The sequence below is a fragment of the Vibrio neptunius genome, from assembly GCA_019339365.1.
Taxonomy (GTDB): domain Bacteria; phylum Pseudomonadota; class Gammaproteobacteria; order Enterobacterales; family Vibrionaceae; genus Vibrio; species Vibrio neptunius.
This window is the reverse complement of sequence record CP079859.1, coordinates 3,517,956-3,575,626: the sequence shown is the minus strand read 5'-3', so window position 1 is coordinate 3,575,626 and position 57,671 is coordinate 3,517,956. Positions and strand designations below refer to the sequence as shown.

Sequence of the window (57,671 nt, the reverse complement as noted above, 5' to 3'; positions counted from 1 at the left end):
CCCCAGATAGAGCGACGTTAGATCCTGCATTGCTTGGTCAGGGGTTAGATCGTGGGGAATCTCGCTGCAGTGAATTTTGTTGTTGCTTCACCTCAACTGCAACGCAACGGTTTGGTGAAGATGGAGCTTACGTTTTCTGATAATGGAGAACAAATAAGGTTTGATCATGATGCACTTATCTACAACACGCCGTAGTCAAAACGGGAGTGGGCTGCTTCTGGTGATCTTCATCATTGTTGTAGTGGTGGGTTTGTGGCGGCCATCGCCAATCGAAATCAAGAGCGTAGTAGTGATCAACTGATTGCATCAGTTATTGGAACCAGAGCAGAAATGGCGGCACGCTCTGCGGCACAGATAGAAATTAGCCGTTTTTATCAGACCGTTACTGGACGGTAGCTGTCAGGTCGGGGCCGCGCAAACGATTCGTTTTCGGGGGCTGGTTTATCTCAGTGCTCGGCCTCGGTGACATGTACCTCTTTGGGAACGCTGGATAATAATGTTGAGGTCTTTCAATTGGTTTCAACAGGATTGTGCCAAGTGGGAGGGTGGCAACTGCAAAGAGTCATTGAGGTAGGAGTCAGGCAATGAAAATGATGAGGAACATTGTTTTTTCGTGATTGGTCTAATGATACCATTTTACGCTTATGCTGTACCTCAATGTACAGACATCTTTACTGATCCTCCCTCTGGAAATCATTCCGGTAATGGCTTAGTTCCACCATCGGACGTTATTAATAATAAGCTTGGTAATCTTGACTGTTTCCGCTTTGGAGGAAGTAATCTTTGTTGGCAAGGCTTTACATTAAGAACGAGTGACTTTACACCTGGCGATTACAGTTATAACTCTTGGTCGATTTCAAAATAGCGTTGAACTCAGCACCAATGGTTCAACGACTCGTTTGTATTTTGATTCTCTCCAACTAACGAATGCTGAGTTAAACCTTGATGGTGATCCGGAAGATTTGTTTATTTATGTGGCAGGTAGCTTGCAGCTTGCTGGTCAGAACAAAATCAATGGCATTTTGTATGTCGCGGGAAGCGTTCAGGTCGCGGGTAATGCACAAATATCAGGGGCTCTTGCTGCTGGAGGCGCGCTAGTCACAACGGGTAACAGCACGGTAACGGTTGAGCCCGATGCGATAGAAAGCGCTAATCTTATCGGTATGTGTGACACTCAAGCGTTGCCCTTTGGAGTGTTTTAGTGATGATTTCAATTCAGGCTCACTATCTAATCTCTGGGTGACGTCGACCAGCAGTGGTTCTTTCATGCCAGGTGTGATCAGCAGTCGATTGCGTTTTACTCAAGCGGTGCAAGATCGAGCGACGTCGTCGACTTATCAGCGTCTATTCCCTGCTAAGGATAACTTGGTTGAAATAGAGTTTGATCATTTTGCCTATAATGGTTCCGGCGCGGATGGTATTGGTGTTGTGCTTTCCGATGCACTAGTTACGCCGAGAGCAGGCGCGTTTGGTGGCCCTCTAGGTTATGGTTTTAAACCCAATGAGCCGGGGTTTGCTGGTGGATGGCTCGGCGTGGGGATTGATGAATATGGTAACTTCTCCAATGAAGGTGGCTAAGGCAGTGAACCAGGAAGGCGACGTCAATCTGTTGCGATGCGTGGCTCTGGTGTCGGTGAAACGGGTTATCGTTATTTAGCGGGTGCATGTAACAATGGCCAAACGAATCAGAATGGTGACTGTTTGTCGCCAACCGTGGATAACAATAATTCTGGGGCGGTACATCGTTATAAAATTGTGGTGGATTCACGGATCACCAATGAATCGCAGGCAGAGATATCACGTAAGATAGGAGCGGTAGCTGGCAATCCATTGTCGGGCCAATTAATGTTTTAGATAGTCAATATAATCAGGCAGCGGTACCGGATGATTTCTTACTCTCTATTACACTGGCTCGACAGGCAGTGTGACCAATATCCACGAGATTGATAACTTCCAAGTTTGTGCGTTTAAATCACGCCCCATAGAAGAGCAAATCGATCATTTTCGTATTACCCACACTGGGCAAGGCATTACATGCAACAAATCACAAGTCACCAATAAGGCATGTAAAAATGAAAGCTGTAAGGAGTTATACACTGACCCTGTCAGCATTACCTTATCTCCTCCGTCGTTCCTGGAGGAGGAGGCTGGGGAAGGGGGAAATAACCCAAACCATTACTGGTGGCTCTGAGACCTTTTTTATACGGAAACATTCTCCAGGCAGTATCAAGTTAGATGTGGTGGGGTCAAACCCTCCGGCCCGTCCTTTCTCTACTAATTTACGCCAAATTGGTAGTGGCAGCTGGAGCGACCAGAACTGTAATTTAGTCTTTTCTGATAGCGGTTTGTTATCGATATGCCAGACAAGTATGCCGCTGAATCCGTTGAAGTCACGCTTAGTGCTGTCAAGCAGGGAGACAGCAATACTAAATGTGATGTCGGCTTTGGGGGAGTGACAAAGAGTGTCGCCCTTTTGGAATCAGTATTTAGACCCAGGAGCAGATTTGGTCGGAAGCCCTAAAGTATCTGTTGATGTGACGGGAAGTGATACGGATCTTGGCACCAGTGAGTTAGTGGCGACAAATTATAATTTAGCGTTTGATAGTAACGGTCAAACGAAATTCAATCTCAATTATGATGATGCAGGTCATTTACAGTTGAATGCAAAATATGTCGGAACTGGAGATGAATTAGGGTTAGAGCTTAGAGGTGCAGAGAATTTCGTGAGTTTCCCTAAATATCTGACCATAACAGCTGAAAAATTCGTCTGGGGGCTCCGGGAGTCTGTAGTAGTGCCGATACCAGTTGTAGTGTTTTCGCCAAAGCAGGGGAAAGCTTTAATCTTAAGGTGACCGCTTACAATCAGGATAACCAAGTGACACCTAACTACAAACATAGCAACATTACCATCAGTCATAGTTTGGTGCAGCCCTCAACAGGCACCGCAGGCAGTATTAGTACCACCTCTTACAGCCATACTCCTATTTTGAATGGTACCAATAGCGTGACGCAATCGGTCTCTGAGGTTGGTGTGTTTCGTTTTACTGTGACGCCACCAAGCTCATTTTATGGAAGTACGGCTAAGAGTATTACCGCTGGTACGACAGGGAATATAGGACGTTTTATTCCTGCGTATTTCGAACTTCCAACGACGTCTACTGATATTTTGAATACGCCAGTGCTGCAGGGTGCTTGCTCTCAATCCCCGAAGTTTAGCTACATTGGCCAATCTTTGGTTATTCGACTAGCCCTGAACTGACACTAAATCCTAAAGCCGTGGATGGTTCACCTGTTGGTAACTATGTTATCGGTGAATGGTGGCGATATAGCAATAATTGGGGAAGCCGTAACTACCTCTCGGATAACAGTCTAACGATGGCTCTCGACACTGCGGCTTCACCCAGTGTGACCAGAACACCTGCGACTGGCAGCACCATGGTAGCTAGAAAATGAGATGATTTATTACACCAAGGCAACGACGCCAATCAATCCTTTTACTGCTAGCTTTCAATTGGTATTAACTGCGAGTGATGTGACGGATTCCGATGGTGTTTGCTTAAAGCCCAATGACTCAGGTAATTGCCAAGGAATTAATTTTGATGATGTAGATGGGACTATGGCCCTACGCTGGGGAAGATTGGTTATCAACGACACTTATGGCTCTGAGATTGCTACGGTGAGACAGCGACTGGAGCTGCAACATTATCAAAGTGATCGCTTTGACACCAATACCGATGACTCATGCACTAGCTTTGGGGGATCGGTAACTTTGTATTTACATCGGGGAACTACACGGTTGTGACTAATGGTAGTCCTACTCAGCCGGAGGTTAATGCTTCGCTTACTTCTGCGATAGCCAGCGGTGGAGAGTCTTGGATAGAGTTTACTCCTCCCGGATCTGGTAGCACTGGAACGATCACAACCTCTCTCAATGTGGATTTGTTATTTCCTTGGCTAAAATATGATGAAAATGGCGATGGCAGTCTGGATGATGTCACTTCAGGACTGACACAATTTGGTCTATACCGAGGAGTGATCGAGTCATTTGGTGGAACGAGCAGAATTAGAGACAACGAGATTTTTCGACTTTCGTTAGGAATCTGTTAGAAATTGCGGGTTTCAGTCCATGTTTATAGTTCAATGCCTTGCTGATAAGGCAAGGCATTGGTACATTTAGTGCAATTTTCTATCTTCTAATTCTTTCAGGACGAGCGAAGAATATGTTCAAAAACTTCGTGGCATATTTTCTAATGATCTATCAATCGATTTAGGTACTGCCAACACTCTTATCTACGTCAAGGGACAGGGTATTGTTCTAGACGAGCCTTCAGTAGTCGCTATCCGTCAGGACCGTAACAGAGCAGGAAAAAGTGTTGCTGCTGTTGGTCATGCTGCAAAGCAAATGCTGGGTCGTACTCCAGGTAACATCTCGGCAATTCGTCCTATGAAAGACGGCGTAATTGCAGACTTCTATGTAACCGAAAAAATGCTGCAACACTTTATTAAGCAAGTTCATGATAATAGTGTACTGAAACCAAGCCCTCGTGTTTTGGTATGTGTCCCTTGTGGTTCTACTCAGGTTGAGCGTCGTGCCATTCGTGAGTCCGCACTGGGAGCAGGTGCACGTGAGGTCTATTTGATTGATGAGCCAATGGCGGCGGCAATTGGTGCTGGCCTACGAGTTTCAGAGCCTACTGGCTCTATGGTTGTTGACATCGGTGGCGGTACTACAGAAGTAGCGGTGATCTCTTTAAACGGCGTAGTTTACTCCTCGTCAGTACGCATTGGTGGTGACCGTTTTGATGAGGCCATTATCAACTACGTTCGTCGTAACTACGGTAGCTTGATCGGTGAAGCGACAGCAGAGAAAATCAAACACGAGATTGGTTCAGCATACCCAGGTGATGAAGTTGAAGAAATTGAAGTGCGTGGCCGTAACCTTGCTGAAGGTGTGCCACGAAGCTTTAGCCTGAATTCAAATGAAATTCTCGAAGCTCTACAAGAGCCTCTGACTGGTATCGTGTCTGCTGTGATGGTCGCCTTGGAGCAGTGTCCACCAGAACTTGCGTCTGATATTTCAGAAAATGGTATGGTTCTGACCGGCGGCGGTGCGTTACTTAAAGATCTCGATCGCCTTCTCACTGAAGAAACAGGCATTCCAGTCGTTATTGCTGAAGATCCACTGACTTGTGTGGCTCGTGGTGGCGGTAAAGCTCTAGAAATGATCGACATGCACGGTGGCGATCTATTCAGTGAAGAATAATCGGGTTTGCCTAGTATATCGCTAGGCTGCTTCGATTCGATTAAGGAACTCATATTCAATGAAGCCTATTTTTGGCCGAGGACCTTCACTTCAGCTACGCCTGTTTTTCGCAGTCATTATATCAGCCAGCCTTATGCTGGCTGATAGTCGTTTAGGCGCATTTGCACAGGTACGCTACTTGCTCAACAGCGTAGTTGCCCCTATTCAGTATCTCGCTGATGTTCCTCGTACTATGTTTGACGGGGCTTATGAACGGTTCAACATTCGCAAAGACTTTATGGAGAGTAATCACCAGCTTAAACGCGAAATTTTGCGTCTTAAAAACGACATGCTGCTTTTGGATCAGTACCGTGAAGAAAACCAGCGTCTTCGAAAGTTACTGGGCTCTTCGTTTGTGCGGGATGAGCGTAAGGTCGTTACTGAGGTTATGGCAGTGGATACGTCCCCCTATCGCCAACAGGTTGTCATCGACAAAGGCCAGATAGATGGTGTTTATGTCGGTCAACCCGTAGCTAACGAAAAAGGCATTGTTGGTCAGGTGACATTTGTATCAGCGCACAATAGCAGAGTGTTGTTACTGACTGATAGCCAGAGCGCAATTCCAGTTCAGGTGATACGTAACGATATTCGAGTTATTGCGTCAGGTAATAGCAAAATTGACCGAATTAACTTAGATCACATCCCGATTAGCCTAGATATTCAGGAAGGTGATTTATTGGTGACTTCTGGGTTAGGGGCGTGTATCCAGAGGGATATCCTGTGGCTCATGTCGTCGATGTGCTGCGTGATACGGCACGAGAGTTTGCCGCTATTGAAGCGGAACCCGTAGTAGACTTTGAACGTCTACGCTATCTATTGTTGATCTGGCCAAATGACTCACGTCAGAACAAAATCCAACAGGCATTACCGGACAATATGCAAGAGGTAACAGGTAATGGCAAATAGTGTATTCAAAGGCAAGATGGTCATTGTCGTCTCGTTTTTAATTGCCTTAACACTGCAGACGATTCCATGGCCTGGTGTATTGGATGTATTGCGACCGTCTTGGTTGTTTCTGGTGATTTGTTACTGGGTACTTGCATTACCTCATCGAGTTAACGTTGGCACAGCTTTGGTGCTCGGTCTGTTGTGGGACTTACTGCTAGGTTCAACATTAGGTATCCGCGGTATGATGATGTCAATTGTGGTGTACCTCGTCGCACTTAATTTCCTCGTCCTACGCAATATGGCACTTTGGCAGCAAGCGATGCTGATTGGAGTGCTTTCCATGATTCTCGACGTCTTGATCTTTTCGGGTGAGTATTTGATACAGGACATAACGTTTAATCTGCTGTCACTTTGGAGCGGATTAATCAACTGTATTCTCTGGCCATGGCTATTCCTATTGATGCGTAGAGTAAGACGACACTGGCATATAAGGTAATTAATGATGAAAAAACTGGTGTTAGCATCAGGCTCTCCGAGACGGAAAGAATTGCTGTCACAACTGGGCTATTCATTTACTGTCATTCGCACCGATGTTGAAGAAACGCAGGCCGATCAAGAGACGCCCGTTCAGTATGTATCACGCCTTTCTTTAGATAAAGCGATGGCTGGCGTAGAGGCTGAGAGTGATTCCGTCGTGCTTGGTTCAGACACGATCGTGGTCTGCGATGGTACGGTTCTGGAAAAACCAGAGAGTTTGGAACAGGCTAAACAGATGTTGATGCGACTTTCAGGTCGTGCTCATCAGGTAATGACGGCAGTGACCGTTGCAACCATAGAACAACAAGAGACTGTAGTGGTGACTACAGACGTTTGGTTTAAACCTTTGTCCGAAAATGAAATAGAGCAATACTGGCATACTGGTGAACCATGCGATAAGGCTGGTAGCTATGGGATCCAAGGGATTGGCGGACGTTTCGTTACGCGTATTGAAGGCAGTTATCACGCTGTGGTGGGGGCTGCCATTATTCGAAACAGACCAGCTCTTGCACAAATTCTTATAATTTAAAATATTGAGGTGCGCCGATGAGTGCAGAGTTGCTAATCAACGTGACCCCGAGTGAAACTCGCGTGGCCATGATTGAAGGGGGAACCCTACAAGAGATCCATGTTGAACGTGAAGCAAAGCGCGGAATAGTCGGTAATATATACAAAGGTAAGGTGAGTCGTGTCTTACCGGGGATGCAAGCCGCTTTTGTTGATATTGGTCTCGATAAAGCCGCCTTCCTTCATGCTTCTGATATCGTTCCTCATACTGAATGTGTGGCTGAAAATGAGAAACAGCAGTTTCAGGTCAGAGATATTTCCGAGTTAGTTCGGCAAGGGCAAGACATTGTTGTTCAGGTGGTGAAAGATCCATTGGGTACTAAAGGTGCTCGTTTGACAACGGACATTACTCTACCTTCTCGTTATTTGGTATTTATGCCCGGTGCTAGCCACGTAGGCGTATCACAGCGTATTGAGAGTGAAGATGAGCGCAACCGCCTCAAAAAGTGGTCGGTCATTACTGCGATGAAGATGGCGGCTTTATCATTCGCACAGCTGCAGAAGGCGCTCATGACTCTGAGCTATCTCAGGATGCTGCATTTCTTAAGCGCCTCTGGTCTAAGGTGAATGAACGTCGTACCAAGTACAAAACCCGCTCTACGCTCTATGGTGAGCTTGGATTATCTCAACGTATCCTCCGAGATTTTGTCGGTACAGAATTGACTAAGATACTGGTTGATTCTCGTTTGGAGTTTGAAAATCTCAAAGAGTTTACATCTGAATATGTTCCTGAATTGACGGAAAAGCTCGAACTGTATAATGGCGATAAACCTATTTTCGACATGTACGATACCGAGAATGAGATTCAGCGTTCTCTGGAGCGTAAAGTTGAGCTCAAATCTGGTGGTTATCTGATTATTGATCAAACAGAAGCAATGACGACGGTTGACATTAACACCGGTGCTTTTGTGGGGCGCCGTAATCTCGAAGAAACGATTTTTAATACCAATGTTGAGGCGACGCAGGCGATTGCTCGTCAGCTCAGACTGCGTAACCTTGGTGGTATTATTATTATCGATTTCATCGACATGCTGTCAGAGGAACACCGTAAGCGTGTACTCACTTCTTTGGAGGCCGCTCTCGATAAGGATCGAGTGAAAACCAACATTAATGGTTTTACACAGCTAGGGTTGGTCGAAATGACGCGGAAACGCACACGAGAAAGTATTGAACACATTCTATGTTCTACTTGTCCAACCTGTGAGGGGCGGGGAAGTGTAAAAACGGTTGAATCGGTTTGTTATGAGATACTTCGTGAAATCACCCGAGTGAATCGGGCGTATGAAGCAGACAAGTTTGTGGTTTATGCTTCTCCTTTCGTTGCGGATGCACTACAAGGCGATGAATCGCACGCACTGGCAGAGCTGGAAGTCTTTATTGGCAAACAGGTCAAGGTTCAGGCAGAGCCTCTTTATATTCAAGAGCAATTTGACGTTGTCATGATGTAGGATTTTCGTGAACACCACTGTTAGACGTTTCACCCAAGTATTCATATGGCTCTTGGTGACTGTGATGGTCACCTTAGCTATTGTCATCACCTCATTGCGTATTACTTTGCCCCAGCTCAATCATTTCCAAAGTGCTATCCAGAGCTGGGTCAATAAAGGATCAGAACTTGATTTCGAAATCGGTCAGATCAGTGGGTTCTGGCGTAATACCCACCCTTCGATATCACTGCAGAATGTGCGTGCGAATACGCCTGAAAGCAGTGGTATTCATTTTTCGGCACAAACAGTCGAAGTTGAATTTGACCTCATTCAATCACTGATTGATCGGCGTCCAGTGATTGCCGATTTGAGCATTCATAACCTGAAGCTGGACATCAGCTCCATAGAATGGGTGCAATCTGGGCAAAAAACGGCGATGCAGCCGCAAGGTGAGCAGAAGAGTGTTGTACAGCAGTTGGATCAGCTACTTTTACGTCAATTAGATAGCTTTTCGTTAGTGGATTCTGAAATTTTGCTGCAGGGAGTTGATGGCTCAAAACGTGAACTCGACATAGCGAAATTGTTCTGGCAAAACAAAGGTCGACGCCATATAGCAGACGGTGAGGTCAGCATTGCTCACAGTAACCTTAATTCTGCTCAGGTTAAAGCCAACTTTATTGACCATGGTTCTCTGGCTGAAGTCAGCGGTGAGTTCTATCTAGCAGTCGACAACGTTTTGGTCACACCTTGGCTGACAAAATACCTTAAATCTGAAACGGGTATTGAAAAGGTCAGGTGAGTTTAAATAGCTGGGTTACTCTGCAACACAACAAACCAACCAATGCCTATGTCGAATTAGAACCTTCTGAGCTGACATGGAAAGAGGGGCGTAAGCATGAACTGCTGATTGAGTCGGGTATATTACAGCTTGAGCCTAAAGGCGAAGGTTGGCAAGTAAATGCTCACTCACTTGCTCTGCAAACGGATGGCCAGCCATGGCCTGAGTTGGATATTGCTTATCAGTGGCAACCTGAAGACTGGCTACTGAATATCTCTCAGCTTGACCTTAAAGTCATTTCCCCATTGGTTAAGTTGGCACCAGAGTCGAAGCAAACCACCCAGCTCCTAGAAACTTTAGACCTAGGCGGTGTCGTGGAAGATATACGAATTTCAATGCATGGTGAAGAACTGAACTCGCTCAACTATTCTGCGCAGCTGACTGATGGTTCAATGAAACAATGGGAATTATTACCCGGTGTCCGCCATCTTGCCGCGACAATATCAGGTGATATACATCAGGCTAAAGCAAGTGTGACCTTAATTGATGACCTATTACCTTATGGCGAAGTGTTTCAGGCACCATTGAACATTAAGCAGGGGCAAGTCGATATGGTGTGGCAGAATCACAAAGATGGGTGGAGCTTGTGGGCAGATAAAGTAACGGCCGCAACACCTGATCTTCAGGTGCTCGGCTCGTTCAAGCTCGATTTTCCGAATGATAAAAGCCCTTTTTGTCCTTCTATGCGGAAGCCGATTTGTATAATGCAGGTGAAACGTGGCGCTATTTGCCCGCTTTAGCGCTCGGACGAGACCTAACCGATTATCTTTCTACGGCTATTCAAGCCGGGAAAGTCAATACCGCTAAATTGCTCTGGTATGGTGAACTAGGTGATTTTCCATACCATAAGAATGATGGCATGTTCCAGGCTTGGGTAGGCCTGAAACAAGCGAAGTTCAGTTTTGATACCGCTTGGCCTGCCATCACGGATTTGGAGTTAGATTTACTGTTCCAAAATGATGCAATGTACCTTAACTCACGTAATGCAAGGTTAATGGACGTGAGTGCGACTCGAATTACAGGCCGTATACCTGAGTTAGCACCGGGCGGACATATTGAAATTGAAGCGAGTGCGGTCGCGCAGGGTAATGCTGTGCGTGACTACATGACGGCCTCACCATTGGTTGATTCTGTGGGCGCTGCGTTAACAGCGGTACAGGTTGATGGCAAAGTAGCATCCAGTTTCCAACTGAATATACCGTTTAGTTCTGATGAGGAAGCTCGTGCTTGGGGGTACGCTGAACTGGATGAAAATCAGGTCACCATCGAAACCCCACCACTGAAACTGGAGAACGTGTCTGGCCGAGTCGAGTTTGATAATGATGTCGTCAGCGCAGCCGGTTTGTCAGCGCAATTATTAAAGCAGCCTGTTGCCATTGATTTTGCTGGTGAGAATGCCGGTCAAGGTTACAACGTCAATATTGATGTTGTCGGTGACTGGGATTTGAAACCGCTAACACCTTATGTCGGTGAGCGCTGGATTGGGCCTTTAAAGGGGCATGCCCCGTGGAGTATGGGAGTCGATATTCAGCTGAATGATGTTGGATTTACTTACCAACTTGATACCAGTGCGGACCTTAAGATGGTGAGCAGTCAGTACCCTTATCCACTGAATAAAGACTTATATCAACTGGGGAAAGCCAGTATGCAGGCATCTGGCAATCAGGAAAGCATTACCGCTCGCTTACAGTTGCCTAGTTTGAAGTATCAAGCAGAAATTGATATTCGGCCTGACACACCTGTTTTAAAAGCGACAAATCTGATTTTAGGTAAAGGCAGTTTTAAAATTAGCCCAATAGCCGGTCATCAGGTTCAAATACGCACAGACAAGTTTGATCTTGAACAGTGGGCGGATCTGCTTTCTCGTTCTACATCAAGAGCGAGTGAGGCGGCTCTTAATGAGGTGAACACGCCGGAGATACCAACACCCAATCGAGTGGAATTGGATGTGGGGGAGCTGACCTTAGCGGGCATTGAATGGAATGATGTCGACTTTATTGCCAAACGTAAAAACCTTGGCTGGCATATGAGTCTTGAGAGTCAGGAGGCCGCGGGTGAGGCGAGCTACATTGAACCTTATGATCTCTCCGTAGCGCTCGACAGGCTACATGTGTACATTCCCGCTTTAGATGCCGAATACAAAGACAAGACCTTGTTTGAAGCGGGGAAAGATCAGAAAGAGCTAATCAGTCATTTTGAACGCGCTTTCCATGAGCAAGTTCCCAACATAACACTGACAATCGATGATTTTTGGTTGCAAGGTTATAAAGTCGGGCAAACGCACCTAGACCTCCAACGTCAAGGCGACCGAATCGAGTGGAAAAAGCTCTCTTCCAAAGTGGTGCGAACAAGGTGGATATGAATGGTTCGTGGCTGCTTACGGAGGACATGAGTCATACTAAGTTCAATATCGAGATGTCTGGTGACAACAATAGTGATGTAATGGAACGCTTTGGAATTACTTCAGGCATTCAACAGGCACCGTTTGAGATAGACTCTAAAGTCGAGTGGGATGGCTCCCCTTGGTCGATGAAGGTAAACACATTGCAAGGGCATGTTTCGACTAAGCTAGGTAAAGGTCAAATCTCAGATGTCAGTGGGGCAGCACGCCTACTTGGTCTGTTTAGCTTAGATTCTATCATCCGAAAAATGCAGCTCGACTTTAGCGACGTCTTTGATAACGGGATGGCCTTCAATTCGATTAAAGGTAGCGGTGAGATTAAAAATGGTATCTTCCTTACCAATGATATAAAGATGGATGCGGTGGCGGGTGAGATGACAATCAAAGGGTTGGCTAACCTTAACTCACGTACTGTAGACGCAGAGGTGAACTTTGTTCCTGATATTACGTCGGGTATCCCTGTACTGACGGCGTTTGCAGTGACACCGCAAACAGCACTATATGTGCTTGCTATTACCACGGTTATTTCACCAGTTGTAGAGGTCTTTACTCAAGTCAATTATGAAGTGAAAGGGCCATTGGATGCGCCTGTCGTTAAAGAGCTATCACGGAGTAAAGGCGAGTTTAAGCTGCCAGAAACGTTACGCGAAAAAATTGAATAATGAGGAGCGCTCATGGAAAGAGTGGGACTGATTCAAATGACATCGGGGCCAGATGAACAGGAAAACCTGGCTTACATTCAACAGCAAGTGGCCAAGTTAGCCGCCGCTGGCGCTCAGTTGGTGCTCACGCCGGAAAATAGCTTAGTATTTGGTCATCGTACCGATTACCACACAATAGCGGAGCCATTAAATCAGGGAATGATTCAAACGGATCTGGCTATGGTAGCGAAACGACATGGGGTATTTCTAGTCATAGGAAGCATGCCAATTCGTTGTGAGAATGATGTGACCACGACCTCATTGGTCTTCAGTCCTCAAGGAGAGCTCATTGCACACTATGATAAGTTGCATATGTTTGATGTCGATGTTGCCGACTCTCATCAGCGTTATCGAGAATCCGAAACGTTCAAGCCAGGTGTGCAAATTGTGTCAGTCGATACGCCTATCGCTCATTTGGGCTTAACAATCTGCTATGATGTTCGTTTTCCACAGCTGTATAGTGAACTGGCGAAGCGGGGTGCAAATGTGATGCTGGTCCCCGCCGCATTTACGGCTGTTACAGGCAAAGCGCATTGGGAACCGTTACTAAGGGCAAGAGCAATAGAAACGCAAAGTTGGGTTATCGCGGCCAATCAAACTGGAGTTCATCCTTGTGGTCGAGAAACTTGGGGACACTCTATGGTAATCTCTCCATGGGGAGAAGTGGTCGCCAAACTCAATAGTGAACCGCAGAATCTGTTGGTCGATATTGACTTAAAACGAGTATCTGAAATCCGTAAGGCGATGCCTACTCTCAACCACACTCGGTTCCAAAACCAATTACATGTTTAAGAGCAAAGTATGACAATAAACCAAGTAGAAGACGCATTGCTAAACTCGGCAGGTCTAACCGAGAAGGACATTGCAAAGACTTTAGCCAGCATTGCTAGCCGTCAGATTGACTATGCTGATATCTATTTTCAGTCGAGCTGGCATGAATCACTGGTTCTGGAAGACAGTATTATCAAAGATGGTTCGTTTAACATTGACTGTGGTGTCGGTGTACGAGCGGTCGCGGGTGAGAAAACCGGTTTTGCTTACTCAGATCAAATCCACCTTGAAGGTTTGAAACAAAGTGCCATGGCCGCTCGTGGTATTGCACAACAAGGTCAAAATATTCAAATTCAGGCGTTCAAGCGTAGTGATAATCAACAAGTTTACGCTGCTGAGAATCCACTTGAAAGCTGGCAAAAAGAGCAAAAACGCAATTGCTAAAAGAGCTGGATGCCTACATCCGTACCAAGGAGCCTTTGATTACAGAGGTGTCTGTAAGCCTGAGTGGTGTACATGAGCAAATGCTGGTTGCTGCAACAGATGGTACCTATGCTGGAGATATTCGCCCTTTAGTGCGTTTGTCTATCAGTGTACTGGCTCAGCGTGGTGAACGCCGTGAGCGAGGCAGTGCGGGTGGTGGTGGACGATTTGGTTATGACTTCTTTTTGACGGAAGAGCAGGGTATAAAAGTAGCCTATCACTACGCTGATGAAGCGATTCGTATGGCGCTAGTTAACCTTGAAGCTGAAGCTGCACCGGCGGGCGCGATGCCGGTTGTATTAGGTTCAGGCTGGCCTGGTGTTCTGCTTCATGAGGCCGTAGGCCACGGCCTGGAAGGGGATTTTAACCGTAAGGAATCTTCGGTATTTAGCGGCAAGGTTGGTGAGAAAGTCACCTCTGAGCTTTGTACTATTGTTGATGACGGTACTTTGAAAGACCTACGCGGCTCTCTTAACATCGATGACGAAGGGGTAGTTGGTCAATACAACACCTTGATTGAAAACGGTGTCCTGAAAGGTTACATGCAGGATAAGCACAATGCACATCTTATGGGGGTTGCGCCTACAGGGAACGGCCGCCGTGAGTCTTACGCACACCTTCCTATGCCGCGAATGACCAACACCTATATGCTACCAGGGCAACATTCGCCAGAAGAAATTATCTCTACGGTAAAGAAAGGTCTTTATGCACCAAACTTTGGTGGTGGTCAGGTCGACATCACGTCGGGTAAATTCGTTTTTTCTGCTTCAGAGGCTTATTTGATTGAAAATGGCAAAATTACTCGCCCTGTTAAAGGAGCAACCTTGATTGGCTCAGGGATTGAAGCAATGCAGCAAGTTTCTATGGTTGGTAATGACCTCAGTATTGACCGAGGTGTCGGTGTGTGTGGCAAAGCAGGTCAGAGCGTTCCTGTCGGTGTTGGGCAGCCCACCTTGAAGCTTGATTCGCTTACCGTTGGTGGTACTGACTAGACTCGACTCGACATACCCAATAACAATGAAAAAGGGTTGATGTTTCCACATCAACCCTTTTTGTTCTGTTTCTCTCTAAATATCGTCACGCTCAATTGGGCAGCTCATACAACGAGCACCACCGCGTCCGCGGCCTAGTTCATTACCCGGAATAGTCAGAACTTCGATACCTGCTTTGTCGTACTTCTCGTTAGTGTAAACGTTACGTTCGTAACCAATCACCACCCCTGGTTTTACAGTTAGGACGTTGTTCGCGTCGTTCCATTGTTCACGTTCAGCTTCATAGTTGTCGCCGCCAGTAGTGATTATCTTAAGATTATCGACGCCTAATGCTTGCTCAATAGCATGAGTGTAACTTGACACTTGTTCTACCTTCATCTCATTTTCCCCTTTCGATGTTAGGCGCCAAGTATCAAGGTCCTTGCGCATGATCTCGGGATAAACTGAGAAAGTGTCAATATCCATGTGGGTCATTACTGTATCTAAATGCATACAAGAGCGGTGTTTGGGCAAATCAATGGCAATCACTTCTTTCGCTTGACCATTCTTAAATAGATTTGCTGCTAAATTTTCAACACCTTGAGCTGTTGTTCGTTCAGACATACCGACCAACACAGCTCCTTTACCGATAACCAGTACATCACCGCCTTCAATATTGGCGTTGTCATAATGCAGATCTTCATCACCAAAGTATTTGATGAAGTCTTGTCCTGCGAATACAGGGTGCCAGCGATAAATTGCTCGTAGATGGTTTGTTTCGCGCTGACGAGCTGCTTTCATCATTGGGTTAAGAGACACGCCACCGTAAACCCAACATGATGTATCACGAGTGAAGAGGTGATTTGGTAATGGCTCGATAACAAAGTCCAGTGGACGATGCATCTTAGGTAACATTGATGCAGACTGTATCGGTAACTCCGAGTAAGCTAAGCCACCGAGCAAGATGGTTGCTAAGTGTTCATTATCCATATCCGATAAGTAATGGCGCAGGTCACGGGCAAACGTCGGACCGTAGCGGAAATCAGAAATCTGAGTATCTAGTAACCACTCTTTGGCTTCTTTGACGGCCAAAGTCTCTACTAGGAGATCGTGAAGTAGCAATACCTCGACACCCTGATTCGTCAAAGTTTGTGCAAACTGATCATGCTCTTCTCCTGCCGCTTCGACAGCAAGAACATCGTCAAACAGTAGCTCATGGCAGTTTGAAGGGGTAAGGTGGGTTAACGCTCGCTCTGGTCGGGCTAACAATACACGTCTTAACTGGCCTACTTCTGAGCCTACGTACAACTTACTCATTTTGCGTCCTTACAATAATATCCAATGCGTATTTATGACAAGGTTGTTATCAAGATGCAAGCGATAATGTTGGGTTCAAAAACTGGTTTTTGTTTTATTTGTGGTTTTTAATTCTATATATTTGGTTTTTATTGAGTTTTATAACTGAAATTTCAACTGCAAATTATGTGCGCTGACTTTGCGACTCTATTCGCCACGCTATAAGAGGGATTTTGACAAATTAGAATTGAATTCAGCATAGCTATTCATAACTTTGCCAACTGGTGGCAGAAAGGTATATTTCTATGCAGTTGTCATTTTTCCTAAGATATGCAGCGCTGAAAAATAAAAACTCACAACGACGGGTAACAAACTGTGATCGATGACCACAGATAATTCTGAATCACACTGATGATAAAAAAATGTTAAGTTTTCGATGTTGTGAGCTGGATCCTTTGAGATCGTTCATCATTCCCTCAATAAAGATGACGATCCGAATGGATTGCGGGTAGTAATTTCGCTGGATCCATGCGATATTCCGTTGCGGTAAAAATCGATCAATGTTGTCACTATCTGGAGCCGACTTATGTCTCATGAAGACGAATATCTATCAGTTGAAGAATTAATTGAGATTCAAAAAGGAAGAGACTCGCGAGATCATCCAAGCCTTACGAGAAGACGGTAGTGATCCAGATGCGTTATATGAAATAGAACATCACCTGTTTGCTGAAGATTTCGATACGCTGGAAAAAGCCGTTGTTGAAGCGTTTAAAATGGGTTTTGAAGTATTAGAAGCAGAAGAAACAGAAGATGAAGATGGCAACAAACTGCTGTGCTGTGATGCGACAATGGAATCGGCTCTTGATGCAGAAACGATTGATGCTCAAGTAGAGAAGCTGATTCATCTTGCAGAGAAATATGACATCATCTACGACGGTTGGGGTACCTACTACGAAGGCGAAGATGCGCTGTATCCAGAAGAAGATGACGACGAAGAGTAACGAGTTATTGAAGAAACCAGCCCAAAGGCTGGTTTTTTTGTCGCTGTCATTCGGCGAGGGATAAGTATCTTTCATTCAGACGATTCTTTATAATCACCCGAACTTGATCTAGCGCAATTTTAATAAGGGAAACATGCAGCTATCACTCGCAGGCTTATGGCAGATCTCTCCGCTTACTGACCTTTCTGTTCCTCAGGATGACATTACTTTTCCTGCAGCATTAAGCGAGCGGTTACCTGATACGTTGTGCGAACAAGATATCGCTGAGCAAGAGTGGCACTTGATGCACGATATTGAAGTTGATGAAGCGATGCTGGCGTTTCCAGCCGTTGACTTGGTGCTTGGTGGTGTAGATTACCATGCTGAAGTGCGACTCAATGGTATAGCGCTGTTTGATTGTGATGGCTCACAGGCGGAATACAAAAAGGACATTCGTCCTTACATGCAACTCGGTCGAAATCGCTTTGAGATCTTGTTTCTCGAAGAGGAAGAAGAACTTTTGTTCGAAGAAGACAGGTTGGATATGTGTCCTTTAGGTGATCAACCTAACCAAAGGTTTGATTCACGAGTGGGTATCTGGAAAGAGCCTTACCTGCAGTTTATCCGCCATGTACGATTAGAGCATGTTGTGACTGAGCAGATCTGGCACCACGGCGGTGGTTGTGAGTTTTTGGTCGATCTTCATTACAGCACCTACACACCGGGGCTGATTTCTGCTGCAGTTAAATTCAATGGAATGACCTATCACCTGCCTATTGATGTACGAAATGATCATGCGAGCGCTTTGTTTCAAGTCGAAGCGCCGATCTATTTCGATGCTAGCCAGCCAGCTCTCAATGATCTATATCAGCTAGAAGTGATGTTGGATGGCCAAACGCAGAAATTTAATATCGGACTGAGTAAAGATCTCTGCGTGACCCATTTCCCTGTGTAGTGGTTTTCAAACGTGAGCCGTTTGCTGTGAAAATAGCGGGCTTTGTTTGCGCTGCCATACTCGCTCATGGAAATAATAGGCGAGAGTATTAATACTTGGTTCAATCGCGGCCATAACGCCACCGACTAACCAGCTCCCTGTCAAAAGATAAGCAACACTAAACGCCACACTAAAGTGCACAACAGCAAAGCTGGTGGTTTTCAGCGCTGTAGCGTTCTCACGTTTTTTCAACTGGGGTGAGGCTTGCCAAACTCGTTCATGAAAATAAAACGCAACGGTGTTCACCATAGGCTCGATCATGGCAATCAGACTACCAATCAAGATATCTCCCGTTAATAGATACGCGACCGTGAAAGCGATTGAGAAGTGAATAACTGCAAAGGTTAATGTCTTTTTCATGATGTGATCCAGTCTTTGGTGTTGATAGGATCATTATTGATAATTATTATCATTAGTTAAATTCGATTGAACCTATAATATCAATCGTTAGTAACTATTAAAAAAGGCACTCAATTGAGCGCCTTTTGTCTTTATTCAATCCACTTAGCCTTGCGGTTTTACCACCAAGACATTGATGGGTGAGTTCTGAACCACTTTACTGGCGACAGAACCCAATACCACTTTATCCAGTTTAGAACGCTTATGGCTTGGCATCACAATCAGGTCGGCACCGAGCTTTTCCGCATAGTCGAGAATAGTCGCGTACGCTTTGCCTTCGGCTACGTGCACTTTGTAGACGACTTCTTCAGGAATGTGCTGGACAGCGAACTGTTTCAGCTGATTCTCAACGTCGGTTTTCATTTTCGCTGCGGCATCTTTTGGAAAGTAGGTCGCAACCATAGACATGTGAATACCTGGTAATACGTTCAGAAGATGAACTTGAGCATTGGAATGCTTGGCGTGCCAGACAGCCAGCTCAAGTGCTTTATCAGAAAAGCCTTTGTCGTTCAGATCGACAGGAACAAGAATTTGCTTATACATCGATAGCTCTCTATTCAGTCTCAACCATGGAAATGGCTGAGATATGCATCCTTAGTTGATACCAAATCCACCGAATTTAAGTGGATTAGCTAATTGTAGCCTCACTTCCTTCTATGGAGCGAGGCTAACTAAGTTACGCGCTCAATTCATCCTTACGAGCTCGTCTTCTCTGGTTCATACCTAGACCGATGAGCAGTAGCAGTGCAGGAACGAAGACCCACTCTTTCATTGGTCGATCTGCATCCACTACAACCGAGCGAATCTCCCAGTCGAAATCAACACCAGCTGCTTCTGCTGGGCTGCCGAATTCGACCATATCGACCAACATACGGCCATTGCTGCTATTCAGCATCAGACCCATAGATGAGATACGATCTTCAGCGGACTTTGCGCTGTCCTCGAATGGCAGTCGGACGGTCTTCGAGATGAAATCGCCTTCAAGGTTCTCACCCGCAACAAGAAGCTCAATCTCTTGACCAACGGGTAGCTGTTCAGTGATCTGCGCGATCTCTGTACCTGGGTGAAGTACTTTGGCTGGGTAAATTTGATCCCACCAGAAACCAGGGCGGAAGAAAGTAAACGTCAGAGCCAATAGCAGAACTGTTTCCCACCACTTGTTCTTAGTAAACCACCAGCCTTGTGTTGCTGCAGAGAATATCAGCATTGCAATGACGGAAGATATGATCGTGAGCAACAAATGCCACCAACTCTCAATTCCCATTAAAAGAAGTTGTGTGTTGAAGATGAACATGAAAGGTAAGATGGCGGTACGAATATCGTAAGTAAAGCCCTGAATACCGGTCCTGATTGGATCCGACTTGGCTATCGCCGCAGCGGCAAAGGCTGCTAAACCAACCGGAGGTGTATCGTCGGCCAGAATACCAAAGTAGAACACAAACAAGTGAACGGCGATCAGAGGGATGATTAAGCCGCTTTGTGCACCCAGCGTCACGATAACAGGAGCCATTAGTGTAGAAACTACGATGTAGTTTGCTGTCGTTGGTAGGCCCATCCCCAAGATCAGACTGATCACAGCGGTGAACAGAAGCATCAGGATAATGTTACCGCCCGAGATAAACTCGACGAAGTCCGTCATCACCAAACCAATACCGGTGAGAGTTACCACACCAACAACTGTGCCCGCAGCCGCAGTCGCAACACCAATACCGATCATGTTACGAGCACCAGAAACTAGACTCTCAAGTAAGTCAATAAAGCCTTCTTTGGTTTGTTCCGCAATCGCTCCTTGCTTAGAAAGTACGGCCATGAGAGGACGTTGAGTAATCAGGATAAAGATCATGAATACCGTTGCCCAGAACGCAGACAAACCAGGAGAGAAACGCTCTACCGTTAAACACCATACCAGTACCACGATTGGCAGCAGGTAGTGCAAGCCCGATTTAATCGTTGGACCTGGATCTGGCACTTCAGTCAGTTCGGCATCAATCTCAATCGCGCCTTCTTTGGCATATTTAGCCGAGATATTGACCAAACCAACGTAAGATAGAAGGAGCGCAATGGTGACGATTGGTGTAGCGGCATCACCGAAGACGTCTTTCGTCCAACCGATACCGTAGTAGACCGCGGCACTGATGACACACAAGCCGAGAATGGTGCCAGTGAATGACAGTAAGCTCGCGATTAGTGTCGGATTGTGACGACGAGGAAGACCAGTCATGCCCGCTTTACAGGCTTCAAGGTGGACAATGTAAATTAGCGCGATGTAAGAAATCAGAGCAGGCAGGATTGCCGCCTTGATGACTTCGACGTAAGAAATTCCTACGTATTCAACCATAAGGAATGCAGCTGCGCCCATGATTGGTGGCGTTAACTGACCATTGGTTGAAGCGGCAACTTCTACTGCGCCTGCTTTTGTTCCTGGGAAACCGACACGTTTCATTAGTGGGATTGTGAAAGTACCAGTGGTCACAACGTTGGCGATTGAAGAGCCTGAAACCAGACCAGATAAACCTGATGCGACTACTGCTGCTTTAGCTGGTCCACCTCTCATATGTCCCAGCAAAGAGAAAGCGACTTTAATGAAATAAGCACCTGCACCAGCGCGTTCCAGCATTGCCCCGAACAGTACAAACAAGAATACGAATGATGTGGACACACCCAGAGCAACGCCAAATACACCTTCGGTTGTTAACCATAGATGAGACATTGCTTTGTTCAGACTGGCGCCTTTGTGAGCAATCACATCGGGCATGTACGGACCACCAAAGGTATACAGTAAGAACACGGCTGCAACGACCATCAGTGGTGGACCTAGTGCACGACGTGTTGCTTCTAGCAGTAATATCATGCCCGTTACAGCAGCAACAATATCTAATGTTGTTGGAGCACCTGATCGGCCAGCCAGCTCGGTGTAGAAAATATAGATATAAGCAGCGGAGAAACTGCCGGCTAATGCCAGTAGCCAATCCAGAGCAGGGATATGATCGCGAGGAGAAGTTTTCAGAGCGGGGTAAGCGGTAAACGCTAGGAACACGGCAAACATCAAATGTATCGAACGTGCTTCAGTGTCGTTGAGTACGCCAAAATTAAATATGAACGGCAGAGGGGATGCGTACCAAAGTTGGAAGAGTGACCAACACAGTGGCACAAACCATAAGATGCGTCCTGGGATACCCATAGGGGCACGTGCACCTGTATCGGCTTGAGCTACCATTTCTTGCACATCTTGAGACGGAGATGTTGTCTTCGACATGTACTTAATCCTTATTATAAATGGCCTGTCTTTTTATGATTGTCAGAACCTGATTTGCATCTTTCAGTCTAGTGAAAAGATCAAACATTGCTCATTAGTAAGTTTGTGATAGATACAAATAAAGAGGAGTTTCAAAAATGTGAAACTCCAAATAATACGATATTGCTCAATACCTTAGAGCTTGATACATCAAGGAGGTAGTGACCTCCTTGATGAACAAAGAGAGGTTACTTAAGTAGGCCTACTTCTTTGTAGTATTTCTCAGCACCTGGGTGTAGAGGGATAGAAAGACCAGCTTTGACCATGTCTTCTTTCTTAAGGTTTGCAAACGCAGGGTGCAGACGCTTAAAGGTATCAAAATTTTCGAATACAGATTTTGCCACGTTGTAAGCAACATCGTCTGAAACATCAGTCGTTGTCACCATAGTCGCGGCAACACCGAAGCTGTTTACGTCTTTATCTGTACCACGGTACATACCCGCTGGGATTGTACTGAATGCGTAATATGGATTGTCAGCGACGATCTTGTCGATTTGCGGGCCAGTTGCAGAAATTAGCTTCGCATCACATGAAGTGGTTGCTTCTTTGATTGATCCATTTGGATGGCCAACAACATAAACGAACGCGTCGATTTTGTTATCACACAGAGCTTGTGAACGCTCAGAACCTTTTAGTTCAGAAGCAAGCTTGAAGCTGTCGTTAGTCCAGCCCATGGCTTCCATTACCACACCCATAGTCGCACGGTCACCAGAACCTGGGTTACCGATGTTTACGCGCTTGCCTTTCAGGTCAGATACGTTTTCTATACCAGAATCAGCACGAGCGATGATGTTGAATGGTTCTGTGTGTAGTGAGAACACTGCACGTAGCTTTTTGTACGGGCCTTGTTCAGCAAACTTACTTGTCCCGTTGTATCCGTGGTACTGCCAATCAGACTGAACGATACCAAAGTCCAGCTCTCCAGCACGAATAGTGTTGACGTTGTAGATCGAACCACCAGTCGACTCCACAGAACAACGAATATTGTGATCTTTACGGCCTTTATTAACCAGTTTACAAATCGCGCCACCAGTCGGGTAGTAAACGCCCGTTACAGAACCTGTACCAATCGTAATGAATTCTTGAGCGTTAACCGCGCCAGCACCCACTACAGCAGCTGCAATAGCACCAACTTTGATAAGTTTGTTCAATGCCATGAATTTCCCTTCCTTTATCCATTATTAACCCAGAGCAAGTGTAGTCACTATGGGAGTTTCCTATTATGGAAACGGCATCTTTTTCAATCCGTATGTTGAAAAAGTGGCAGAATAATACCAAATAATCGGCACATAATTACACAATTGTTAAAAAATATAGCGATTTTGGCTGCATATTGAACGAAAAATTAACCTAAATTAGCAGGTTAAACCATCGTTGAATCAATGGTTTAGAATAATACGTATTTGGATGAAGAGATTTGTCGAAGATGTGATTTGAGTCACAAGGAGAGTGACCTCAAGTGACTCAACAACAGGGAGTGATATCTGAAACTTATCCAGTATATTCAAATAGTTCACAGACTGAATTGAACAATTGTTCCGTCGTTATATTTAGGGTCGGAGTAATGAAAATGGTGTCATCTCCAGCGACGACACCGAGTATGCCTTCTGATTTACCCAGTGAATCGAGTAAACGAGCAATTAACTGAGCGGCGCCTGGTCCAGTATGAATCACGACTAGGGCATTGTTGTGGTCAATATCTAGAACCAACTCACGCAGCGAGCTCGATACTGTCGGCACACCTAACTCCGCTGGCAGACAGTAAACCATTTCCATCTTGGCATTGCGGGTACGAACAGCACCAAACTTGGTCAACATACGGGAAACTTTGGACTGGTTAATGTTTTCGAAGCCTTCATTTTTCAGAGCCTCGACAATATCCCCTTGGGAGCCAAATCGTTCCTCTTTGAGCAATGCTTTAAATGCACGGACGAGGTTATCTTGTTTTTCTGAATGACGCATGGTTCTCTTTCAGCCGTTGTTTTTATAAAAATCAAGTGAATATTCTCGCATAGCTATGCATATTGTGCCAATGCGATCCCTAAATCTGTCTAACATGTCACTGTAAACAGGGGAGAGGTATTGCAACTTTATTATTGCTTAACCCTTTGTCAATAAAGGTAAATATGAGGATAATAAACACTTGTATGTAGTATGTTGTTACTGTGTTGCGCAAGGTCGCAAAGCTGACGTTAATTGATTGTAATCAGTATGTGATTGCTATAGCTTTGGACAGCGTTGATTTCAAATCACCCCAAGACTTATAAAGAGATCCATCTCAAGGAGAACTACGATGAAAGTAGCCGTTATTGGTGCCGCTGGAGGCATCGGTCAAGCCCTAGCCCTTTTACTTAAAAACCGCCTTCCTGCAGGTTCAGATTTAGCACTTTACGACATCGCTCCGGTTACTCCGGGTGTTGCTGCTGATCTAAGCCACATCCCAACGCCTGTATCAATCAAAGGTTATGCGGGCGAAGATCCAACGCCAGCACTTGAAGGTGCGGATGTTGTTCTTATTTCAGCGGGTGTTGCACGTAAGCCTGGTATGGATCGTGCGGACCTATTTAACGTCAACGCTGGTATCGTTAAGTCTCTTGCAGAGAAAATCGCTCACGTTTGTCCTAAAGCGATGATCGGTATCATCACTAACCCAGTCAACACGACCGTGCCAATCGCGGCAGAAGTTCTTAAGAAAGCGGGCGTTTACGATAAGCGTCGCCTGTTTGGTGTAACAACTCTGGATGTTATCCGTTCTGAAACTTTCGTTGCGGATCTAAAAGATAAAGATCCAGGTGAAGTGCGTGTTCCTGTTATCGGTGGTCACTCTGGTGTAACGATTCTTCCTCTGCTTTCTCAGGTTGAAGGTGTTGAGTTCACTGCAGAAGAAGTCGCTGCATTGACTAAGCGTATCCAGAATGCGGGTACTGAAGTCGTAGAGGCAAAAGCGGGTGGCGGCAGCGCAACGCTGTCTATGGGTCAGGCGGCGTGCAGATTCGGTCTTGCTTTAGTGAAAGCACTTCAAGGTGAAGACGTAGTTGAGTACGCTTACGTAGAAGGTGATGGTGAGCATGCGCCGTTCTTCGCACAACCAGTGAAGCTGGGTAAAGATGGCGTTGAAGAGATCCTGAGCTATGGTGAACTGAGTACATTCGAAAAATCCGCACTTGATGGCATGTTAGAAACACTGAACGGCGACATCCAAACGGGTGTGGATTTCGTTAAGTAAGCCATAAATTAATATTATAAAAAGTCGACTTTTGAGTCGGCTTTTTTGATCCTTTTTATCTCTCAGGTTGTAAATAGGTAAACAACAAGGGGAGATGGATATGGATATTACTGAAATCGAAAAAGGTATGCTGGTGGAATGTAAACAGGGCGTTGGAAGAGTCTTGGCCGTTGATAAGAAGAACCATGCGATTCTTATTGAGGCGCGTGATTCTCATCAGCAGTTTGCTGCTGACATCAGCGAATTAATGGATGATCCACAACTGCATATAGGTTGTGACAAATATTATTGATTTTCTAGCGTAAAAAAAGCGAGCATTAAGCTCGCTTTTTTATGGTATTCGAAAATTACTTACGAACAGCAATCGCTTCAATTTCGATACCTACATCTTTAGGTAGACGAGCCACTTCTACACATGAACGAGCAGGGTAGTTTGACACATTATGCTCATCGAAGAATTGACCATACACTTCGTTAACTGTGCCAAAGTCATTGAGGTCTTTGACGAAAACCGTCATTTTAACGATGTCAGTAACAGACAAGCCAGATGCTTCAACCACCGCTTTTACGTTATCCAGAGACTGACGAGCTTGCTCAGAGATGTCTGCTGATACTTCACCTGTTGCAGGGTTTACCGGGATCTGACCTGAGGTCAGTACCATGTTACCTAGGTCTACACCTTGTACATATGGGCCAATAGCAGCAGGAGCGGATTCTGTATGAAGTACTTTAGTCATTATTATGTTCCATCTGTTGGGGTTAACGTAATTAAGGGAAATCAGTGTGCCGTGAAAGCTCGGCGGCGTAAAGAAAAATCCCTGCTAGCAGAGAGCAGGGATAGATAATTTATGATTAATAGATGATTAACGCTCAGTGACGATTTCTCGTGAGAAGACTTTTTCACAATACTTACATTTTAATCGAACGTTATCTTTCTTCTCGAATACTTTAAAGCTAGTTTCTACAGGTTCATCGTGGGTAATGCAGTTACTGTTTGGGCATTCAAAGACGTTGTTGATCTGTTCTGGTAAATCGAGAGCCAGCTTCTTCACAACCTCGTAGTTTTCGATTTGGTTAACTGTGGCATGTGGTGCGTACAAGGCAAGTTTGCTTGCCTGCTCTTCAGTGATAAAGACATTTTCAATCTTAAGCAGGTCTTTATGGCCGAGGGCCGAAGACGGCAAATTGAGGCCAACAGTGACGCGCTGCTCTGACTTATCCATTGAAAATAGTTTGAGAACTTTAATACCAATCTGAGCTGGGATGTGGTCAATAACGGTGCCGTTTTTGATTGCTTCAACCTGCAATTGAGTTTCTTTAGCCATGATGATTCTCCCGATTACAGTGATTGGTTTAAAACAAGGGCAAGTAGGGCCTCACGCGCATAGACGCCATTTTCAGCCTGTTCAAAGTAATAGGCGTGTGGCGTTTTATCGACGTCAACCGTGATTTCATCCACACGAGGCAGTGGGTGGAGCACTTTTAGGTTGTCGCGCGCACCTTCTAGCAGGGCTGCAGTGAGGATGTAGGCAGATTTGATGTGCGCGTATTCCGACTCATCAAAGCGTTCTTTCTGAACACGGGTCATATACAACACGTCCAGCTCAGGGATGACAGTTTCCATGTCCGTATGCATGCTGTATTCAATGCCAGCTTCATCCAACTCTTCACAAATATAATCTGGCATCGCCAGTGCCTCTGGAGCGATGAAGTAGAAGCGAACATTGTTAAACTTTGCTAGGGCCTGTGTCAGAGAGTGAACAGTACGGCCATATTTCAGGTCACCAACAAAGGCAACGTTGAGGTTATCAAGACGGCCTTGTGTTTCGGCAATTGAGAACAGATCGAGCAGAGTTTGTGTGGGGTGTTGGTTCGCTCCGTCACCCGCGTTGATGACCGGTACACCACTGGAGAATTCAGAAGCTAATCGTGCAGCGCCTTCCTGTGGATGACGCATAACAAATGCATCGACATAAGAAGAGATAACCTGAACTGAGTCAGATAAGGTTTCTCCTTTTTTGGCTAGCGAAGTGTTACCGCCATTATCAAAACCAATCACGCTGCCACCGACACGTTGGATAGCGGTTTCAAAAGACAGACGAGTACGGGTAGAGGGTTCAAAGAAGCAGCTGGCAATCACCTTATTCTTGATAAGCTCAGGATTAGGCTCTGCTTTGAGTTGACCTGCGGTTTTGACAATCAGTTCCAGCTCTTCACGAGAAAGCTCAGGAATTGAGATAATGTGCTTGTTATAAAGCGTGTTCGTCATAATCATCGTCCCATCTGCAATTTAGGCAATAAAAAGCCTCCCAATAGGGAGGCTTTAAAAATCGGTGGAAATAGTAAAAAGACCAGCCAGTAAGCGTTTTGGCTTACCTAATGTAAATCGTTTTGTAGAACACGTTTTACGTGGCATTTGGTCACTACCTCCAGACAAATTGCCGAGCATTATACGCTGAAGATTTGTTAACGCAAGCGATTACATCGAAGCTTTACTGTGCAATTTTTGTTGGTGTTATGAACCGAGTGTTGCGACCATCACAGCTTTAATCGTATGCATACGGTTCTCTGCTTCATCAAACACAATCGAGTGGTCAGACTCGAACACTTCTTCAGTCACTTCTAGACCATTCATTCCGTATTTGTCGGCTACTTCCTTACCTATGGTGGTTTCATCATTATGAAATGCCGGTAAGCAATGCATGAACTTGACTTGCGGGTTACCGGTTTTATCTAGGGTTTCCATATTCACTTGATAAGGCTTCATTTGAGTAACTCGCTCATCCCAAGCTTCTGGAGCTTCGCCCATCGAAACCCACACGTCAGTATACAGGAAGTCGCAATCTTTAACCCCTTGATCAACGCTTTCAGTCAGCGTGATTTTTGCCCCTGTTTGTAGAGCAATCAGTTGGCAGTTTGCCACCAGTTCCTTTTCTGGCCAGAAAGCTTTAGGGGCGACAAGACGAATATCCATGCCCATTTTGGCAGCCCCCACCAATAGAGAGTTACCCATGTTGTTGCGTGCATCGCCTAAATAAGCAAACTTGATTTCATGGAGCAGCTTACCGCGACCGTGTTCAATCATGGTGAGAAAATCGGCCAATATTTGAGTGGGGTGAAATTCGTTGGTCAAACCGTTCCAAACAGGTACACCAGCGTATTGCCCCAGCTCTTCTACGACTTCTTGGCCGAACCCTCGGTATTCAATCCCGTCATACATTCTGCCTAATACACGCGCGGTGTCCTTCATCGACTCTTTGTGACCGATCTGTGAACCGGATGGGCCGATGTAAGAAACTTGTGCGCCTTGATCGAAAGCGGCTACTTCAAATGCGCATCGGGTGCGAGTAGAGGCTTTTTCAAAGATCAGGGCGATGTTTTTACCAACGAGCTTTTTCTGTTCTGTGCCCGCGTATTTTGCCTTCTTAAGATCCGCAGATAGATCGAGTAAAAACTGAATCTCTTTTGGGGTGAAATCGAGAAGCTTAAGGAAATTTCGGTTACGTAGATTGAAAGCCATGCTTCAGTCCTTCATTGCTCATTATTTTAATAGGACTAGTTAAACATAGTTAAGTGCTGTTTGTGAATAATTATTTCAATAAAATGGCGGGATGTAAATAATATCCCGCTTTTTTGATTATAAATTCTCTTCTGCAAACTCAGCTAGACGGCTGCGAACGACGCCATTTAGGTGGACATTAGCGCTGCCTTCGAAGTTCTTGAAGCGCTCCACCATGTAAGTCAATCCTGAGGTAACAGGGGTGAGGTAGTGGGAGTCAATCTGCGCCAGGTTACCCGAGCAGACTATCTTAGTGCCTTCACCACAGCGAGTAATGATGGTTTTGATTTGCGAAGCGGTCAGGTTCTGACACTCATCCAGTAAGACAAACGCGTTTTGGATTGAGCGGCCACGCATAAAGTTTATCGACTTAAACTGTATATTGGCTTTGTCACAGATGTACTTCAATGAGCCTTCAGTACAGTGGTCGTGCTTATGTAGCGCTTCCAGTGTGTCCGTTACCGCCGCTAACCAAGGCAGCATTTTTTCCTCCTCACTGCCAGGCAAGAAGCCAATCGATTCGCCGATATCTGGCGTATTACGTGTGACGATGATCTTGTCAAACATACCGTGTTCAATGGTTTGCTCTAAAGCGGACGCCATAGCAAGTAGCGTTTTACCACTGCCCGCAGCCCCCGTTAGAATCACCAAATCAATATCAGGATCGAGTAAGGCATCTAACGCCATGCCTTGATAAATGTTCTTCGGCGTGATGTCCCACGCTCGACGATGCATCATACGCTCGCGGCTGAGATCTTTCAGTGTTACCTTGTCAGGGGTGATGTCTTCCACTCGCCCTGCGAAATCACTCTCTTCATCAATCACATACTGATTAATGTAAGTTGGTTCAAAAGGCTCTCGATCTAGGGTATGGAACGTGTGACCACCAAGGTTCTTACTCTCGACCTCATCAATATTGCTCCAGAAGTCACCTTCGATTTGTTGGAAGCCTTTAGTTAGGTACTGAACGTCATCAATTAATTGATCAGTACGATAGTCTTCAACGAAGCGAACGCCTGCCCCTTTGGCGCGTAAGCGCATATTGATGTCTTTGGTGATCAGAACCACTTCACGTGGTGCTCGTTTGTTCTGCAGATAAAGTACCGCATTAAGAATGCGATTATCGCCGGCTTTGTCTGCAAATGCCTTAACAGTCTCTTGCAGTTCAAAATCGGCGAGAATAGAGATATGGCCGGTATTTTCCTTATCTCGATTGATGGGAATGCCTTCAGAGATTTCATCTGGTGTGGCGTCTTTGAACATAGCTTCCATGGCGCGGATGGCCACTCGCGCATCGCGGGCAACGTCGCGTTTGCTGTCTTTGATTCGGTCGAGCTCCTCGAGGACGGTCATTGGAATGACCACGTCGTGTTCTTGAAAGGAATAGATGGCTAAAGGTTCATGAAGAAGGATGTTGGTGTCTAGGACAAAAAGTTTCCGATCCGTGTCACCCATAAGCGTCTCCCTTGCCGTGATGCGGCTTGTTTGCCATTCACAATCGCTTGTGATGATGGCCTACCTGCGGTTGTTTGCAGCATGTCGCTAAGTCGCTCAGAGATCGCTGTCGGTTAGCTGATATGCTACAAACCCGTATTGATCGTCATCCGAAACAATGCATCTCTCGTGCCAGTCAAAACATTGACACCATCGTCTGCATTCTCACCTGTGAGTATAAGTCAGATTTCCAACTCTCTTTTTTAGATTTGCCACTCTTTTCTTACACTTTGATGTCATGCAAAAGATAGAGAAAAATTTGTTGGTTTTTGAGGTGTTTGTGCGTGACCAATATCACAGCTTCGAGTAATATGAGCGACCTTTTTGGCGTGACTGCTGACCATTTACTTCCCCGTCAGTTGCCTTTCAAGTCACGCAAGAACAACTAAGATAAATAGACCCATTTTTGAATTAAACAGATGAGGTAGTCGATTCATGACATTTGCTTTGGGCCAGCGCTGGATCAGCGATACAGAAAGCGATTTAGGTTTAGGGACTGTAGTAGCACTGGATGCTCGCACTGTGACACTTATGTTTGCAGCTTCAGAAGAGAACCGAGTGTACGCTCGTAATGATGCGCCTGTTACCCGAGTAACCTTTAACGCTGGTGATGTCGTTGACAGTCAGCAAGGTTGGTCACTTAAGATTGAGCAAGTGGTCGAGGACCAAGGTCTGTTTGCCTACATCGGCACCCGTGAAGACAGCGGAGAGCAAGAGGTGATGCTGCGCGAAATCATGCTCAGCAATCAAATTCGTTTTAACAAACCTCAAGATAAATTGTTCGCGGGTCAAATTGACCGAATGGACAATTTTGTGCTCCGTTATCGTGCATTGATGAACCAATATGAGCAGCATAAAAGCCCGATGCGTGGTCTGTGTGGCATGCGTGCGGGTCTGATCCCGCATCAGCTATACATTGCTCATGAAGTCGGTCGTCGTCATGCGCCTCGCGTTTTATTAGCCGATGAAGTGGGCCTAGGTAAAACCATTGAAGCTGGGATGATCATCCACCAGCAGGTGCTGGCTGGCCGAGCGGAACGTATCCTGATTGTGGTACCGGAAACGTTGCAGCATCAATGGTTAGTGGAAATGATGCGCCGCTTCAATCTGCACTTCTCTATTTTTGATGAAGAGCGCTGTATTGAGGCGTTTGCCGATTCAGATAACCCGTTTGATACTCAGCAGTATGTACTGTGTTCACTGGATTTCTTACGCAAGAGCCGCAAGCGTTTTGAGCAAGCGCTCGAAGGTGAGTGGGACTTACTGGTTGTTGATGAAGCTCACCACTTAGAATGGAGTCAAGAAAAACCAAGTCGTGAGTATCAGGTGGTTGAAGGGCTGGCAGAGCGTACCCCAGGCGTACTCCTTTTGACCGCAACCCCAGAACAGCTAGGACGTGAAAGTCACTTTGCCCGTCTGCGTTTGCTCGATTCAGACCGCTTCTATGACTACCAAGCGTTTGTTGAGGAAGAAGAGCAATACGCGCCAGTAGCGGATTCAGTGAGTGCGCTTTTCTCCGGCCAACAGCTCGAGAATGACGCTAAAAATCAGATTACTGAATTGTTGTCTGAGCAGGATGTTGAGCCTTTATTCCGCATTATTGAAAGCGATAGCGAAGAAGAAGCTAAAGCCGCAGCTCGTCAGGAGCTGATCGACAACTTGATGGACCGCCATGGTACCGGACGCGTGCTGTTCCGTAACACTCGTGCAGCGATTAAAGGCTTCCCGGTGCGCAACGTGAACCTACTGCCAATGCCGATACCTCAACAGTACACAACGTCTATGCGCGTATCGGGCATGATTGGTGGCAAAATCAGCCCAGAAGCACGTGCGCTGAAAAATCTGTACCCAGAAGAAATCTTCCAAGAGTTTGAAGGTGATGATGCTAGCTGGTGGCAGTTTGATTCACGTGTCAATTGGCTGATTGAGAAGATCAAACAAAAGCGCAGTGACAAGATCTTGGTTATTGCTTCTCGTGCTAGCACAGCGCTACAGCTAGAGCAGGCGCTGCGTGAGCGTGAAGGTATCCGTGCCACCGTGTTCCACGAAGGTATGTCGATTCTGGAACGCGATAAAGCGGCCGCTTACTTTGCGCAGGAAGAGGGTGGCGCTCAGGTCCTTATCTGTAGTGAAATTGGCTCAGAAGGTCGTAATTTCCAGTTTGCAAACCAACTGGTGATGTTCGATTTGCCGTTCAACCCCGACTTACTTGAGCAGCGTATTGGTCGTCTGGACCGTATTGGGCAGAGTCGTGATATTGATATTCACGTTCCTTATCTGGAGCAGACTTCACAGGCGATTCTGGCGCGTTGGTTCGATGAAGGTCTAAATGCGTTTGCTGAAACTTGCCCGACAGGTCGCGCGGTGTATGACAAGTTCTCTGATCGTTTGATTGAAATGCTCGCTTCAGGTGACGTTACCGAACTCGATGATGTGATCAGCGAGTCTGCTGCGATGAATAAAGAGCTTAAATCTCAACTTGAGCAAGGGCGTGACCGTTTACTGGAAATGCATTCCAATGGTGGTGAAAAAGCGCAGCAGATAGTCGATAAGATTGCGGCTACCGATGGTGATACCAATCTAGTGACGTTTGCGTTGAGTCTGTTTGATACCATTGGCCTTAATCAGGATGATAAAGGGGAGAATGCCTTGGTGGTGACGCCATCTGAACACATGATGGTGCCAAGTTATCCTGGTCTGCCTTATGAAGGTGCGACGATCACCTTTGATCGTGAAACGGCGTTGTCTCGTGAAGACATGAACTTCATCAGTTGGGAGCACCCTATGATTCAGGGTGGTATCGACTTATTGATGAGTGAAGGCGTTGGTGCAACGGCAGTATCTTTACTAAAGAACAAAGCGTTACCAGTAGGCACCATGCTGCTTGAATTGGTATATAAAGTTGATGCTCAGGCGCCAAAGCGCAGTGGTATCAGCCGTTTCCTGCCGACAACACCAATCCGCTTGATGTTGGATGGCAAAGGCAGTGACTTATCTCAGCAGGTTGAGTTTGAAAGTTTTAACCGCCAGCTTAGCCCGGTAGGCCGTCATATGGCGACCAAACTGGTGTCGTCAGTTCAGGCTCAGGTTCATCAGATGATCACCGCAGGTGAAGCGTTGATTGTCGAAAAAGTCGAAGCCGTACGTGCAGAAGCGCAACAAGAAATGCAGGCGAGCTTGAATGCAGAGCTGGAACGACTGCAAGCATTGAAAGCGGTTAACCCAAACATCCGTGATGAAGAACTGGCGGCGATTGAAGCGCAAATTAAAGAGCTGAGTGGCTACATTGCTCAAGCTCAATATCAACTTGATTCTCTGCGTATGATCGTTGTATCTCACAACTGATTTACGTCACTTGCAGTAAAAGGCCTTCATTTGAAGGCCTTTTTTGTTGGTCGCTATTTTGACTACATCAGCCACTTCCACCAGACAAATACCGCCAAGAAACCAAACAGGTAGACAAGGCCAGTGATAGAAAGCCATTTCAGTTTATTGCTGAGCGCCAAAGGTTCTGGTAGCTGAGATTTTGAAACCAGAATATAGTTAAGTAGCGCGAAAAACGGTGTGGTCATAAAGGCCAGAATCATCGCAAAATCAAGCATTGGTAGAAGTGCTGTCGCCCAGAATACGATAATCGACAGTGCCGCTGCGGAGATAAGTAACATCCAACCTTGAGTCACTTTATGCTTCATCTCTTTTTGCTTACGCAGTAGTCGTTGAGATTCTGAAATCACTCGAGCGTAGCCGTCAATCACCGTAATCGTACTGCCAAAAATGCAGAAGAACGCAACGGCTGCAATCAGGTAACGCGACCACTCTCCAATGGTTGATGCGTAGAGCCCAACCAACTGATGTGAAAAGCCTACACCCGATTGAGATAGTTCAATATTGCTGCCGTGTAAGACCAAAGTACCCAGCGCAAGGAAGACAATCGCCAGAATAGCGGTACCGATGTAGCCCACATTGAAATCAAACAAAGCAGAACGAGCCGTTACCTTTTGGTGGTGTTGCTGACTTTTAAGCCACATTGAAGTCAGGCTGGAAATTTCAATCGGTGCTGGCATCCAACCCATGGTTACTACAATAAAACCGATAGCGGCAATGGACCAAGGTGAGGGCGCTTCAAAAGCGGGAGCCGCTTCGACAGGGTTACCTGCGGCAATAGCGACCGCAGTCAATGTTGCGATGGTCAGTACCGCCATAATGATTTTGGATAAGGCGTCGAGGGCTTTGTAGTGACCTGCAAACAGAATCGTTAAACAGGTGGCTAAGACGATTAAGCACAAGCTCGTAGTCGAGAGCTCGAAAGGAATAAAGTAACCCAACAAGCTAGCACTGAAGAGGAGTAAGGCGGCTGTGTTAACGACGCCAGAAACGACGCTGAGTGCGACAAACAGCCATAGGTAAGGTCGGCCTAGCTTGGCGTAGCCTTCGACCAGACTTTCTCCTGTTCCCATGGTGTACTGTATGCTGGCACGGAAAAATGGGTATTTAAAAAAGTTAACTAACAAAATGAGTGCGGCTAGCTGCCAACCGTAAATTGCACCGGCTTTGGTTGAAGCCACCAGATGTGATCCTCCCACCGCAGCGGCAGCCATCATGATCCCTGGGCCTAGCGAACGGATGAGTTGTGACAGAGAGCATTTGGGTTTGCTTTCTGAAGCGGAGATCGTTTCCATTTGGGTTCCTTGATGTTTTTGTCGTTATTGATTATTTCTTGTCAACTTTAAGTATGAATATCACATGCAATCAATGTGTTAAATATTATTTACATGAAAAAAGCTAAAACATACTAGGATGTGGAAACGCCGTCACAGGCATGACTCTGATATACTGGTTGCGTTTTATACCTGATTGAGATGTTTTATGGCTATGCAGCAATACTATCCTCCCACCGAGCCATGGATTGAGCGAGTATTTGAAGATGAAGGCATCCTTGTGGTGAATAAACCGTCGGGTCTCTTGTCTGTGCCAGGCAGGGCTGAAGAGCATTACGACAGCATGTGGAGCCGATTGAAAGACATCTATCCTGACATCCAACCGGTTCATCGTCTTGATATGTCAACTTCAGGTTTAATGCTTTTTGCCAAGAACAAGCCCACAGAATCGGCGTTAAAAAAACAGTTTCAGTTTCGCCTCACGCATAAGGTCTACTATGCTCGTGTATGGGGGCAGGTTGAACAACAAGAGGGAAAAGTGGATCTTCCACTGATTTGTGATTGGCCAAATCGGCCGAAGCAGAAAGTCTGTTTTGAGCAGGGTAAGCCATCTCAAACCTTATTTGAGGTGGCGAAGCGGGAGGAGCAGACCACTATTGTCAGGTTACTGCCTATTACAGGGCGTTCACATCAGTTGCGTGTGCATATGCAGGCTTTAGGGCATCCGATTGTCGGAGATGAATTTTATTCGCAAGGAGAAGCTTTTGAATTCTCCAACCGTCTTGAACTGCATGCGGCTGAATTGAGTTTTTACCACCCTCAAGATGACTGCTTACGCAGTATTTTTGTTCCTTGTGATTTTTATCCTGAAGCGGAGGCGTTGATCTTTAACTATTTCGATCCTGTGCGAGAATTGCCTGATTACAAAGCGCTGCCGCGTCCATGATTTCATTATAGGCAGCGAAAGGAGAAACTATGTCGCTGCCGAATGTTGTGTTCTTGGATCGTGCAACGATCCCAACTTATATCGAATTACCTCACCTTCCTTTTGACCATCAATGGATTGAATATGATTTTACCAGCCCCGAGCTGGTGGTAGAGCGGTTGAAAAATGCTCAAATCGTCATCACGAATAAAGTCGTATTAGATGCGGCAGTATTGCGTCAACTGCCGGAGCTCAAGCTGATCGCGGTCTCGGCTACTGGCTTCAACAACATCGACATTGATTACTGCCGTGAGCAAAACATAGCCGTCACAAACGTGCAGGGCTATGCCACTCAATCGGTGCCTGAGCATGTGGTTGGGATGATATTTGCTCTTAAGCGCAATTTGATGGGCTATCACAATGATATTGCTAATGGGGAATGGCAGCGCAATAAGCAGTTTTGCTTCTTTACTCACCCAATTGGTGACGTAGCAGGATCAACTTTGGGCGTTGTTGGTTCTGGAGCTTTGGGTCAGGCCACTGCGGCTCTGGCTAGGGCGGTTGGGATGCAGGTTATTTACGCCGAACATAAAGGCGCAAATCTTTGTCGAAATGGCTACCTGCCATTTGAGCAGGTGTTGATGATGGCTGATGTGTTGACGCTACATTGTCCGTTGAATGAACAGACTCATCACTTGATTGGGCGTCATGAACTGGCTCAAATGAAGCCTGGCAGTGTGCTGATCAATACTGGTCGAGGTGGGTTGATTGATGAAGCGGCTCTGGTTGAGGCCTTAAAACGAGGCACCATTGCTGGCGCTGGCGTAGATGTGTTTAGCCAAGAGCCAGCGGATGATAGCAATCCGCTACTCGCCAATATGAATTTGCCCAATTTACTCCTAACACCACACGTGGCGTGGGGTAGTGACTCATCGATACAGAATCTAGCGAATATTCTGATGGACAATATTAACGCTTTTCATCAAGGGCGAGAGCAAAACCGTGTCGTTTAGTTGCTTTGAGATTGCTGCTGATGCCATTTAATAAGCCCTTGGTTAAAAACCTCTAGTAGTTTTTTTTCCTCTTGGACTTAGTTTTGAGAACATGACAAAGCCGTCGTTGTTAAGAAAAGGTTTCGGGTGGTAGGTAATATTACCCTGAATCTCTTCTGGTTGTTGGTTTAGGTGATATATGCCGATTTGCCGTTCTTCCGGATAGATTTGGATGCGTTTGTGGTTAAGGCGCAACAGATTCTGACTGGGGCTATTGACCCGGCTTATACTGATCTCTTTGGCATCAATGAGTCTATCCAAAGCTTCCCCATAGCTGTAACCAAGCCCGCCGCCCATCTTATAGCCTTTTAGATCGTCTATAGTAGACCAATCAAAGGCGAGGTCTTTGTGATGAAAGAAAACAAATTGCTCTTGTGATACGGGTTCACTGAAATAGAAATGTTCCGTCCGCTCATCATCAAACATCCACACCGCAGTGGCATCGTATTCGCCACTTTGGGCTTTCTCATAAGCTCTTGCCCAAGGGTAGAAAGTGAAAACCACCTTATAACCTTGTAACGCAAAAACCTGCTTGATGGTTTGTGCGACGACACCGTAATCTTCGAGGCTTTGACCGATAAAAGGAGGCCAATCTCCAGCGGTGATGTTGACGGTTTTACGCGTGTTTTCGGCGTAGGCTGATGATATGAATAAACAGAGAAGCAAGGGAATAGCCGCTAGTGATTTCTTCAGCATCTGGGTTCCTTATTTGGTGACCTCTTAAGTAATTCTAGAAGACACGTACTCGATTGGCTCAATAACAACAAAAGCGCTGAGCGAACATGACGGTAGCCAAGCAAAAACTATTTGAGATCTCATGAGGAAACAAATTTGGTGTCTACCATATGTAAAATTATTGTATCAATCACTCATGTTATTTGTGATGTACATCAATTGGTTGCATTTTCTTGTTATTAAGACATGGACGATGGCAATGAAATGTAAGAAATTATTTGCCTTGTTTTTTTAGTCAACTACGTCAGGAAATGTAATAAATGGAACAAAAACATATAACGAATCCCATTAATTTTAAGGGGAAGGGAGGCGAATTCTTTGGCATTTGGATAGTCAATGTTCTGCTGAGCATCATCACTTTGGGCATTTATTCTGCTTGGGCGAAGGTCAGAACAAAACGCTATTTCTACGGCAATACCTATGTCGACAATGATAACTTTGAGTATCATGCTGTGCCGATGCAAATCCTCAAAGGGCGTATAGTCGCTGTTGCAGTTCTAGTCATTTGGGCTGTGGCTAACGCATTTTTCCCAGTAGTGAGTGCTGTACTACTACTGGCTTTTTACATTGCTTTACCTTGGTTATTGTGGAGCAATGCCCGTTTTGATGCCGCAATGACGAGTTACCGCAATGTTCATTTCTCTTTTGACTCTTCATTAAAAGATGCATATGTGGCACTGATGGGACGAGGTTTAGGCGCTGTGCTGGCTGTGGCTATTTACGTTGGTGTAGTCATGGGAGTCGCCAGTGTTTCGCCGGTAGGAGCTACGGTATTGAGTATTGCTTCTTTTGTGTTCATGGCTGTGGTGTATGCATGGGTCGTGGCTGGCGCACATAGATATTTTTCTAATGGCTATCGATACGGAGACTGGAAGTTCAGTGCAGAACTCGAGACTGGCTTCTTCTTCAAAACCTATCTAAAAGCGATAGGTCTGGGTATTGTTGCGTCGATTGTTCTTTTGGTTGTGATGTCTCTGACGGTATTCAGCGGTTTCGATTTCACCACATTTCAGAGTGGCGATCTAAGCTCGTTGATGGGCGCATCTCAGTTTATGACGTTTATTGTGGCCTACCTAGCCATCATCATTCTGACTATCGGTCTAACGGCGTATACCACAACAAGATTACGCAATTACATTTTTGACCAGCTACAAGCAAAATCGGCGCAAGAGTCAGACAATCGATACACTTTCAAGTCGTCACTAACTGCGAGAGGGTACACTTGGTTGGTGATCTCTAACTTCTTATTGCAGGTAGTAACCCTCAGTATTGCCAGACCTTGGGTTATGGTTAGAACGTCCCGCTATGTTGCTGATAATACCGTTGTGTTTGGTGATATGAGCGCACTGAAAGCGACAGATCAAGATTCAACGGTCAAATCAGCGGTATCAGATGAAGTGGCTCAGGCTTTTGATCTCGGTATCGGAATCAGCTAATGCTATTTGACGGGGTGGCATTTCCGCCACGTAGCTCGGAGCGTCATCCTGCCAAGTTGGATGTCACTCAAGCCAACGCATTAAGTTTGCGTGTTGATGGGAAAATCATCAGCTGTGACCAGCAATACGCCGATATCAGTGTGCCTGTTGGTAATCTCCCCGTGCGTTTTAAATTCCCCGATGGCTGGGTGTTTGTCGTGGAGAGAACTACAGACGTCAGCCACTGGCTGGAGCGAAATCGCAGAAGCAGCACTATTGATAAAATGGAAGCTAACTGGTTGGCTTGGCTGTTGTCAGTAGCAGTATGTATCGGAGTGGTATTAGGCAGCTACTTTTATGTTTTGCCATGGACCAGTGAGAAGGTCGCCAACGCCATCCCTGATTATGTAGCAGTGACGCTGGGCGATAAAGTACTCGAAAGCTTTGATAATCGCTGGCAAGAGAGCAAGTTGAGTCTGCAAGAGCAGCATGCGATCCGCCAACGCGTGATTCAGCATGTCACACAGCTGGAACCACTACCTTATCCTATTGAGGTGGTGTTTCGCTCCTCAGAACTTGGCGCCAATGCATTTGCTTTACCAGGTGGGAAAATCGTGTTGCTCGACGACTTGGTCACTCTAGCTGAGAATGAACAACAACTCGATAGCATTATACTTCACGAGCTAGGTCATGTTCATCATCGCCATATGATCAAAAGCTTGGTCCACTCGAGCTTACTTTCCGTTGGCGTTGCCCTCTTAACCGGCGAAAGTTCGGGAGTCGTGGATAACTTGGCTGGGCTAGGAGTTTTCTTCCTTGCCAATGGTCACTCTCGTGAAGCTGAATTGGAAGCTGACGTTTATGCTCGACAAGCGATGGTGGATATCTATGGCAGTAGTGTGCCGATGGCAGACATGTTCGAGTTAATCAGGCAACAAGGAATGCTGGACGTACCAGAGTGGATGAGTACTCACCCTGATTTTGAGCTACGTATCCAGTCCGCACGCGAATAGCAGAGATAAAAAAGGCAGCGTATTCGCTGCCTTTTCTTTGTGTGGTACTGGTTTAGAGTGCCGCGATCGTTGTCTTCTGCTCTTCAAGCTTGATTAAGGTTTCTTGGTAACCTTCTAGCTTTTCACGCTCTTTCGCAACAACCGCTTCAGGCGCTTTAGCAACGAAACCTTCATTACCTAGTTTGCCTTCGATGCGTTTGATTTCGCCGTGAGTTTTTTTGATTTCGCCATCAAGACGAGCAAGCTCGGCATCTTTGTCAATCAGACCAGCCATCGGGATCATCAGCTCAGACTTTTCAACCAGTTTCGTTGCACAAGCTGGTGTCTCTTCACCTTTAGCCAGAACTTTGATTTCATCTAGTTTAGCCAGTGAGCTTAGTACAGTCTTGTTTGCTGCGATACGAGCTGCATCTTTCTCATCAGCAACCTTAACCATTACCGATAGACCTTTGCTTGGTGCAATGTCGTACTCGGCACGTAGGTTACGGATAGCAGTAATGAAAGTCTTAACCCATTCGATGTCTTCTACGATCTCAGCGTTGAAGTTCTCTTGGTTAAACTGAGGAAGCGCTTGAGTCATAATAGTGTCGCCTTCAACACCGTCTACTAGAGGCTTCACGCTCTGCCAGATAGATTCTGTGATGTAAGGAAGCACGGGATGAGCTAGACGTAGCGTTTTCTCAAGTACCGTGATCAGCATGTGGCGAGTCGCAACTTGCTGAGCTTCAGTGCCTTTCCAAAGAACGGGTTTCGTTAGCTCTAGGTACCAGTCACAGAATTGGTTCCAGATGAATTCATAAAGCGTGTTTGCCGCCATGTCTAGACGGTAATTGTCTAGGTGAGCGTTAAACTCTTTCGCAGCCAGCTCAAACTGAGATTCAATCCATTTGTCAGCAAGAGAGAACTCAAGGTTAGCGCGCTCTTCAGCAGACAGTGACATGCCACAATCGTGCTCTTCTGTATTCATCAGTACGTAACGGCTTGCGTTCCATAGCTTGTTACAGAAGTTACGGTAACCTTCAAGACGCTTCATATCCCAGTTGATGTCACGGCCAGTAGAAGCCATAGCAGCAAGAGTGAAACGCAGTGCGTCAGTACCGTATGGTTCGATACCGTTTTCAAAAGTCTTACGAGTGTTCTTCTCGATCTTCTTCGCTAGCTGAGGCCGCATCATGTTGCCACAACGCTTCTCTACGAGAGACTCAAGGTCGATACCATCGATCATGTCGATTGGGTCAAGTACGTTACCTTTCGACTTAGACATCTTGTCGCCGTTTTCGTCACGGATTAGACCCGTTACATAAACGGTCTTGAATGGTACTTGTGACTTACCGTTTTCATCTTTGTTGAAGTGCATGGTCATCATGATCATACGCGCAACCCAGAAGAAGATAATGTCGAAACCAGTTACTAGTACGTCTGAAGGATGGAATGTCTTCAGGTCTTCAGTTTGCTCTGGCCAGCCTTGAGTACCGAACGTCCATAGTGCAGAAGAGAACCACGTATCCAGTACGTCGTCGTCTTGGCGAAGAACAACGACTGGTGCAAGGTTGTTGTTTGCACGTACTTCTTCTTCAGTACGACCTACATATACGTTGCCGTCGTTGTCATACCAAGCTGGGATACGGTGACCCCACCAAAGCTGACGAGAGATACACCAGTCTTGAATGTCACGCATCCAAGAGAAGTACATGTTTTCGTACTGCTTAGGAACGAACTGGATCTCGCCATCTTCCACTGCTTTAACAGCAGGCTCAGCAAGAGGTGCAGCACGCACGTACCATTGGTCTGTTAGCATTGGTTCGATAACTACGCCACCACGGTCGCCGTAAGGAACCGTTAGGTCGTGATCTTTGATTTCATCAAGAAGACCAAGCTCTTCAAATTCCGCAACGATCGCTTTGCGTGCAGCAAAACGCTCCATGCCGTGGTACTTAGCAGGAAGCTCTGTAGAGTAAACATCGCTAGCTTCACCGTTAGTAGTGAAGACTTCAGCCGCATCACGGATATCAGCGTTGAAAGTTAGGATGTTGATCATTGGTAGGTTGTTACGCTTACCAACTTCGTAGTCATTGAAATCGTGTGCAGGGGTGATCTTCACACAACCTGTGCCTTTTTCCATATCTGCGTGCTCATCGCCTACGATAGGGATTAGACGGTTAACGATAGGAAGCAGGATCTCTTTACCGATAAGATCTTTGTAACGAGGGTCTTCTGGGTTTACAGCAACACCAGTGTCACCAAGCATGGTTTCTGGACGAGTAGTCGCAACAACAATGTAGTCTTTGCCTTCTGCTGTCTTCACGCCGTTTGCTAGCGGGTAGCGGAAGTGCCACATGTGGCCTTTTTTGTCTTTGTTTTCAACTTCAAGATCAGAAATCGCAGTGTGCAGTTTTGGATCCCAGTTTACTAGACGTTTACCACGGTAGATTAAGTCTTCTTCGTACAGGCGAACAAACACTTCTTGAACAGCGTTAGATAGGCCCGCATCCATAGTGAAACGCTCGCGGTCCCAGTCTACAGATGCGCCTAGGCGACGAAGCTGTTTAGTGATTGTGCCACCAGATTCGTTTTTCCATTCCCAGATTTTGTCGATAAAAGCATCACGACCGTAATCGTGCTTAGTTTTGCCTTCTTCAGCGGCGATCTTACGCTCAACAACCATCTGAGTTGCGATACCAGCGTGGTCTGTACCTACTTGCCAAAGGGTGTTTTTGCCCTTCATACGCTCAGCACGGATCAGAGTATCCATGATGGTGTCTTGGAACGCGTGGCCCATGTGTAGGCTACCAGTGACGTTCGGTGGCGGGATCATGATGCTGTATGATTCTTTCGTCGTGTCGCCGTGTGGCTTAAAGTAGCCTTTCTCTTCCCAAGCTTGGTATAAAGCTTGTTCAATTGAAGTTGGGTTATATGTCTTTTCCATAGCTATAGATATTCTGCAGATAGGTCTAGTTTAATTCTAAGTCAATCTTTATAAGTGAACTCTCTCGAAGGAGAGCTTAACTATAAGGATTGACCATTAGTTGTGTGCGATGTCGATCGTTTGTAGCTGATAACCCGCTTGGCGATAGATTTTATATCGTTCTCGCGCCAGTTGCTTGGCTTTTTCTTCGCAAGGGACGAAGTCTACCACCTCTGCAAACTTATTCGCAAAGGTTGTCTCATTTTCCGCCAAATTTATTACTAGTTGACGGTTCCATGAGGGCTTAACGCCTTGGTATCCGATTTCAATGCCTGTGCCATATTTTGGTCCTTCACCTGTGAGGTTGTGAGCCAGATATTGCTCGGCATCGACTTGCCAGAAACATTCCGCTAGCTGCTCCGCATGTTGTTTATCATGGCAATGGAGATAGACCTTAGCGCCTTGTTTGGCAAAGTGACCAGCCAGAAACAAAACATACTGCTCAAAGCCTTTTTGATTAGCTTGTGGTGAATCAGGCTTAATGATGTAAAACGTCGCGTTTGGCATAATCATTCCGAATAAAAAAGGGCCTGTCGGCCCTTTAGAATTTGTTCAGAAATTACTCTTCTGTTTCTTGGCCACTGCGGTTCAGTAAGAACTGGACAAGCATTGAGACCGGACGGCCTGTTGACCCTTTTGCTGCGCCTGATTTCCACGCAGTACCTGCAATGTCAATGTGTGCCCAGTTGTATTTTTTAGCAAACTTAGACAGGAAGCAGCCGGCTGTAATGGTACCGCCAGGGCGACCACCGATGTTTGCCATGTCGGCAAACGGGCTCTTCAACTGTTCATGGTACTCGTCAGCCATTGGAAGGCGCCATGCGCGGTCACTCGCTTGTTCAGAAGCGTTGACCAACTCATGGGAAAGTGGGTTGTGATTAGAAACAACGCCACTGATGTGATGGCCCAATGCAATGACACAAGCACCTGTCAGAGTCGCGACATCGACAACGCAATCTGGTTCGAATCGTTCGACGTACGTCAATGCATCACATAGAACCAAACGTCCTTCTGCGTCGGTGTTTAGCACCTCGACAGTTTGACCTGACATAGTGGTTAGAATATCACCTGGGCGGTACGCGTTACTGCCAGGCATGTTTTCGCAGCCTGCAAGGACACCGATAACATTGATTGGTAGGTTCAGCTTTGCCAGAGATTTCATGGTACCGAAGACAGATGCTGCACCACACATGTCATACTTCATCTCATCCATTCCTTCACCGGGTTTGAGTGAGATACCGCCTGAGTCGAAAGTGAGACCTTTACCCACCAGAACAATTGGTTTTGCTTCTGAATCCGGGTTGCCTTTGTATTCCATGATAGACATCATAGATTCGTTTTTAGAACCACGACCAACGGCTAGGTATGAAGTCATACCCAGTTTTTCCATCTCTTGTTCACCAATGATCTTGGTGGTGATGGTTTCGTAATCGTCTGCTAGGCGACGAGCTTGTGAGGCAAGGTAGGCTGGGTTTGCAACGTTAGGCGGCATGTTGCCCAGGTCCTTAGATGCCTTTACGCCTGACGCAATAGCAAGGCCATGAGTGATCGCTTTTTCACCCAAGCTCAGCTCGCGACGAGTAGGGACGTTGAACACTAGCTTACGCAGTGGGCGACGAGTCTCTGGTTTCACGCTCTTGAACTGATCAAAAGTATACAGACCATCTTTTGTTGCTTCGACTGCTTGACGAACTTTCCAGTAAGTGTCGCGACCTTTAACGTGCAACTCAGTTAGGAAGCAGACCGCTTCCATCGAACCTGTTTCATTCAGAGTGTTGATCGTTTTCTGAATAATTTCTTTGTACTGACGCTCGCCCAATTCACGTTCCTTGCCACAACCGACAAGTAAAACACGTTCAGACAATACACCTGGTACTTGATGCAGAAGTAGCATCTGTCCTGGTTTACCTTCCAGATCACCACGGCGAAGTAGTGAACTGATATAGCCGTCGCTGATTTTATCGAGCTGTTCAGCAACTGGAGAAAGGCGACGTGGTTCGAATACGCCTACAACGATACAAGCGCTGCGCTGCTTTTCCGGGCTACCACTCTTTACACTGAACTCCATGCGTACTCCTACATCCTGAAGACAAATAGAACTAAATGTTAGATAATGGCGTCTTACTTGTTGATTCCTTAATCGGAACTACTTTTAAATAAGCGCGTTAACAGTTAGCCAAAAATTTAAAAATAAAAGGTTCAACGGGAAATTATAGTGATTCAATTAAAAAAACAAGTTTTGTATAGGTAATTTCAGCGTGATTATTGTTAGATATTTGATCCGCGAGACACTCAAGAGCCAGTTAGCGATATTTTTTATCCTGTTTTTAGTGTTTTTAAGCCAAAAATTGATCAAAGTTTTAGCGGATGCGTCGGATGGTGATATTCCTGCCGGTCTGGTGATGCACTATGTGAGTTTGAGTATGCCTTCGATGGGCTTATTGATGCTCCCTTTGAGTCTTTTCCTTGGTATTTTGCTGACTTTCGGTCGTCTGTATGCGGAAAGTGAAATAACTGTCATGAATGCAACAGGGATCGGCAATAAATTCCTGATACGTGCTGCCTTGTATTTGGCCGTTATTACCGGTGTGATTGCCGCAGCCAATGCATTTGTGTTTTCACCAATGAGTCAGGAAAAGCTGATTCAGTTACAGGAAGAAGTGGAAGCTGAAAATAGTGTTGATTTATTGCAAAAGGGTCAGTTCCAAGGCACCCCAGACGGTTCTTCAGTGGTCTTTATTGATGATATTGAAGGCAAGCAGCTTAAACATGTATTCGTTGCTCAGATGCGCCCACGTGATTCAATTTTGCCAAGTGTGTCCTTCTCGCAATCTGGTGAAGTGAAAGAATTAAGTGATGGACGTCAGGTTATTCGCATGTACGACGGTACGCGTTATGAAGGTGTACCAACGCGCGTTGATTACATGGTGACCGATTTTGATCAGTATGAAGGTTTGATTGGTCAACGTGATGTGAAACCGAAAGGGCGTGACTGGGAAGCTATCCCTACGATGCAGTTAGTGTCTAACCCAGATCCGCGCGCTCAGGCTGAATTGCAATGGCGTATTTCTCTGGTGGTTTGCATTCCGCTTCTGACCATGTTGGTTGTTCCGTTGTCAGCGGTGAATCCGCGTCAGGGGCGCTTTGCGAAAATGGGCCCAGCGATTCTCATCTATCTGGCGTATTTCCTCTCGATCAGTGCAACGAAGTCTGCGCTGGAAGATGGCTCGATCCCGTCTTTTATCGGTATGTGGCCGATTAACGCCGCTTTGCTGTTGACTGCGTTAGGGATCAATTCTTTGGACAGTATTCCAATGCGACGCTTTAAAGACAAACTAAGACAAAGAAAGAAGGCAGCATAAGTCGTGTTTAAAATTCTCGATCTGTATATTGGTAGAACCATTATCGCAACTACGTCACTGGTGTTGGCGACATTTGTGGGCCTTTCTGCCATCATCAAGTACGTTGAGCAGCTACGTAAAGTAGGTCAGGGCAGTTATGACTTAATCCAAGCTCTTTTCTACGTATTGTTGAGTATTCCTCGTGATATTGAAATGTTCTTCCCAATGGCTGCATTATTGGGCGCTTTAATTGGATTAGGCATGCTGGCCTCAAGTTCCGAGTTGGTAGTGATGCAGGCGGCTGGTTATTCCAAGCTTGATATCGGGCTGTCAGTATTAAAAACAGCAGTCCCATTAATGATTCTGGTGACTTTACTTGGTCAGTGGGGGGCCCCTCAAGCTCAAAAGATGGCGCGTGATCTGCGTGCTTTTACTACATCTGGCGGAGCGATCATGTCAGTGCGAACCGGTGTTTGGGCGCGAGATGCGAACGACTTTATTTTTCTTGGCAAAGTTGAAGACGATAAACTTTACGGTTTGAACATGTGGCGCTTCAACGATAAAAAGCAATTAGAAAGTGTTGTGCATGCAGCGGAAGTCGATTATCTGTCTGATAATACCTGGGTGATGAAAGATGTTCAGGTTACGGAAATGTCAGATGAGATTGAAATCTCTAAAACCAGTTTGCCGGAGTACCGATGGACGACCTCTCTCGCGCCAGATAAATTGGCTGTGGTCACGGTAAAACCAGAAGAACTATCTTTGAGTGGATTATATGATTATGTCACTTACCTCAAAGCTTCAGAGCAGGATGCCTCGCGCTATGAGTTGGCTTTATGGCGTAAAATCACTCAGCCATTCTCGATCGCAGTGATGATGCTTATGGCGCTATCGTTCATTTTTGGGCCGTTGCGCAGTGTGACAATGGGAGCGCGTATTTTATCTGGCGTGGTCGCAGGATTCACTTTCTACATCTCTAGCGAGTTCTTTGGTCCACTGAGCCTGGTTTACAGTATTCCTCCGGTCTTTGGTGCTGTTATGCCTAGTATCGTGTTTTTAACCGTGGCGTTGATGCTATTACGTAGAAAGCTTTAAAGCGTCGGTTATTATAAAGTGACAAAGAGAAACGGCAGCGAATGGCTGCCGTTTTGCTTTTTATTACAGCAACTTTTTCAGACGGTACAATGCTTCCAGTGCTTGACGTGGCGTTAAATCGTCTGGGTCGATAGCAGAGAGAGCTTCTTCCACTTCACTTGGCTCTGGAATTAGGCTCAGTTGATTGGCAATATCGACCGAACTACAGGTGACGTTGCTGCTTTCTCCCTGACTGAGTTGTTCAAGCTGAGTTAATTTTGCTCGGGCATTTTTAATCACGCTCTTTGGTACCCCAGCCAGCCCAGCCACAGCAAGGCCATAAGATTTGCTGGCAGCACCGTCCTGAACGGCATGCATGAAGGCAATCGTATCGCCGTGCTCAACCGCATCTAAGTGGACATTCGCTAAATGAGGAATCTGGTTCGGTAATTCGGTCAGCTCAAAATAGTGAGTGGCAAATAAGGTCATGGAACCAAGTTCTTTTGCCAACCATTCTGCACTCGCCCATGCGAGTGAGAGGCCATCATAAGTACTGGTACCTCGGCCGATTTCATCCATCAGTACTAGGCTATTAGGCGTCGCATTGTGAAGGATGTTGGCCGTTTCAGTCATCTCTACCATGAAGGTCGAACGTCCTGAGGCGAGATCATCGGATGCCCCTATACGCGTGAAGATGCGATCGATCGAGCCAATCTGTGCCGATTCAGCTGGTACGTAAGAACCGATATGGGCCATAAGAGCAATTAAAGCGGTTTGACGCATGTAGGTTGATTTACCACCCATGTTCGGACCAGTAATGATCAGCATCTTACGCTGTGGGTTTAGCTCTATCGGATTAGCAATAAATGGTTCATTCATTACTTGCTCGACGACGGGGTGGCGCCCTGACTGGATGTGAATACCAGGATCTTGACTCATTACAGGTCGACAGTAATCTAAGCTATCCGCACGCTCTGCAAGGTTTTGCAGTACATCTATTTGGGAAATAGCCGAAGCCAAATTCTGCAGCTTTTCTAGGTGGGGCATTAAAAGGTCAAACAGCTCTTCCCACAATTGTTTCTCAAGCGCCAGTGCCTTTGACTTTGAGTTAAGAACCTTATCTTCATGTTCTTTCAGCTCAGGAATGATGTAACGCTCGGCGTTTTTCAACGTTTGACGACGTACATAGTGCGGAGGTACAAGGTGACTTTGTCCGCGACTGACTTGGATGAAGAATCCGTGAACATTGTTGTAGCCGACCTTGAGCGTATCGATGCCATGGCGTTCACGTTCATCCTGTTCCATCTTTTCTAGATACTCTGTCGCACCGTCGGCCAACTTTCGCCATTCGTCGAGTTCGGCATTATACCCTTCAGCAATCACGCCACCCTCTCGGATCACTACCGGTGGGTTCTCTTTAATGGCGCGTTCTAGCAGCTCACAAACGGCCTCTTGTGGAGCCGCATAGTCACCTAGCTTGGTGAGGTAAGGGTGAGCAAGCGTACCCATTGTTTCTGCCAACTCAGGTAATTGCTGCATAGCATGGCGTAAGCGCGCCATGTCACGTGGGCGAGCGCTGCGCAAAGCAAGACGTGCCAAGATACGTTCGATGTCGCCAATCTGTTTGAGAACAGGGTTTAGTTCAGCAAACAAAGTCATTTCTTTCAGTTCGCTGATCGCGTCCAGACGATGGTTGAGCGTATTGATGTCACGCATTGGCTGATGAAGCCAACGTTTCAACATTCGGCTCCCCATTGGAGTTGCAGTATGATCAATGACTTCTGCGAGTGTATTGTCAGTGCCACCAGCCAAGTTCTGAGTGATCTCCAGATTACGACGAGTGGCAGCATCGAGAATAACGGAATGATCTTGACGATCATAAGTCAGGGAGCGGATATGGGGCAGGGCAGTACGTTGTGTGTCTTTCACATACTGAATAAGACAACCCGCAGCGCATAGTCCAAGATGTGCTTGTTCTACACCGAAACCGACTAAATCACGAGTACCAAATTGTTGGTTTAACTGCTGCTTAGCGGTGTCGAGCTCAAATTCCCAAATGGGACGACGGCGATTACCGTTGCGCGTGGCCATTAATTCTACTGGTTCGAAGTCTTCAGGAAAGAGCAGTTCACGAGGGGCTGTGCGTTGCAGTTCTGCTGCCATCGCTTCCTCGGTTTCCGGTTCCATGAGCTGGAAGCGGCCAGAGGTTACATTCAGTGTGGCATAACCAAACTGACCATCGTGGTGATAAATCGCTGCGATGAGGTTATCAATCCGTTCCGAGAGCAGTGCTTCGTCGGTTACCGTACCCGGCGTCACGATACGAACGACTTGGCGCTCAACGGGCCCTTTACTGGTGGCTGGGTCGCCAATCTGCTCACAGATAGCCACTGACTCACCGAGCTGAACGAGCTTAGCCAGATACCCCTCTACTGCATGAAACGGGACACCGGCCATAGGAATAGGTTCACCAGCGGAAGCGCCGCGTTTTGTTAGCGAGATGTCAAGTAACTGAGATGCACGTTTGGCATCTTCATAAAAAAGCTCATAGAAATCTCCCATTCGATAAAACAGCAATATATCCGGATTCTCAGCCTTTAATTTGAGGTACTGCTGCATCATGGGAGTGTGTTTTTGTTCGGCTTTCACGGGTAACTTCTTCATTTGAGTTTATTGTGGCTTAGGATACGTGAATCCTCTGCCAGCGAAAAGAGATTCGCTTGTTTTATAGGGTGAGTGTTCGCTGGGAATAGCGATTTCTAAACGATGTAGTTAGAGGGGGAATTGTATTAAAGGTTTATGATTTAAATGGTTTTTTATGAAGTGAGTCATATAATGATGCAAATCGTTTTTATTCACCTTGTTGGTTAAGTATTCTGACCGTAAATGTCCAACTTATTTATAAGTATGTAAATAAACTCAGTATCGATCTGATGCTGCAAAAACAACTATGTGACGTCTATGACTTTGAATGATTTCTTATCTGAGCTGATGGCATTCCCCACCAGCCTTTTCTTTGTGCCCTTTTTAGTGCTTTTAGTGGTGATGTTGATTGATTTGGCATTCAACGTCGTTGAAAGTGCGACGGCTGAAATCGATCTGTTTGATTTCGATAGCCTTCCTGGTTCGGGGCTTATATTGCCACCTGTGTTGTCTAAAGTGCCGCTTATGGTAGCGCTTTGCTGTAGCTTTTTTGTTGCGACGGTTGTGTCTTTCTATGCGTCGCAATGGGCTCAAAACTGGTGGAAAGACGGGCTACTCATGGCTGCAAACCTCGTTTCTATTCCTATAACTGCGTATTTGGCTTTAGTGATTGCTGCTTGGTTGTTAAAACCCTTGAGTCCCCTGTTTGATAAGAAAAACGCCTTTGCTCAGGTTGAGTATGTGGGATTGTCAGCAAGAGTGCATAGTAGCAAAGTGACTTCTGAGGTTGGCGAAGTCATGGTTGTTCAGAATGGAAATGAATACTTACTTGATGCGGTGACGGAGCAAGAGGTTGATATTGAATACGGTGATGAAGTGATCATTGTGGCCAAAGAAGCCAAATCTCGTCGCTACGTAATAGCAAAAAAATAATCAAAATTTTTACAACAGGAGTTGGTTAATGGAAATTTCCCCAAGTGTAATTTTTATGGCAGTGGGTGGTGGTGTCGCACTGCTCATTTTGATTTTTCTTACTTCACGATACAAAAAGGTGAGAGGCGAAGGCGATGCTCTGATCGTTAATGGCTTGGAGCGCACTCGCGCTTCATTGACGGGCACGTTTGTATGGCCTGTGATCAACCGGTTTGAATACATGGACATCACCCGCAAGAAGATCTCGGTGACTCGTAGCGGACGCAAAGATCAGGAGGGGGAAGAGTACGAAGGTTTGCACTGTCGCGACAACATTCGAGCGGATCTAAAAGTCGATTTCTACATCGGGGTAAACCATGAAGAAGAAGATATCGTTCGTGTCGCAAAGTTGTTTACTGCCCATGAAGCTTCGAACTTAGAGCGTTTGAAAGAACACTTCCAGCCGAAATTCTCTGAAGCACTAAAAACGGCAGTGAAGCAGTTTGAATTCGAAGAATTGCTGACCAATAGACGTGCATTCCGTGATGCCGTTGTTCAGGTGATCGGCAGTGAGATGGATGGTTTCAAGATCTATGACGTTGTGATCGATAAGATTGACCAAACCGCGCTTGATGCTCACAACCCAAATAACATTCTTGATGTAGAGGGTATTCGTAAGATCTCGGCGATTACGGCACAAAAAAACACGGAAACCAACGCTATTCGTCAAGATGAGCGTACGACGATCAAAAAGAAAAATGTTGAGGCGGAAGCAAACCGTCTTCAGCTTGATAAACAAGAGCAGGAAAGTGTGGCGCGAACTCAGCGTGAAGTGGAGATCATTAAAGCACAAGAAGAAGCTTTGTCTGCTGAGAAGAAAGAAGAATACCAACGCATTACTGAACTCGCGAAGTTGGAAACCGAAGAAGAAGTCGCGAAAAAACGCGAAAGTGTGCAGATGGAAGTGGAAATGACGCGCATTGCTAACCAGCGTCAGGTCGCGATTCAAGAAGAAGAACTCACTCGTTCTGTGGAAACTGAAAAAGTTCGGACTGCAACTGAAGTTGTGGAAAAAGAAATGCAGAAAGAGACGACGGTTGAGGAATCATTAAAATCAGTTGCAGAAACACGTTCTCAGCGTGTAGAAATCGAACGCAAGATTGCTCGTGAAGAAGAAGAAACGGAAAACTTACGAGTGAATGAACAGGTCAACCGTAAGAAGCGTGTAACCATGGTGGAGGCTGAGGCTGCAGCAGAAGCAGCACAATTAGAACTCCTCGTTGCTGCTCGTGCTGAAAAAGATGCCGCTAAAGAGCGCGCTGAACGTTTGTTGATCGAAAACGAAGCTGAGCTGAAAGTGAAAACCCGTGAAGCGGAAAATGAACTGGCTGTGAAGTCGCGTGAAGCGGAAGCGGAGCAGATCGTCGTTGTAAAACGTGCAGAGGCAGAATTCATTACCAAAGACAAAGAAGCGGCCGCGAAAGAGCGTATGGCTCAAGCTGAGAAAGAACTTATCAGAGCGACCGGACTGGCTGAAGTTGAAGTGGATCGCGAACGAGCGCAGGCCATTCGTGAAACGGGTGAAGCTGAGGCATTCACTCTACAAAGCGCTGGTGAAGCGGAAGCTCAGGCAATGCGTGCGAAAGGTCTTGCGGAGGCAGAAGCACAATCGGCGCGCTTTGAAGCAGCTCAGCAATATGATGAGCATACACGTGAGCACGATAAGTGGGTAATGCAACTGCAGCAAGAGAAAGATCTGGAGCTGGCGCGTATTGATGCGCAGAAATCCGTAGTTGGTGAAAATGCTAAGGCTATTGCTCAGGCACTGTCAGAGGCAGATATCAAACTCTTTGGTGGCGAAGGGTTGGAACAGATCCGCCGTACTATTATGGATGCGGCCGCAATGGACAGTAAATTTGAAGAGTCGAAAGTGCTTAATCCATTGGTCTCTGATTACATGGAAGGCAATCGCAGTCTGCCTCAAGACATCAAAGACGTACTTGAGAATACCAATCTAAAGAGCAGTGATCTTAGTAATGTTGCGTTAGCAAGTTTGCTGAATTCACAAGGCGGAGCTGCCGAACTGATGAAGAAAATTCAAAGTTCGTTAGACGTCTCTTCAGAAAATAAAGCGTAGCGTTACAATCAATCTCATAGAATCCCGCTTTCACACAAGCGGGATAAACAGGTATTACTATGTCAGATTCGACTCAGAAAGCGGTGAGTGAAGGTGGCGCATACGAGATTCTCAAATCTCGTTTGGCTCAACAAGGCCAACAGTTAAAATCGCTCACACACTCTTTTAATCAGCAGCGTCAACAAGTCTTCGGCGGCCAAGAACTTAAACTGGTCGGTAAGACAAATGTTCAAACTGACGCTCGTTGTATTCCCATTGACATGGCTCAAGTCAATCAGCAACTACTGTTTGGCTATCAAGTACACGTTGGCATGAAAGCAGTGCCTGCTTTGCAGGACGTGTTTGGTCTTTATCAACTGCATGAAAACGAAGGGACGCTTCGTATCGAGCCTACCTCGTTAGAAAACAGTTTCCTCCAAGATATTCGTTTTCAACACGAATTTACGGAGCTGTTTACTTACTACCGTGACGCCCGTTTGTCTCAGATTTCACGACAGGAAAGTACGCTTTACATAGCGTTTCAAATTGGTATGCGGGTAGAAGATCGCAAAGTGTTTCGCTTTCAGATCAATGCAAACTCTATTGAATATTTGGACTCTGCAGGGCATGCCTCTCTCACTGAAACCGTTCAACACGATTTCGATTGGATCGCTACGACCCGTGATGATCATATTATGGGTAACCATCCTCATGTTTCTATTGCTGACAAGTTGTTTGTGGAATGTATTGGCGGCGATCTAACCATTAAAATCGAAGACAATACCAATGATGGCAAAGGTATTTACAGCGAGGAAGTGGAAGATCATCACCAAAGCGTAGCTGATGCTCACATTGACTATGCGTTTGTTGGTGAGTTGATCGCATTGAAAATCCGTCCTAACCGTGAGCGAAAAGATCGTTACTTTGTGTATAACCCTCTCACCCAATCGGTTGTCCGAACGGATGCTTTGAGCGTTAGTGCAAAAGCTTTACCTGAAGAGCACGGTATTTTATATGCCAATGGCTACGTGCTAGCGAATGGTGAGCACAAACAATTTGACATGCCTTGGCAACATCTGCAGTTTTTCCAGAAAGTGGTGTCGCCCAATGGCGAAGATATTTTGTATTTCTTCTTCAATATGTCGCAAGGCTACTATGTTGCCTTCACCTACAACATGATAGAAAAACAGTTTGCGGCGCCAATGGAAAGCCACGGCTTTAGCCTATACCCTGATGGGCGACTGCTCGTTTTCCAACTGTCAGAAAATGCTGAAGCTTCCACTATCCACCCTTTACGTGTGTGGGATACCCCCTTCTCAACGTCAGAGCATTACGCGAGTGTTCACGCTCAAACTGATGGCAGTAGCCCACTGTTTCATTTAGGCAATGCGGAACTGGTTCGTGCGCTATCTTCTGTTCTGTCTGTGTGCCAGTTAGCGCAAACGGAAGAGGTGACACAGGCCGCTTATGAGATGCTGCTTAAGCAGAGCCAAAGCACTCTTGATCATTACCATTGGTTGAGTCATGACTATGCGTTGGGTATCGGAACTGCCATTAACGAACTGATGGTTACAGCAGATAAAATCATCGATGAGTTTGCTAAAGTTCAACAATTGCAAAGCCATGCCTCTCAAAGCACAGAGCAGCAGCAAGTCGTCATTAACGATCTGGTTGGCAAAATAAAACTTGCGCCTAAAGAGCAAGCGAATGTACTGCTAGGTTTACTGGCTGATGTAAAAGGTCAGGTGGGCGCGACAATGGCTTTGCGTCAGCAACATTATGTCGATGTGATGATCGTTGATGATATGTTGACGGTACTTCAGCAGCAACGCGAATCACTGAACCAGCAGCTACTCACATTGTTGCAGGATGAAAAAGCCTACCAGCCATTTAAAAAACACATCAAACAAATTGAAGTGGAGTTAGAGCAGACAGAAAAAACGTCTCATATGACTAACCTTCAACAGCAATTAGATGATTTAAGAAGTGATCTTCAGTTGGTCACCGAAGAAGTCACGGATATTGAAACCGATGATCCAACTCAGTCAACCCGGATCCTCGATCTTACCACGGAAATCTCTTCGCTGCTTAACAGTGTTTCCGCTAAGCTGCGTAGCAGAAGTAAAGGTCTACAGAGCGAGGAAGCGCAAGCGGAGTTCAGTGCTCAGTTTAAACTGCTCGGTCAGTCGGTGAGTAGCGCGATGGAGCAGGCGACATCACCGGATGATTGCGATACTCAGCTAGCCAAATTGATTAGCCAACTTGATAAGCTGGAATCCCGCTTTGCTGATTTTGACCAATTCCTCGCAGAGATTTATGCCAAAAGAGATGAAATTCAATCGACTCTGGATAACCACAAGCAGCAGTTGATCGCGGCGCAGCAGCGCAGAGTGCAGAACTTGTTGCAGGCTGCTACGGTGACGATGAGTAGCATCGATAAACGTGTGGCTAAGTTTGAAGATGTGGCAGGTCTAAATAGTTACTTCGCGACCGACGCAATGGTGCTCAAATTGCATCAGTTGTCAGAATCGATTCGCCAATTGGGAGATAGCGTTAAAGCGGACAGTTTGGATGCCAAACTCAAATCTTTGCAAGACCAATCATTGCGCTCGCTGCGCGATAATCAGGATATTTTTGAGCAAGGTGGTAAAGTTCTGCGTTTAGGTAAACATCGCTTTAGCGTCAATCAACAGGCGTTGGACTTAAGTCTGATCGAACAACAAGGTCGGCTTTGTACCCATATTTCTGGAACGGATTTCTATCAGCCGATTGAAAATGAAGAGTTCTTACAGTTGCAAAATGTTGCACGGTTGGAAGTCGCATCAGAAAGTGACATTGTTTATCGCGCAGAGTATTTGGCTTATCTGATGGTTTATTCCGCTGAGCAAAATGAAGCCGGTTTAAATTTAAACACTTTGTATCATGCATTGAGTGAAAATCGTTTGGCTGAATTAGTCCAGCGTTTTGCAGCGCCTCGTTATCGTGAAGGGTATGTCAAAGGGATTCACGACAGTGATGCTGTAAAAATCTTATCTCAGTTGTTACCTATCTACCAAAAAGCAGGCTTGCTGCGTTTTAGCCAAACTGCGAGAGCGAATGCCTTCCTTTGGCTGCTTGAGCACAATGAAAGCTTTGTAAATGAGATGAGAATCAAAGCGATAAACGCTCAATTGCTGCGTGAACACCTGAATGCTTCTGACGCCTTTAACCAATTACAGCAGCAGTTAGTGTTGGACTTTTCAGGCGATGAGGCCGATGACAGTGCCCGTTACTTGATTCACCTTTTAGCGCAAAAAGAGACGACAATTCAGGTCAGTCAAGATGCTCTTACTTTATGCGAAGATTATCTTCAGTTCCGCAGAAGCTTAGGATGGTCACCCTCTGAACAACCAATGAGTGAGCAGTTTAGCGATCACCAACAGTGGTTGAAGGCATACACCACTCAGAAAGAATATGGTCAAGCATTCGTCGTCGAAAGCGCGGCGATCGCATTGTGCAAGACTCAAGCTGCTCTAACGTTAGAGAGCATCGACTTTTCTTTGCAGTGTACAGTCTCTGGATTGCTTGGGGAGCATGATAGGGTCAACAACGGTGAATTGGTTGTCGTATTGGATGATTTTATCCAGCGCGGCGAATCACATCGAAGTCAGGTAGTACCTCAATATGAAGCCTATTTAGGGCAAAGGACCGAGCTATTGTCCAAAGCAAAGGAACAGTTCCGTCTAGAAGAGTTTAAACCTCGCCCACTGACTTCTTTTGTCCGCAATAAACTCATCAGTGAAAGTTATTTGCCATTGATCGGTGATAACTTCGCCAAACAGATGGGAACGATTGGAGACAACAAGCGTACCGACTTAATGGGAATGTTGCTGCTGATTTCACCGCCAGGTTACGGAAAAACCACGTTAATTGAATACGTTGCACATAAGTTAGGCCTAGTATTTATGAAGATCAATGGTCCTTCTATTGGTCATCAGGCGACTTCTCTGGATCCGGCAGATGCACCGGATCAGAACGCGGCTCGCGAGATAGAGAAAATTAATCTGGCGTTTGAGATGGGTAACAACGTGCTCCTGTACCTCGACGATATTCAACATACTCACCCTGAGTTGCTGCAGAAATTTATTTCTTTGTGTGATGGTACTCGTCGTATTGAAGGAACCTGGCAAGGTAAAACCAAAACATACGATATGAGAGGGAAGAAGTTTGCTGTGGTTATGGCAGGCAACCCATACACTGAAACCGGTGAAGCGTTTCGTATTCCCGATATGTTGGCCAACCGAGCGGATATCTACAACCTCGGTGATATGCTATCCGATCAAAAACTGGCGTTTGAGCTGAGCTTTATTGAAAACTCGCTGACCTCTAACTCCGTGTTGGCCCCACTGGCTACTCGCGATCTGAATGACTTGTATCGTTTTGTCCGTATGGCACAAGGAGAGAGCATTGCATTGAGTGAGATGAGCCACTCATATTCCGCAACCGAAGCCAGCGAAATTGTTGCTACGATTCAAAAGCTAACACAGGTTCAGCAAACGGTTCTGAAAGTGAATCAACAGTATATTCAATCAGCTGCAACGGCGGATCAGTACCGTGTGGAACCTGCATTTAAGTTGCAGGGTTCATACCGAAACATGAACAAGCTAGTAGAGAAAATCTCGTCGGTGATGACCGAAGAAGAGTTAAACACCCT

The 57,671-nt window shown here is 46.0% G+C and carries 39 protein-coding genes and 9 pseudogenes (2 of these 48 cut by a window edge); 31 read left to right on the top strand and 17 right to left on the bottom strand.

Translation table 11 applies throughout. The features are described 5' to 3' along the window. The 17 genes and pseudogenes from KW548_16570 to tldD all read left to right on the top strand — a co-directional run. Nucleotides 1-195: pseudogene (locus KW548_16570) on the top strand (MSHA biogenesis protein MshO) (it extends 547 nt beyond the left edge of the window). Beyond that, a pseudogene (locus tag KW548_16565) lies at nt 170-588 on the top strand (MSHA biogenesis protein MshP). Before KW548_16570 ends, KW548_16565 begins: the two co-directional pseudogenes overlap by 26 nt. A gap of 224 nt (nt 589-812) precedes the next feature. Next, on the top strand, nt 813-1,202 hold the full coding sequence (locus tag KW548_16560) for a hypothetical protein (protein QXX06609.1): 390 nt from the start codon (nt 813-815) through the stop codon (nt 1,200-1,202). A 64-nt stretch (nt 1,203-1,266) separates the two neighbouring features. Further along, a complete protein-coding gene (locus KW548_16555; protein ID QXX06608.1) occupies nt 1,267-1,578 on the top strand; it encodes a hypothetical protein in 312 nt (103 codons plus the stop codon). 36 nt (nt 1,579-1,614) lie between these two features. Beyond that, entirely contained in the window at nt 1,615-1,854 is a 240-nt protein-coding gene (locus KW548_16550) for a hypothetical protein (GenBank protein ID QXX06607.1), read from the top strand. A gap of 608 nt (nt 1,855-2,462) precedes the next feature. Beyond that, a complete protein-coding gene (locus KW548_16545) occupies nt 2,463-2,852 on the top strand; it encodes a hypothetical protein (GenBank protein ID QXX06606.1) in 390 nt (129 codons plus the stop codon). Nucleotides 2,853-2,875: 23 nt separating this feature from the next. Then, a complete protein-coding gene (locus KW548_16540) occupies nt 2,876-3,259 on the top strand; it encodes a hypothetical protein (GenBank protein ID QXX06605.1) in 384 nt (127 codons plus the stop codon). Nucleotides 3,260-3,454: 195 nt separating this feature from the next. Beyond that, on the top strand, nt 3,455-3,802 hold the full coding sequence (locus tag KW548_16535; GenBank protein QXX06604.1) for a hypothetical protein: 348 nt from the start codon (nt 3,455-3,457) through the stop codon (nt 3,800-3,802). Beyond that, the gene (locus tag KW548_16530) at nt 3,799-4,107 is read left to right on the top strand and encodes a hypothetical protein (protein ID QXX06603.1); all 309 of its coding nucleotides are present in this window, start codon (nt 3,799-3,801) and stop codon (nt 4,105-4,107) included. Before KW548_16535 ends, KW548_16530 begins: the two co-directional genes overlap by 4 nt. A gap of 133 nt (nt 4,108-4,240) precedes the next feature. Next, the gene (locus tag KW548_16525) at nt 4,241-5,263 is read left to right on the top strand and encodes a rod shape-determining protein (protein QXX08095.1); all 1,023 of its coding nucleotides are present in this window, start codon (nt 4,241-4,243) and stop codon (nt 5,261-5,263) included. Nucleotides 5,264-5,321: 58 nt separating this feature from the next. After that, a pseudogene (mreC, locus tag KW548_16520) lies at nt 5,322-6,208 on the top strand (rod shape-determining protein MreC). Further along, a complete protein-coding gene (gene mreD / locus KW548_16515; GenBank protein QXX06602.1) occupies nt 6,198-6,686 on the top strand; it encodes a rod shape-determining protein MreD in 489 nt (162 codons plus the stop codon). Before mreC ends, mreD begins: the two are co-directional and overlap by 11 nt. Nucleotides 6,687-6,692: 6 nt before the next feature. Next, a pseudogene (locus KW548_16510) lies at nt 6,693-7,251 on the top strand (Maf-like protein). 22 nt (nt 7,252-7,273) lie between these two features. Continuing rightward, nucleotides 7,274-8,742 (top strand): annotated as a pseudogene (rng, locus tag KW548_16505) (ribonuclease G). Between the two features lie 64 nt (nt 8,743-8,806). Further along, nucleotides 8,807-12,622: pseudogene (locus KW548_16500) on the top strand (TIGR02099 family protein). Between the two features lie 12 nt (nt 12,623-12,634). Next, nucleotides 12,635-13,453, top strand: coding sequence for a carbon-nitrogen hydrolase family protein (locus KW548_16495; GenBank protein ID QXX06601.1), 819 nt, complete (start codon nt 12,635-12,637; stop codon nt 13,451-13,453). A gap of 9 nt (nt 13,454-13,462) precedes the next feature. Next, a pseudogene (gene tldD, locus KW548_16490) lies at nt 13,463-14,907 on the top strand (metalloprotease TldD). Nucleotides 14,908-14,982: 75 nt separating this feature from the next. Here tldD and arcA read toward each other — a convergent pair. Beyond that, nucleotides 14,983-16,203 (bottom strand): arginine deiminase, encoded by a 1,221-nt coding sequence (arcA, locus tag KW548_16485; GenBank protein QXX06600.1) that lies wholly within the window; start codon nt 16,201-16,203, stop codon nt 14,983-14,985. A gap of 565 nt (nt 16,204-16,768) precedes the next feature. Here arcA and rraB point away from each other — a divergent pair. Then, nucleotides 16,769-17,183 (top strand): annotated as a pseudogene (gene rraB, locus KW548_16480) (ribonuclease E inhibitor RraB). A 133-nt stretch (nt 17,184-17,316) separates the two neighbouring features. Continuing rightward, complete coding sequence (locus tag KW548_16475) at nt 17,317-18,117, top strand: hypothetical protein (GenBank protein QXX06599.1); 801 nt, start codon at nt 17,317-17,319, stop codon at nt 18,115-18,117. 6 nt (nt 18,118-18,123) lie between these two features. Here KW548_16475 and KW548_16470 read toward each other — a convergent pair whose 3' ends face one another. From KW548_16470 to argR, 5 genes are all read right to left on the bottom strand, one after another. Then, the gene (locus tag KW548_16470; protein ID QXX06598.1) at nt 18,124-18,516 is read right to left on the bottom strand and encodes a DUF2061 domain-containing protein; all 393 of its coding nucleotides are present in this window, start codon (nt 18,514-18,516) and stop codon (nt 18,124-18,126) included. Between the two features lie 144 nt (nt 18,517-18,660). Then, a complete protein-coding gene (locus KW548_16465) occupies nt 18,661-19,098 on the bottom strand; it encodes a universal stress protein (GenBank protein ID QXX06597.1) in 438 nt (145 codons plus the stop codon). 133 nt (nt 19,099-19,231) lie between these two features. Further along, on the bottom strand, nt 19,232-21,811 hold the full coding sequence (locus KW548_16460) for a TRAP transporter permease (GenBank protein QXX06596.1): 2,580 nt from the start codon (nt 21,809-21,811) through the stop codon (nt 19,232-19,234). Nucleotides 21,812-22,038: 227 nt separating this feature from the next. Then, nucleotides 22,039-23,007: a TAXI family TRAP transporter solute-binding subunit gene (locus tag KW548_16455; protein QXX06595.1), complete on the bottom strand. Its 969-nt coding sequence runs from the start codon at nt 23,005-23,007 to the stop codon at nt 22,039-22,041. Nucleotides 23,008-23,341: 334 nt separating this feature from the next. Then, nucleotides 23,342-23,812 carry a transcriptional regulator ArgR gene (argR, locus tag KW548_16450; GenBank protein ID QXX06594.1) on the bottom strand — a complete coding sequence of 157 codons (471 nt, stop codon included), beginning with the start codon at nt 23,810-23,812 and terminating at the stop codon, nt 23,342-23,344. A 331-nt stretch (nt 23,813-24,143) separates the two neighbouring features. On the opposite strand from argR, the gene mdh reads away from it, so the two are divergent. After that, entirely contained in the window at nt 24,144-25,076 is a 933-nt protein-coding gene (mdh, locus tag KW548_16445; GenBank protein ID QXX06593.1) for a malate dehydrogenase, read from the top strand. 100 nt (nt 25,077-25,176) lie between these two features. Continuing rightward, nucleotides 25,177-25,368: a hypothetical protein gene (locus tag KW548_16440; GenBank protein ID QXX06592.1), complete on the top strand. Its 192-nt coding sequence runs from the start codon at nt 25,177-25,179 to the stop codon at nt 25,366-25,368. 55 nt (nt 25,369-25,423) lie between these two features. Here KW548_16440 and KW548_16435 read toward each other — a convergent pair whose 3' ends face one another. The 5 genes from KW548_16435 to KW548_16415 form a co-directional block, all read right to left on the bottom strand. Beyond that, nucleotides 25,424-25,813 carry a RidA family protein gene (locus tag KW548_16435; GenBank protein QXX06591.1) on the bottom strand — a complete coding sequence of 130 codons (390 nt, stop codon included), beginning with the start codon at nt 25,811-25,813 and terminating at the stop codon, nt 25,424-25,426. Between the two features lie 126 nt (nt 25,814-25,939). Further along, the gene (gene pyrI, locus KW548_16430; GenBank protein QXX06590.1) at nt 25,940-26,401 is read right to left on the bottom strand and encodes an aspartate carbamoyltransferase regulatory subunit; all 462 of its coding nucleotides are present in this window, start codon (nt 26,399-26,401) and stop codon (nt 25,940-25,942) included. 14 nt (nt 26,402-26,415) lie between these two features. Then, a complete protein-coding gene (gene pyrB / locus KW548_16425; GenBank protein ID QXX06589.1) occupies nt 26,416-27,345 on the bottom strand; it encodes an aspartate carbamoyltransferase in 930 nt (309 codons plus the stop codon). Nucleotides 27,346-27,591: 246 nt separating this feature from the next. Continuing rightward, complete coding sequence (locus tag KW548_16420) at nt 27,592-28,596, bottom strand: ornithine carbamoyltransferase (protein ID QXX06588.1); 1,005 nt, start codon at nt 28,594-28,596, stop codon at nt 27,592-27,594. 117 nt (nt 28,597-28,713) lie between these two features. Then, the gene (locus KW548_16415; GenBank protein QXX06587.1) at nt 28,714-30,090 is read right to left on the bottom strand and encodes a PhoH family protein; all 1,377 of its coding nucleotides are present in this window, start codon (nt 30,088-30,090) and stop codon (nt 28,714-28,716) included. 474 nt (nt 30,091-30,564) lie between these two features. Between KW548_16415 and rapA the strand changes: the two genes are divergently transcribed. After that, nucleotides 30,565-33,474, top strand: coding sequence for an RNA polymerase-associated protein RapA (gene rapA, locus KW548_16410; GenBank protein ID QXX06586.1), 2,910 nt, complete (start codon nt 30,565-30,567; stop codon nt 33,472-33,474). 62 nt (nt 33,475-33,536) lie between these two features. On the opposite strand, the gene KW548_16405 is transcribed toward rapA, so the two are convergent. Continuing rightward, nucleotides 33,537-34,808, bottom strand: coding sequence for a divalent metal cation transporter (locus KW548_16405; GenBank protein ID QXX06585.1), 1,272 nt, complete (start codon nt 34,806-34,808; stop codon nt 33,537-33,539). Nucleotides 34,809-34,995: 187 nt separating this feature from the next. Between KW548_16405 and KW548_16400 the strand changes: the two genes are divergently transcribed. Both KW548_16400 and KW548_16395 read left to right on the top strand, forming a co-directional pair. Continuing rightward, entirely contained in the window at nt 34,996-35,733 is a 738-nt protein-coding gene (locus KW548_16400; protein QXX06584.1) for an RNA pseudouridine synthase, read from the top strand. 29 nt (nt 35,734-35,762) lie between these two features. Next, nucleotides 35,763-36,725, top strand: coding sequence for a D-2-hydroxyacid dehydrogenase (locus KW548_16395; GenBank protein ID QXX06583.1), 963 nt, complete (start codon nt 35,763-35,765; stop codon nt 36,723-36,725). Here the strand turns inward: KW548_16395 and KW548_16390 are convergent. Further along, nucleotides 36,722-37,460, bottom strand: a pseudogene (locus KW548_16390) (transporter substrate-binding domain-containing protein). The gene KW548_16395 and the pseudogene KW548_16390 overlap by 4 nt on opposite strands. A gap of 299 nt (nt 37,461-37,759) precedes the next feature. Here KW548_16390 and KW548_16385 point away from each other — a divergent pair. Together KW548_16385 and KW548_16380 are read left to right on the top strand one after the other, a co-directional pair. Next, nucleotides 37,760-38,935, top strand: a complete 1,176-nt coding sequence (locus KW548_16385) for a DUF898 domain-containing protein (GenBank protein ID QXX06582.1) — start codon at nt 37,760-37,762, stop codon at nt 38,933-38,935. After that, on the top strand, nt 38,935-39,927 hold the full coding sequence (locus KW548_16380) for a M48 family metallopeptidase (protein QXX06581.1): 993 nt from the start codon (nt 38,935-38,937) through the stop codon (nt 39,925-39,927). Before KW548_16385 ends, KW548_16380 begins: the two co-directional genes overlap by 1 nt. A gap of 52 nt (nt 39,928-39,979) precedes the next feature. On the opposite strand, the gene KW548_16375 is transcribed toward KW548_16380, so the two are convergent. From KW548_16375 to pepA, 3 genes are all read right to left on the bottom strand, one after another. Next, the gene (locus tag KW548_16375; protein ID QXX06580.1) at nt 39,980-42,853 is read right to left on the bottom strand and encodes a valine--tRNA ligase; all 2,874 of its coding nucleotides are present in this window, start codon (nt 42,851-42,853) and stop codon (nt 39,980-39,982) included. 96 nt (nt 42,854-42,949) lie between these two features. Then, nucleotides 42,950-43,399, bottom strand: coding sequence for a DNA polymerase III subunit chi (locus KW548_16370; protein QXX06579.1), 450 nt, complete (start codon nt 43,397-43,399; stop codon nt 42,950-42,952). A gap of 52 nt (nt 43,400-43,451) precedes the next feature. Beyond that, a complete protein-coding gene (gene pepA / locus KW548_16365; GenBank protein ID QXX06578.1) occupies nt 43,452-44,960 on the bottom strand; it encodes a leucyl aminopeptidase in 1,509 nt (502 codons plus the stop codon). A gap of 190 nt (nt 44,961-45,150) precedes the next feature. Here pepA and lptF point away from each other — a divergent pair, with 190 nt between their 5' ends. Beyond that, complete coding sequence (gene lptF / locus KW548_16360; GenBank protein QXX06577.1) at nt 45,151-46,254, top strand: LPS export ABC transporter permease LptF; 1,104 nt, start codon at nt 45,151-45,153, stop codon at nt 46,252-46,254. Between the two features lie 3 nt (nt 46,255-46,257). After that, nucleotides 46,258-47,328 (top strand): LPS export ABC transporter permease LptG, encoded by a 1,071-nt coding sequence (lptG, locus tag KW548_16355; protein ID QXX06576.1) that lies wholly within the window; start codon nt 46,258-46,260, stop codon nt 47,326-47,328. 63 nt (nt 47,329-47,391) lie between these two features. On the opposite strand, the gene mutS is transcribed toward lptG, so the two are convergent. Next, a complete protein-coding gene (mutS, locus tag KW548_16350; protein ID QXX06575.1) occupies nt 47,392-49,956 on the bottom strand; it encodes a DNA mismatch repair protein MutS in 2,565 nt (854 codons plus the stop codon). A 312-nt stretch (nt 49,957-50,268) separates the two neighbouring features. Here mutS and KW548_16345 point away from each other — a divergent pair, with 312 nt between their 5' ends. The 3 genes in view from KW548_16345 to KW548_16335 are tightly spaced (at most 59 nt apart) and all read left to right on the top strand, a layout consistent with a single transcriptional unit that may run on beyond the window. Next, nucleotides 50,269-50,883: a DUF1449 domain-containing protein gene (locus KW548_16345; GenBank protein ID QXX06574.1), complete on the top strand. Its 615-nt coding sequence runs from the start codon at nt 50,269-50,271 to the stop codon at nt 50,881-50,883. A 28-nt stretch (nt 50,884-50,911) separates the two neighbouring features. Then, nucleotides 50,912-52,999 (top strand): peptidase, encoded by a 2,088-nt coding sequence (locus KW548_16340; protein ID QXX06573.1) that lies wholly within the window; start codon nt 50,912-50,914, stop codon nt 52,997-52,999. A 59-nt stretch (nt 53,000-53,058) separates the two neighbouring features. Next, nucleotides 53,059-57,671: the 5' portion of a DNA repair ATPase gene (locus KW548_16335; protein ID QXX06572.1), read on the top strand. It continues 253 nt past the right edge of the window; the window shows 4,613 of its 4,866 coding nt (coding positions 1-4,613); its start codon is at nt 53,059-53,061; its stop codon lies off the right edge, out of view.

Bases quoted from the DNA above. Each gene is read 5' to 3' on its own strand.
- KW548_16555 (QXX06608.1), top strand. From the start codon at position 1,267: ATGCCAGGTGTGATCAGCAGTCGATTGCGTTTTACTCAAGCGGTGCAA.
- KW548_16550 (QXX06607.1), top strand. From the start codon at position 1,615: ATGCGTGGCTCTGGTGTCGGTGAAACGGGTTATCGTTATTTAGCGGGT.
- KW548_16535 (QXX06604.1), top strand. From the start codon at position 3,455: ATGATTTATTACACCAAGGCAACGACGCCAATCAATCCTTTTACTGCT.
- mreD (QXX06602.1), top strand. From the start codon at position 6,198: ATGGCAAATAGTGTATTCAAAGGCAAGATGGTCATTGTCGTCTCGTTT.
- KW548_16495 (QXX06601.1), top strand. From the start codon at position 12,635: ATGGAAAGAGTGGGACTGATTCAAATGACATCGGGGCCAGATGAACAG.
- arcA (QXX06600.1), bottom strand. From the start codon at position 16,203: ATGAGTAAGTTGTACGTAGGCTCAGAAGTAGGCCAGTTAAGACGTGTA.
- KW548_16475 (QXX06599.1), top strand. From the start codon at position 17,317: ATGCAGCTATCACTCGCAGGCTTATGGCAGATCTCTCCGCTTACTGAC.
- KW548_16470 (QXX06598.1), bottom strand. From the start codon at position 18,516: ATGAAAAAGACATTAACCTTTGCAGTTATTCACTTCTCAATCGCTTTC.
- KW548_16465 (QXX06597.1), bottom strand. From the start codon at position 19,098: ATGTATAAGCAAATTCTTGTTCCTGTCGATCTGAACGACAAAGGCTTT.
- KW548_16460 (QXX06596.1), bottom strand. From the start codon at position 21,811: ATGTCGAAGACAACATCTCCGTCTCAAGATGTGCAAGAAATGGTAGCT.
- KW548_16455 (QXX06595.1), bottom strand. From the start codon at position 23,007: ATGGCATTGAACAAACTTATCAAAGTTGGTGCTATTGCAGCTGCTGTA.
- argR (QXX06594.1), bottom strand. From the start codon at position 23,812: ATGCGTCATTCAGAAAAACAAGATAACCTCGTCCGTGCATTTAAAGCA.
- mdh (QXX06593.1), top strand. From the start codon at position 24,144: ATGAAAGTAGCCGTTATTGGTGCCGCTGGAGGCATCGGTCAAGCCCTA.
- KW548_16440 (QXX06592.1), top strand. From the start codon at position 25,177: ATGGATATTACTGAAATCGAAAAAGGTATGCTGGTGGAATGTAAACAG.
- KW548_16435 (QXX06591.1), bottom strand. From the start codon at position 25,813: ATGACTAAAGTACTTCATACAGAATCCGCTCCTGCTGCTATTGGCCCA.
- pyrI (QXX06590.1), bottom strand. From the start codon at position 26,401: ATGGCTAAAGAAACTCAATTGCAGGTTGAAGCAATCAAAAACGGCACC.
- pyrB (QXX06589.1), bottom strand. From the start codon at position 27,345: ATGACGAACACGCTTTATAACAAGCACATTATCTCAATTCCTGAGCTT.
- KW548_16420 (QXX06588.1), bottom strand. From the start codon at position 28,596: ATGGCTTTCAATCTACGTAACCGAAATTTCCTTAAGCTTCTCGATTTC.
- KW548_16415 (QXX06587.1), bottom strand. From the start codon at position 30,090: ATGGGTGACACGGATCGGAAACTTTTTGTCCTAGACACCAACATCCTT.
- rapA (QXX06586.1), top strand. From the start codon at position 30,565: ATGACATTTGCTTTGGGCCAGCGCTGGATCAGCGATACAGAAAGCGAT.
- KW548_16405 (QXX06585.1), bottom strand. From the start codon at position 34,808: ATGGAAACGATCTCCGCTTCAGAAAGCAAACCCAAATGCTCTCTGTCA.
- KW548_16400 (QXX06584.1), top strand. From the start codon at position 34,996: ATGGCTATGCAGCAATACTATCCTCCCACCGAGCCATGGATTGAGCGA.
- KW548_16395 (QXX06583.1), top strand. From the start codon at position 35,763: ATGTCGCTGCCGAATGTTGTGTTCTTGGATCGTGCAACGATCCCAACT.
- KW548_16385 (QXX06582.1), top strand. From the start codon at position 37,760: ATGGAACAAAAACATATAACGAATCCCATTAATTTTAAGGGGAAGGGA.
- KW548_16380 (QXX06581.1), top strand. From the start codon at position 38,935: ATGCTATTTGACGGGGTGGCATTTCCGCCACGTAGCTCGGAGCGTCAT.
- KW548_16375 (QXX06580.1), bottom strand. From the start codon at position 42,853: ATGGAAAAGACATATAACCCAACTTCAATTGAACAAGCTTTATACCAA.
- KW548_16370 (QXX06579.1), bottom strand. From the start codon at position 43,399: ATGCCAAACGCGACGTTTTACATCATTAAGCCTGATTCACCACAAGCT.
- pepA (QXX06578.1), bottom strand. From the start codon at position 44,960: ATGGAGTTCAGTGTAAAGAGTGGTAGCCCGGAAAAGCAGCGCAGCGCT.
- KW548_16345 (QXX06574.1), top strand. From the start codon at position 50,269: ATGACTTTGAATGATTTCTTATCTGAGCTGATGGCATTCCCCACCAGC.
- KW548_16340 (QXX06573.1), top strand. From the start codon at position 50,912: ATGGAAATTTCCCCAAGTGTAATTTTTATGGCAGTGGGTGGTGGTGTC.